The following is a 52136-nucleotide window of genomic DNA, read 5'->3' as shown; positions in this document are numbered from 1 at the left end:
GGTGGGAGGGGGCGAGGTCGTGCCCAGCTCCTGCTTCGACGCACGCGTCGAGGGCGCGTCGGCCGTCGGCGCGGCGAGCACCTGTTCCATCTGCCGTGCCGTCGCCTCCAGCCGGGGCAGGATGGAGGTGCGCAGCGAGCCGGTGTCGTGTCGGCTCGTGTGGCTGACCACGCTCACCGCGCACACCCACCGGCCCTGCGCATCGCGCACCGGCGCGGCGATGGCCACGAGGCCCGGCTCGATGAGCTGGTCGTCGAGCGACCAGCCGTGACTGCGGGCCGCTGCGATGCGCTCCTCGAAGGAGGCCGCGGCGTCGCCGTTCCCGCGCGGCACGGCCGGGAACCCGGTGTCCTGCGGGTCCTGTGCCCGGCGCTCGCGCCATTGCTGCCACTCCCGCTCGCTCCACGTGGTCGCGAAGAGCGCGCCCGAAGCGCCGCGTTCGGCGGGCAGCAGATCGCCGATGCGGAACGCCAGCGACATCGCGCGCCGCCGCGGCGCCTGGTGGACGAAGCGCACCCCGTCCCGGTCCGGCACCGCGAGGGAGACGGACTCGTCGAGGGTGTCGGCGAGCCGGTCGGCGAGCGGACCCAGCAGGTCGGGCAGGCGGCAGGCGGCGAGATAGGCGTTGCCGAGCTCCATCAGGCGCGGCGCCAGCACGGCGTCACGCCCCTCGACCCGTACGTACCCGATGCGCACCAGCGTGCTGAGCACCCGATCGACGGTGGCGCGGGCCAGCCGCGTCGCCCGTGCCAGCTCGCTGACGGGGCGCCGTCCCTCGTGCACGGCCAGCTCGCGCAGGACGGCGAGGCCCCGCATCAGCGGGCCGACCGCCTCGGGCGGCGGCGCGACGGCTGCCTCTTGGTTCGCTTCACCGCCCTCCTCCTGCTCCGCGGGGAGACCCCCTCGCGCGCTCCGCGGCCGGCCTCGTTCCTGGGCCGCCCTTCCCCTGCTCCATGGCGGGACCCCCTCCGCTTGCCCGCGTGCGTCGCTCACATCCTCGCTCGTCACCGTTGACACGGCCTCTCGTCCGTATGAGACTCGGTTGCGAGCATATTATGAACTAAAGTTCACCAGGCGAACAAGAGAGAGCCGGACGAGGCCCATGGCAGCGCCGAAGATTCGCACCCTCCACGACGCGGTGGCGGAGTTGATCCACGATGGCGACACCGTCGCCATGGAAGGCTTCACCCACCTCATCCCGTTCGCCGCCGCGCACGAGGTGATCCGGCAGGGCATCACCGACCTCACCCTGGTGCGGATGACCCCCGACGTGATCTACGACCAGCTGATCGGCGCCGGGCTCGTCAGGAAGCTCGTCTTCTCCTGGGGCGGCAATCCGGGAGTCGGATCGCTCCACCGCTTCCGCGACGCCGTCGAGAACGGCTGGCCGCGGCCACTGGAGGTCGACGAGCACAGCCACGCCGGTATGGCCAACCGCTATGTCGCCGGCGCATCGGGACTGCCCTTCGCCGTGCTTCGCGGCTACCGCGGCAGCGAGATCGCAAGCCGCACCGACACCGTCTCCACCGTCTTCTGCCCCTTCACGGGCGAGGAGCTGGCCGCCGTCGCCGCCCTCAACCCCGATGTGACCGTCATCCACGCCCAGCAGGCCGACCGCGAAGGCAATGTGCAGCTGTGGGGCCTCACCGGCGTGCAGAAGGAGGCGGCGCTCGCCGCCGAGCGCGTCCTGGTGACGGTGGAGGAGATCACCGACGAACTGCGGCCGAGGCCCGGCGGGGTCGTCCTGCCCTCCTGGGCGGTCACCGCCGTCGCCGAGGTGCCCGGCGGCGCCCATCCCTCGTACGCGGCCGGATACTCGGTGCGCGACAACGACTTCTACCAGGCGTGGGACGCCGTCTCGCGCGACCGCGACACCTTCCGCACCTGGCTCAACGAGCATGTCTCAGTCCGCACCGAGGAGGCCGCCGCGCGATGACCACCACCGCGCCCTGCACCCCCGACGAGCTGATGACGGTCAATGCGGCCCGCGCGCTCGCCGGCGCCCGCACCTGCTTCGTCGGCATCGGCCTGCCGAGCACCGCCGCCAACCTCGCCCGCCGCACCGCCCGCCCCGACCTGGTGCTCATCTACGAATCCGGCACCCTCGGCTCCAAGCCCACCCGGCTGCCGCTGTCCATCGGCGACGGCGAACTCGCCGACACCGCGGACGCCGTCGTCTCCGTGCCCGAGATGTTCAACTACTGGCTGCAGGCCGGGCGGATAGACGTCGGTTTCCTCGGCGCGGCCCAGATCGACCGGCACGCCAACATCAACACCACCGTCGTCGACCGGGGTCCGGACAAGCCGGAGGGCCGTCTCCCGGGCGCAGGCGGCGCGCCCGAGATCGCCGCCAACTGCGGTGAAGTCCTCATCGTGCTGCGCCACTCGCCCCGCAACTTCGTGCGCCGCCTCGACTTCACCACCACCGTCGGCCACGGCTCCGGCCCCGGCGACCGCGAACGTCTCGGCCTGCGCGGCAAGGGCCCGACCGCCGTCATCACCGACCTCGGCGTGCTGCGCCCCGACCCGGCCACCGCCGAACTGGTCCTCACCGAGCTGCACCCGGGCGTCTCCGCCGAGCAGGTGCGTGCCGCCACCGGCTGGGAGCTGAAGACCGCCGACTCCATCGGCACCACCGCCCCGCCCACCCCCGAGGAACTCGCCACACTGCGCGCCCTCAAGGCCGCCTGACAGCAAGGGAGCTGACCATGCAGCCGCACGATGTGTACATCGTCGACGCGGTGCGTACGCCCATCGGCAAATACGGGGGAGCGCTCGCCGGCGTACGCCCCGACGACCTCGCCGCGCACGTCGTACGCGCCCTGGTCGAACGCACCCCCGGCCTCGACCCAGCCCGCATCGACGACGTCTTCTTCGGCAACGCCAACGGCGCGGGCGAGGAGAACCGCAACGTGGCCCGGATGGCCGTGCTGCTCGCCGGACTTCCGGTCACCGTGCCCGGCACCACCGTCAACCGGCTGTGCGGCTCCGGCATGGAAGCCGTCATCCAGGCGGCCCGCGCCATCGCCATCGGGGACGCCTCGATCGCTCTCGCAGGCGGCGTCGAGTCGATGTCCCGCGCGCCGTGGGTGCTGCCCAAGCCGGAGCGTGCCTTCCCCGCGGGCAACCAGGAGCTGTACTCCACCACTCTCGGCTGGCGCATGGTCAACTCCCGTATGCCCGAGGAGTGGACCGTCTCTCTCGGCGAGGGCGCCGAGCTCGTAGCCGACCGGCACGGCATCACCCGCGAGCAGCAGGACGCCTTCGCGCTCGCCAGCCACGAGAAGGCGGCGCGCGCCTGGAAGGACGGCGCCTACGACGCCGAGGTCGTCGCGTACGAGGGCGTGGACCTCACGCGCGACGAATGCATCCGCGACAACACCTCCCTCGAAGCGCTCGCCAGGCTCAAGCCGGTCTTCCGCAAGGACGGAACCGTCACCGCGGGCAACTCCTCGCCGCTCAACGACGGCGCCGCCGCGCTGCTCCTCGTCGACGAGGCGGGCCTGAAGGCCGTCGGCCGCGAACCCCTCGCCAGGATCAGGGCAAGCGCGGTGACCGGGATCGAACCGCAGTACTTCGGCCTCGGTCCGGTCGAGGCGGTGGACAGGGCGCTGTCCAAGGCGGGCCGAGGCCTTGCGGATCTGGCCGTCCTCGAGCTCAACGAGGCCTTCGCCGCCCAGGCGTTGGGCTGCCTCGCCGCCTGGAACGGCCTCGACCCCGAGGTGCTCAACCCGCGCGGCGGAGCCGTCGCGATCGGCCACCCCCTCGGTGCATCCGGTGCCCGTATCACGGGGGCCGTCGCCCACCAGCTCGCCGCTGCGGGCTCGGGCACCGGTCTTGCGGCCCTGTGCATCGGCGTCGGACAGGGCCTCGCCCTGGTGCTGGAAAGGTAGCGGCACCGCATGACCGCACTCGACCAGTCGCAGATCGATACGGAGATCACGGCCGCCCGCGACGCATACGCCAAGGCGCTCGCCGACGGCGCCGCCGTGCGCCACCACCCCTCCCGCGACTACGCGCCGTACCGCAGCAGCGAGCTGCGCCACCCGAAACATGCCCTCGTCGAGGTGCGCGACCCGGAGGCCGTCGAACTGTCAGGACCGGTCTTCGGCGTCACCGATGTCACCGACCTCGACGCCGACCTGACCCGTCAGCACACCGGCGAACCCATCGGCGAGCGGATCACCGTCACCGGCCGGCTGCTCGATCGCGACGGAAAACCCATACGCGGCCAGCTCGTGGAGATCTGGCAGGCCAACGCCTCCGGCCGCTACGCCCACCAGCGCGACCAGCACCCCGCCCCGCTCGACCCCAACTTCACCGGCGTGGGCCGCTGCCTCACCGGCGACGACGGCACCTACCGCTTCACCACCATCAAGCCCGGCCCCTATCCGTGGCGCAACCACACCAACGCCTGGCGCCCCGCCCACATCCACTTCTCGCTCTTCGGTACCGCCTTCACCCAGCGGCTGGTCACCCAGATGTACTTCCCCGGCGACCCGCTCTTCCCGTACGACCCGATCCTGCAGGCGGTCACCGACGACAGTGCCCGCGGCCGGCTCGTCGCCACCTACGCCCACGACCGGTCAAGCCCGGAGTGGTCGCTGTGCTACCGCTGGGACATCGTCCTCGACGGCCCGGCCGCCACCTGGATCGAGGAGGGCCGCGATGGCTGAGCTCGCACCGACCCCGTCACAGACCGTCGGCCCGTTCTACGGCTATGCGCTGCCTTTCCCCGGCGGCGCCGACATCGCACCCGCCGGACACCCGGGCGCCATCACGGTCCACGGCCATGTCTACGACGGTGCAGGGGCACCCGTCCCCGACGCATTGCTGGAGTTCTGGCAGCCCGCACCGGACGGCTCGCGCACCGGAGCGCCCGGATCGCTGCGCCGCGACCCGGTGTCGGGCGCGGTCATCGGCCGCCACGGCCTGGACTTCACCGGCTTCGCCCGGGTGCCGACCGACGCCGACGGCCATTACGCGATCCGCACCCTGCCGCCCGGGGGCGTGCCCTACCTCGCGGTGTGCGTCTTCGCTCGCGGGCTACTGCACCACCTGTTCACCCGCGCCTACCTGACGGACGCCGACGACCCGCTGCTCACGGCGCTCGAACCGCGCCGCCGCGCGACCCTGATCGCCATCGCGGAGACCGAGCGCGTCCACCGATTCGACGTACGGTTGCAGGACAACGGCGCCCACGAGGAGACGGTTTTCCTTGACTTCCCGTGAACCGCACGAGCCGGGAGCCGACCTCGGACTGCTCTCACCCGTCCGAGCCGGATCCGCCGCCGAGGCGGAGACCGGCGACACCGCGTTCCTGCAGGCAATGCTGGACGCGGAGGCAGCGCTGACCCGCGCTCAGGCGGCGCTGGGCCTCGCGCCCGCCGAGGCCGCTGCGGCGGTGACAGCCGCAGCGCGCGCCGACCGATTCGACGTACGTGACCTGGCACTGCGTGCCCGCGCCGGAGGCAACCCCGTGATCCCGCTGGTCGCCGCGGTCACCGAATCGGTCGATGCGGCCGCCGCCCCGTACGTCCACCGCGGCGCCACCAGCCAGGACATCCTCGACACGGCCGCCATGCTCGTCGCCCGCCGCACCCTGGCGCCGGTCCTGGACGACCTGGACCGCACGGCGGCCGCACTCGCCCGGCTCGCCGTCCGGCACCGTGCCACACCGATGCCCGGCCGTACCCTGACCCAGCACGCCGTTCCCACCACCTTCGGGCTGAAGGCGGCCGGCTGGCGCACGCTCCTCCTCGACGCCCGGCGCCGGCTCGAGGCGGTCCGAGCAAGCCTGCCGGCCCAACTCGGGGGCGCCGCCGGCACCCTCGCCGCCTTCGGCGCCTTCGCGCAGGAGCAGGAGACGGGCGCGGCCGGCGACCCCGGCCCGCGGCTGCTGGCCGCATACGCCGGGCAGACCGGTCTCGCCGAGCCCCTGCTGCCCTGGCACACCCTGCGCACGCCGGTCGCCGACCTCGCCTCGGCGCTCGCCTTCACCGGCGGGGCGCTCGGCAAGGTCGCCGCCGACGTCCTCGTCCTCGCCCGCACCGAGACCGGGGAGGTGAGCGAGGGCGACAGCGGCGGTTCGTCGGCGATGCCCCACAAGGCCAACCCGGTGCGCGCCACGCTCGTCGCCGCCGCGGCACGCCAACTCCCCGCCCTCGCCTCGGTGTTGCTGGGCTGTCTCGCCGCGGAGGACGAGCGCGCCGCCGGAGCCTGGCATGCCGAGTGGCAGACGCTGCGCGAGGCCCTGCGTCTGGTCGGCGGTGCGGCCGCGCACGCGGCCGACCTCGCCGAGGGCCTGCAGATCCACCCGCACCGGATGCGGGAGAACCTGGACGCGACCGGCGGCATGGTCACCTCCGAACGCCTCGCCGTGTCCCTCGGTGCCCTGATCGGACGCGGCGAGGCCAAGCAAGCGCTGGCGTCCGCCGCCCGCCGCGCCGCCGAGGAGGGCACCGACCTCGACGAGGCGCTCCTGGACGAGCCCGCACTGGCCGGTCTGCTCCCCAAGGAGCGGCTGCGCGATCTCACCGACCCGGCCGCCTACCTCGGATCCGCCGTCGCCCTGGTCGACCGCGCCCTGGCCGACCGCGCCCCACGAGCAACGGACACCCCGGACACCCCATGACCACACCCGCCCTCCACCACCGCGTCGACGGACCCGACGCCGCGCCCGCGCTCCTGCTGGGCCCGTCGCTCGGCACGTCGCTCTCCGTATGGGACGCCCACGTTGCGGCGCTCGCCCGGCACTTCCGCGCCATCCGCTGGGACCTGCCGGGCCACGGTGGCACACCGACCGACGTGCTGCCCGACCCCACTCCCGGCGCCACCACCGTCGCCGACCTCGGGCGCCTGGTGCTCGACCTGGCCGATCGGCTCGGGGTCGGCGCGTTCGACTTCGCGGGCATCTCGCTCGGTGGCGCGGTCGGTGCCTGGCTCGCCGTCCACCACCCCGCGCGGATGCGCTCGCTGGCCATGATCTGCTCCTCGGCGCGGTTCGGTGAACCCGCCGCGTGGCACGAACGCGCCGCGCTCGCCCGGCACAAGGGCACGGGACCGATCGCGGACGCCGCGGCAGGCCGCTGGTTCACCCCGGCCTTCGCCGACGACCCGACGGCGAAGGTCTTCCTTGACGGGCTGCGGGCCACCGACCCCGATGGCTACGCCGCGTGCTGCGACGCACTCGCCGACTACGACCTGCGCGCCGATCTGCACCGGATCACCGCGCCCGCCCTCGTCGTCGCGGGACGCGACGACACCGCCACCCCGCCCGCGCACGCCCGCCAACTCGCCGACGCCATCCCCGAGGCGGCGCTCGTCGAGATCCCCCGCGTCGCGCACCTCGCCACCGTCGAGCGCCCCGCGCCCGTCCTCGCCGCGCTCCTCGCCCATCTGGTGCCCCCGGCCTGCGACCACCGCCCGTCCGACGACGGCTCGCGCCATACCGCGGGCATGGCGGTGCGCCGGGCCGTGCTCGGTGACGCCCACGTCGACCGCGCCGTCGCCCGCACCAGCGACTTCACCGCGCCGTTCCAGGACTTCATCACCCGCTACGCATGGGGCGGGATCTGGACCCGTCCGGGGCTCGACCGCCGAACGCGCAGCTGCATCACCATGACCGCGCTCGTCGCCCATGGCCACCTCGACGAGCTGGCCATGCATGTGCGCGCCGCACTGACGGTCGGCCTGACGCCGGAGGAGATCCAGGAGGTCCTGCTCCAGTCGGCCGTCTACTGCGGGGTGCCGGCCGCCAACGCGGCCTTCGCCGTCGCCGACCGCATCCTGCGCGAGCACCACGGCAACGAAGAACGCGGCAACGAAGAACGCGGCAACGAAGAACGCGGCAACGAAGAAGAGACGGAGCAGGGAGAAGGATGACGCACACCACCGTCGGCATCATCGGCGCCGGTCCCGCCGGTCTGCTGCTCGCCCGCCTGCTGCACAACAGCGGCATCGACTGCGTCGTCCTGGAAAGCCGGGACCGCCCCTACGCCGAGAACCGCCAACGCGCCGGCATCCTCGAACAGGGCACTGTCGACGTGCTGCGCGACTGCGGGGCGGGGGAGCGGATGGACCGCGAAGGCCTCGTCCACGAGGGCATCGAGCTGCGCTTCGACCGCCGTACCCACCGCGTGGACTTCCCCGCGCTCACCGGAGGCCGACGCGTCATGGTGTATGCCCAGACCGAAGTGGTCAAGGACCTCGTCCGCCTCCAACTCGCCGACGGAGCACCGCTGCTCTTCGAAGCGCAGGCGCACTCGGTGACCGGCGCCGACACCGCCCGGCCGACCGTCCACTACGCCCACCAGGGCCGCCCCAAGACCCTGACCTGCGAGTACGTCGTCGGCTGCGACGGCTTCCACGGCGTCACCCGCGACGCCCTGCCGTCCGCCGTCCGGCGCTCGTACGAGCGCACCTACCCCTACTCGTGGCTCGGCATCCTCGCCGACGTTCCGCCGTCCTGCGACGAGTTGATCTACGCCCACTCGCCCCGCGGCTTCGCCTTGCACAGCATGCGGTCCGCCAGCGTCAGCCGCCTGTACCTCCAGGTCCCCAACGGCACCGATGTGGCGCAGTGGAGCGACGAACGCATCTGGGACGAACTCGGCCAGCGGTTCGCCACCGACAGCGGCTGGAAGCTGGAACGCGGTCCGATCACCGCCAAGGCGGTGCTGCCGATGCGCAGCCACGTCACCGAACCCATGCAGTACGGCCGGGTGTTCCTTGCAGGCGACGCCGCGCACATCGTCCCGCCCACCGGCGCCAAAGGTCTCAATCTCGCCGTCTCCGACGTCGTGGTGCTGGGGCGGGCCCTCGCCCACTGGCACGCGACCGGCTCCCGCGAGCTGCTCGACGCGTACACCGACACGTGCCTGCGCCGGGTATGGCGCGCCGAGCACTTCTCGTACGTCATGACCAGCATGCTGCACGTCGATCCGCAGCAGACCGCGTTCGACACCCGGCTGCAACTCGCACAGCTGGAGCGGATCGCGACCTCCCGGGCGGTGGCAGCGGAACTCGCGGAGAACTACACGGGGTTGCCGTTCGACTCTCCGGCGCCCACAGATCCAAAGCTCACAGATCCACGGTGAGGCGGGGCCCGGTGCACCGTGACAGGCAGATCATCATCGTCTCGCCGCTCGCCCGCTCCTCCCCGGTGAGCACCGAGTCCCGGTGATCCGGCGTGCCCTCGACGACGTCTGTCCCGCACGTGCCGAGCCCTGAGCGCGTCATGGCGCTCCCGTCCTTCACACAGAGGGTGGGTGGGCAACGAAGGGGAACGAACGATGCGAACACCTTCGTGACCGCGGAAACCTGACGGCGACAGCGCGGTGCTCCGCAGGTCGAACGCGTCGAGAACGGCGAGCAGCCGGTCCGCGGCGGACCGCACGCGCGGCTGCGGAGCAGACCGCGGCGACTTCCCTACTCCCCGAGCACCAGCCGCTCCAGCGCAGCCCGCGCCCGTGCGTCCGACTGCGCGCGCGCCGCGACCGCGCCCGCGAGCTCCCGCACCCATTCGTCGAGCGCCACCGGGCGCCGGGACAGCACCACCCCGCGGACCTCCTTGCACACCTCGCCCTTGGGATGTCCGCTCGCCAGATTCAGCACAAGGCGCTGCTCGCCGAGGAAGACCTCCAGCCGTTCGACCCGGCCCTCCCGCCCCGCGAGGCGGTCGGCCATGCCGCGCTTGCGCTCGACGGCGACCGAGCCGGGCGGCAGCGCGTCCGACAGCGTGCCGGTGAGCACCTGGGCGTACACCTCCAGATCGGCGGCGTCCCTGCGCAGCGCGGCGGTCAGCACGTCGATGGAGTCTGCCTCCCCGCCGGGCTCGAACGGGACGGGGTCGTGCGGCGAGGTCATCGCGGGGCCTCTCGTGGTGTGTGGTCGCTTCAAGTCTGCTGGGTCGGGGCCTCAGCCGTCCAGGCTGAGCACCATCGTCGGACGCTCGATGACGTGGTCCTCGCGCAGCGGCCGCACGGCCGTGCCGATGGCGAAGAACTCGGTGGTGTGACCGCCCCAGCGGTGGTTGTGCGCGTTGAGCTGGACGCCGACGATCCCCTCCGCCTGCAGCTCCTCCGCCTCGTGCTGCATCCGCTCCATCGCCAGCTCACGTGCGTCGTACAGCGCCTGCGTGAACTGCTCGATCTCCACGTTCTTGCCGAGGTTGGAGAACATCTGCCCCATTCGCTGGTGCGCGATGTGGTAGACGCAGGTGCCCATCACCATGCCGAGCGGTGCGTATCCGGCGCGGATGAGCGTCCAGAAGTCCTGGCCGTTGAGGTCCGAGGTGAACGGCTGGCCCTTGAGGTTGCGCCAGCTCCCGCCGCTGCCGCCCGGCGCCGGTTCGTCGGCCTTGACCGCGGTGCCGACCGCGATGAACTCCGCGATGTCGCTGCCGAATTCACGCGCCTCGACGGTGAGCCGTACGCCAACGATGCCGTCCGCGTCCAGCTGCGCCGCTTCCGCCTCCATGCGGGTCATCGCCAGCTCGCGCGCGTGGTACATCGCCTGGCTGAGCGTGGTCAGCTCCTGGTTCTTGCCCCAGCGGCCCAGCTGGATGCCCACATGGTAGATCGAGGAGCCGAGCACCAGGCCGATCGGCCTGAACCCCGCCTCGCGCACCAGCAGGAACTCGTTGACCGACAGGTCGCTTGTGAAGATCGAACCCGGCTTGCCCGGCTGCAGCTCGGCCAGTCGCCGCATCGCGTCGGCCGGCACGCCCTGGGCGGGGGCACCGTCAGGTGTGCCATCGGCGGGGTTGAAGACGGTCATGAACGGGTTCCCCTCATCGGATTCTCATCGCATCTCGGTGGCGGTACGGCGCATGGCCCGGCGCCTGCGTTCCGGGTCGAGCGGCATGACCGTGAGCGTGCGCGGCGGCTGCTTGCTCGCGGTGAAGCGGGCGACGGTGGTGCCCACCAGCGTGGCCTCGGCCACGTGGTCCTCCTGCTCGTTGTTGCCGCTGCGCATACAGGACTCGTGCCAGATGCGCAGGTCGCCGGCGGAGAGGATCGCGCCGTCCCCGCCTCGTCGGCCGCTCTGCGCCCGCAGGTGTGCACGGGCGTCGGAGCGCACTGCCTGCACCAGGTCGCTCCAGCCGCTGACCTCGGTGTTGTTCCATGAACGCGTCTGCGCGCGGGTGCCGAAGTCGTCGTGGCGCACGCCGACGGACATCCCGTACAGCAGCTCCACGGGCACCCATCCCGCGGTCACCAGCTTCGCGAACCCCTGGCCGTCGAGGTGGCAGGTGAACGGATGCGACGCCCGCACCGTCCCGGCCGCCCGCACCGCGGTGCCGATCACCTTGAACTCCAGGCAGTTCGGCTGCGCCACGAAGGGCGCCACGGTCAGCTGCGCCGCGACGACGCCGTCGCCGCCGAGCGCCGAGCACTCCGCGGTCATCCGCTCGAGGGCGGCGCGGCGCGCTTGGTCGAGCACCTGGACCAGTCCGGCCGACGGGGCGCCGCGCCCGGAGAGAGCGACGTGCGCGTACGAGCCCGCGAAGGCGTAGCGCGCGCCCGCGTAGAGGCAGTCGTGGTAGCCCCAGTACCGCCCGCTGCGGCCCACGTGGTAGACGGCGGAGCCCATCACCTGGCCCACCGGTTCGAACCCCACGGCGCGCAGTGCGGCGAACTCGCCGGTCGACAGCGCCGAGGACCAGGTGCCGCTGCGGCGCAACTCGTCGATGCGTGCGGCCGCCACCGGGGGCAGCCCGGCCCCCGTCCATTCCCCGCTCATGGACACCAACTTCCTGCTCCGCGCCCCGACCGAGGGCATAGCGGGTTCGAGTCTATGCCCGGTCGCCGCAGGCCGGGCAACGGGAGTCCGGGGTCGTGGGCGCTGTCTGCGCCGCGGGTGTGATAACTTGGTGGATGCAAGCAACGAAGTATCCGGGTGGCAAGCACGGGCGAGGGGGAGGCGGAGCGTGATGGGCAAGGGGACGGTCCATGACAACGGAGGGAAGACCGGGCACGGGTCCGGCGCGGCCCCCGTAGGCACCGCCACCGCCGAGGAGGCCGGCGCCGGCCTGGGAATCGAGATCGTTCGGTTCAGCCGGCTCATGGCCGCATGGAAGCACCGGGCCAAGAACGAGCCGGGCGCGGCCGAGCGCATTCTGCTGGCGCGCCTGGTGACGGACGGAGCCCGGCGGGCGACCGACCTGGCGGCCGAGGCCTTCCTCGACCTGTCGACGGTCAGTCGTCAGGTGCGCTCGCTCGTCGAGCGTGGCCTGGTCGAGCGCCGCCCGGACCCGGAGGACCGGCGCGGTTACCTGCTGACCGCGACCGACGCAGGACACGAGACGTACATGGAGTTCCGGCGTCAGCGCGACGCCGAGCTCGGGGCGCTTCTCGCGTCCTGGTCGCCCGAGGACCGTTATCAGCTCATCCGGCTGATGACGCGCCTCAACGACGACTTGGTGGACTTCACACACGGGCACCTCGGCGCCGGGCCGCACTCCGGCACCGCGGTGGAGCAAGGAGAAAAGCACGCATGAGCAGCACGGCAGCGTCCCCGACACGCGGGGGAACGGCGGCGATACCCGACTCGGGAGGCCGGCTGACCCACCGCCAGATCCTGACCATCCTCAGCGGCCTGATGCTGGGGATGTTCCTGGCGGCCCTCGACCAGACCATCGTCAGTACGTCGATCCGTACCATAGCCGACGACCTGCACGGCCTCAGCTCGCAGGCCTGGGTCACCACGGCGTACCTGATCACCTCGACGATCGCGACGCCGCTGTACGGCAAGCTGTCCGACCTCTACGGACGCAAGCCGTTCTTCCTCGCGGCGATCACCATCTTCGTCGTCGGCTCGGCGGCCTGCTCCTTCTCCACCTCGATGACCGAACTCGCCGGCTTCCGTGCCTTCCAGGGCATCGGCGCCGGCGGCCTGATGTCGCTGGCGCTCGCGATCATCGGCGACATCGTGCCGCCGCGTGAGCGCGCCCGATACCAGGGCTACATGCTCGCCATGTTCGGCTCCTCCAGCGTCATCGGCCCGCTCATCGGCGGCTTCCTCGCCGGCCAGAGCAGCATCCTGTCGATCACCGGCTGGCGCTGGGTCTTCCTCGTCAACGTGCCGGTCGGCATCATCGCGCTGTTCGTCGTCGCCAGGGTGCTCAATCTTCCGCACACCCGGCGTGACCGTCGCATCGACTGGTGGGGCGCGGTCACCATCGCCATCGGCGTGGTGCCGCTGCTGCTCGTCGCCGAGCAGGGCCAGAGCTGGGGCTGGACCTCGACGAAGGCCGTCATCTGCTACGCCATCGGCGCCGTCGGCCTGATCGTCTGGGTCTTCGTCGAGCGGGCGATGGGCGACGACGCGCTCATCCCGATGCGGCTCTTCCGCAGCGCCGTCTTCTCCAAGACCAGCGTGCTCTCCGTGCTCGTCGGCATGGGCATGTTCGGCGGCCTGCTGCTGATCCCGCTCTACCTGCAGATCGTCAAGGGCGTCAGCCCCACCAAGTCCGGCCTGCTGATGCTGCCGCTGATGATCGGAATGATCGCCGGCACCATGGTCGTCGGGCGGATCATCTCCAAGACCGGCCACTACAAGATCTTCCCGGTCATCGGCACCGCCCTGATCACAGCGGCCATGCTCCTGTTCCACTACCGGATCCAGTGGAACACCGCGCTGCCGGAGACCATGGCCTACATGGCGCTGTTCGGCATCGGCCTCGGCGCCTGCATGCAGATCCTCACCCTCGCGGTGCAGAACGCCGTCGAACCCAAGGACATGGGCGTCGCGACCGCGTCGGCCACGTTCTTCCGGCAGATGGGCGCCACGGCCGGTACGGCGATCTTCCTCTCCGTGCTGTTCAGCAACGTGACCACGAAGATCGGCTCCGCCTTCCGGGCCGCCGTCCCGACCGCCGACTTCCAGGCGGCGGTGCACGACCCGGCCGTCATCTCCAACCCGGCCAACGCCCCCGTGCTCGAGATGATCAAGCACCCCTCGGCGGGCGGCGGCGCGGCCTCCGGCGTGCTCAACGACTCGTCGTTCATCCAGCACCTCGACCCGCGCCTCGCAGAACCGTTCAAGGTGGGCTTCACCGACGCCATGCACGTGGTCTTCGTGCTCGGCGCCGTCGTGATCGCCCTGGGCTTCCTCGTCGCGCTGTGGACCAAGGAGGTGCCGCTGCGCAAGGTCTCCGGCCTGGAGGCACGCGCGGCGGAGAACACGCAGGGCGCCCCTGCCGACGCGGCACCGGCAGCCGCCCCTGCGGCGGCCACGGCCGTGCTCGACCACGTCAACGGCACCGCGCGCAGCGTCATCGGCGGCCATGTGCTCGACGGCACGGGAGCGCCCGTTCCGCAGGCCGTCGTCACCCTGATCGACGTCGCGGGCAGGCAGCTCGGCCGTACGACGGCCGACGAGAGCGGCCGGTACGCGGTGGACGCCACCGCCGCGGGCACCTACGTCCTGATCGGCTCCGCCGGAGCACGCAAGCCGCAGGCGGCGACCGTGGTCGTGGGCGACGCCCCCGTCGAGCTCGACCTCGTGCTCGGCGGCACGGCCGGCCTGACGGGCGCGGTGCGCGACGCGGCGGGCGGCGACCCGCTGCCGGGCGCGCTGGTGGTCGCCACCGACGTGCGCGGCGAGGTCATCGCCTCCGGCGCATCCAGCCTCGACGGCGGCTTCGGCTTCACCGACCTGGTCCCGGGCTCGTACACCCTCGCGGTGAGCGCGGCCGGCCACCGCCCGGCGGCCCTCCCGGTCGAGGTCAACAGCGGCATCCCCGGCCACTACGAGATCCGCCTGGAGCCCGGCGCCCGCGTCCGCGGCGTGGTCCGCAGCACCACCGGCAAGCCGCTCGACGACGCCCAGGTCACCCTGGTCGACGCCGGAGGCAACGTGGTCTCCACGTCCACGACGGGCACCGACGGCGAGTACGGCTTCACGGACCTCGCCGCCGGCGAATACACGGTCATCGCCAGCGGCTACGCCCCCGTGGCCACGCCGCTCCGCCTGGACGGCGCCGGCCTGGAAGGGTTCGACGTCGACCTGGACCACGAGGACCCGACGGCGTAAGGCGCGCCGAGAAGCACTGAAGGGGCCGTGCCCGGTGACATCACCGGGCACGGCCCCTTTGCTGTGACGTGATTGCTATGGCGTGGCCTTCAGCGCGGCCACGAACGCCGACCACGCGGCGGCGGGGAAGAGGAGAGCGGGCCCGCTCGGGTCCTTGCTGTCGCGGACGGGAATGACGCCGGGGAAGCCGTCGGCTACCTCGACGCAGCTGCCGCCGCTGCCGCCGCTGTAACTGCTCTTGCGTCATATCGCGGCGCACAAGTCGTGCGGTGTCACCCTCTGAAGTCCTCCATCGCCGACTCAACCAGGGCGAGGGACGCCTCCGGGGACAACGCGGCGGCCCGGACAAGATCGTAGGCCAGCTGATTCTTGTTGACCAGGATCGGATCGTCCAACAAGCTTCCGGTGGACGGTCCTTCGACGTAAGCCAACGGAGGGGCGTCGGCAAAACGTCATCAGCGTGAGGAATCCCTCGAGCAGTGCGTGGGCGCCGGCCGAGTAGGGCAACACCTGCACGATGATCCCGTTCCGCTGCGCCATCTCGGCAATGTGCGCGAATTGTGCCCGCATGACTCCGGCGCCCCCAATGGGGCGCCGGAGAACGCTCTCGTCGAGGACAGCCCAAAACAGCGGTGCTGTTGGGCCCTTGAGACTCTGCGCGCGCTCCAGCCGTGCCGACACCCGCTCCTCGATCTCCTCGTCGGTTGCGACGGGGTCGAAGGCGCGGAACACGGCACGCGCATAGGCCGGGTTTGCAGCAAGCCTGGGACAAGGGCTGCGGCGTTGCGTACCGGAAGTACTTCCCCGGCCGGTACCGTGACGCGGTGGTCGTCGAGTACCACGGGTTCTCGCACACGGTCGACGAGAAGGCGATCGAAGCGGCGTGGCAGTCCTGGCTCGGTCGGGTGGCCGCCCGGACACGCGGCAGGGGCGTGACCAGGAATTCGCCCTGCATCGGTCACCGGGGTGCCGGAAAGCCGGAGTTCCGCCACGTCATCGGTTGACGCCGGCGATGAAGAGGCTGAGCAACAGCGCGCCCATGGCGACGGGGACGCACGCCAGGCTCAGCAGCAGGGGGAGGAAAGCGGTCAGACAGCCGGATCCCGCTGCCGTGCCGGCGTGTTGGACGGGGGACTGTGCCGGTCGTCCCGTCGCCGGCTGCAGGCGCATGCGCAGCGCGGCGCGCTTGGAGACGGTCACCGTCCCGGGTGCCGCGCTGCGCACGGCCTGGACCACCGCGGCATCGGCCGTGCCGCCGTCGGCGAGTCCGTCGACGTACAGCCGGACGCCGTGGGCGTCCGTGAGCGTGAGTCGGTCGGTGCTCTTGCCGCGTCCGCCGATCTCGATGCGCCCGACCTTCGTCAGCCGGGTCAGGTCGATGCTGCGCCGGCCCGATACGGTGTGTGCGGTCAGCAGGCCGCCCTCGCGCAATTGGGTGTGACCGGCCCTGTGGGCGAAGTAGAACGCTGACCCAGCGACGACGGGAGATGCCAGCGCGACAACGCACGCCGCGTTGTTCACCAGACCGGCACGGGCGAGCAGCCCCGGGACCACGACGAGAACGGGAAGGACCAAGGCGGCGGCTACCGTGGCGAGCCGTTGGCCCGTCAGGCCTTGGCCGGCGGAGGCCGGCACGGATATGGCGCCCATGGCGTCGTCGGTCGGTTCGCGCGTCACAGCCCGGAACCGTACCGCAGAACGTCACTCGGGCATGACGCTCAGCAGCCGCTTGCCGGTGGTCGTGCGGGACTCCACGCGGCGGTGCGCCGCCGCGGCGTCCGCCAGCGGGAAGACGGTGACCGCCGGGGCGGCGACGACCTCGGCGTAACCCCCGCCGTCCGTGAACGCGGTCACCGCCTGGCCCGTACTCAGGCCGGTGACGCCCTCGCCCACGGCGCGGGTCCGGCCCGAGACCTCCAGGCCGGGGGTGAACGGCAGTCCCGGCACCTGGTATCCCGTGCTGCGGGACTTGATGTCGGCGAAGTTGACGCCGGCGTAGGCGACGTCGATGGTGTCCTCGCCCGCCTTGGGCTCCGGTGTCCCGGTCTCCGCCAGGCGGAGCACGTCGGGCCCGCCGAACTCCTCGATCACGAGTCGCGCGTATGCCGGTCCCCTCAGCTGGAGCGTTCGACTACAGTGTTTGATGCAAAGTGAACACCGTGAGTGGAAGCATTTCATCGAACACTGGGCAAGGGGAGCAGGGAGAAGCGTCGTGAGCAGCCACCGGCCCGCACCCGAACACACCCATCCCGACGACGTCCCCGTCGTGACCGCGTTTGCGGCCCTTGCGGACCCCGTCCGCCTCCAGCTGGTCCGCGAGCTCGCCGGGTCGCCGGAGTGGACGCGCGCCTGCGGCAGCTTCGACGTGCCGGTGGGCAAGGCGGCGCTCAGCCACCACTTCACGGTGTTGCGACGGGCCGGGCTGATCGAGCAGAGGGACGTGGGCGCCAGGCGCGTCAACCGCCTGCGGCGCGAGGAGTTCGAAGCGCGTTTCCCGGGTCTGCTGGCGCTGGCGCTGCGGGACGACCGCTGACGCGCACGGCTCGGCTCGCGTTGACCGCGCGCGGTCTCACCGGTCGGTGACGGTGAAGGCGCGGGCGGCCGGCGTGCACGCGAGCGCCTCACCGCAGCTGGCGCGCGTCGCGGTCAGCGTGGCCGAACCGGTACGGCCGGCGCGGAAGCCGGCCTCGCTACGAGCTGTCCTGCAGGATGTGCAGGTCAAGTCCTCACGGATCTGCGGCGATTTCTCGCCGCAGATCCGCCGGCTCAGCTGCACGCGCCGTCGTTGTTCCACGCGCCGGAGGAGCCGCCGGGGACTTCGTCCTCGTTCCACTGGTTGGCGGTCCAGTTGTCGCCGTTGTAGGAGACCTTCTGGCCCGAGGTGTAGGCGGTCGAGGAGTTCCACGCCGCCGCGCAGGTGCCGGTCGGTGTGGGGGTCGGGGTGGGTGTCGGTGTCGGTGTCGGTGAGCCGGTCGGCGGGGTCGCGCCGGCGAACTGGGCGGTGTACTTGGTGAAGTCGTACGCGTTCTGCGTCACGCTGCTGCACTCGCTCGACGTGTTCCCGTTGTTGTCGGGCGGGTTGCACTCGCGGTCCCGGTTGACGGACCAGAACGTGTAGCGCGACATGCCGTTGGACTCGGCGAAGTTCAGCACCGTCTGGAAGTCCGACTGGTAGAAGTACTCGCCGCTGTCGGTGCGGCCGTTCATCGACGAGATCCCCTCGTGCGCGTACGCGGTCGCGGACGACCAGCCGAAGGTGCTCACCAACTGCGAGTTGAAGTCCTGCAGCGCGGTGATCTGGCTGGACGCACCGGAGAATCCGCCGTCGAACGGCATGAGCGAGAAGTTGTCGGGCGTGAACCCGAGGCTCTTGGCGTTGTTCAGCAGCTGCTGACCGAACCAGTTGGCGCCGGTGGTCGTGGACGGGATCGTCACCGACACATACAGGCCCGGGTTGTTCTGTTGCAGGATCTGGGCCGCACCGAGCTCGTTGCTGATGGCGGTGGAGTTCTCGATCTCGGGCTCTTCGAGGTCGAAGTCGATGGCGTGCAGGCCGTAGGCGCTGATCACCTGCTGGTAGGCGGCGGCCGTGGCCGCGGGGGTGCCGCACTCCTGGCCGAGCTTGGTGCCGTTGTAACCGCCCGCCGAGACCGACACGTCGCCGCCGCCGGCGCGGACCTCATTGATGACGGAGGCGACCTGGGTGTCGGAGGAGACCGGATCGGTGCCGTCCCAGGTGGGGGTGCAGCCGCCGCCGCTCGGGGCCAGGATGAAGGCCAGCTCGAAGGCCTTCTGCCCGGTCGCCGACATCACCTGGCCGAGGTCGGGTGCGCTGGAGTCGAGCGTGTAGTAGTACGGTGCCGAGCCGTACCAGTTGGAACCGAGTGCGGCGGTCGTGGCGGCGTGGCCGGTGTTCGCGGCCGCGAGCAGGGCACCGGCCGCCAGGACGGCACTGGCGGCCGCCGCGGGGAGAATTGACGTTAATCTTCGCATCCGTCCACCTCGTTCAATGCAGGGTTGATACGCAGGTTGATGCGGGGCGGCACGGGAGTGACCGCCCGGGTACGGGCAATGTGGCCTAGACCACCTGAGCTGTCAAGGTCTAGACCAGGTTCGGTCCGTGTGGGGGTGACTCAGGGGGAAGGGGAGCCGGGCGGGAAGAAATCGCGGCGCCCACGCCTTGTACCGGAACATGAAGGCGATCGTGTACACGCAGCATGGCGGCACCGATGTTCTGACGCTGGCCGAGCGGCCGGTTCCGGAGCCGGGACCCGGGGAGGTACGCGTCCGGGTACGGGTGTCGGGGGTGAACCCGACGGACTGGAAGACGCGGCGGGGGCTCACCGCCACCGGTGAGCAGGTCGAGCAGGTGCCCAACCAGGACGGTTCCGGGGTCGTCGACGCCGTCGGTGAGGGCGTGGACCCGGCGCGGGTCGGGGAGCGGGTGTGGCTCTGGCTCGCCGCCCACGGCCGACCCAATGGCGGGACCGCGCAGGAGTACGTCGTGCTTCCGGAGCGGCACGCGGTCGCTCTGCCCGACAACGCCTCCTACGAGCTCGGCGCGGCCCTCGGCGTCCCCGCGCTGACCGCGCACCGCTGCCTGACCGTCGCCGACGGCGGACCGGCCAGGCTCGCACCCGGTGCCCTCGACGGACGCACCGTGCTGGTCGCCGGGGGAGCGGGCGCCGTGGGCAACGCCGCGATCCAGCTCGCGCGCTGGGCCGGTGCCACGGTCGTCGCGACGGTGAGCGGGCCCCGCAAGGCGGCGCTTGCCAAAGCCGCGGGCGCCCACCACGTCGTCAATTACCGTGACCAGGACGCCGCACAGCAGATCCGCGCGGTCGCTCCGGACGGCGTCGGGATCGTCGTGGAGGTCTCGCCGGCCGTCAACGCCGGGCTGGACGTGGCGGTCGCCGCGCCCAACGCCGTGGTCGCCTTCTACGCCAACAACGGCGGGGACACCGTCACGCTGCCGGTCCGCGCCTCCATGTCGCCAAACCTCCGCTGGCAGGGCGTGCTGCTGTACACCGTGCCCGAGGAGGCGCTCGCCCACGCCGTCGCCGATGTCTCGGCGGCCGTCGCCGACGGTGCGCTGCGGGTCGGCGAGGAGGCGGGACTCCCGCTGCACCGCTACCCGTTGGACAAAACCGCGGACGCGCACGCCGCCGTCGAGGGAAACGCCGTGGGTAAGGTGCTGGTCGAGGTGTCTGCGGACTGATGACGGACGGATTGATCACGGACGGATCGACGACAGGACGAGGACGACGATGCGGATAGGGCTGCTGGGGACGGGGCCGTGGGCGCGCAGCACTCATGCACCGGCGTTGAACGCGCATCCGGATGTGGACTTCACCGGTGTGTGGGGACGCAGGCCCGAAGCGGCGGCCGCGCTCGCCGAGGCGTGCGCCGTTCGCGCTTACGACGATCCCGACGCCCTGATCAAGGACTGCGACGCCGTCGCCATTGCGCTGCCCCCGGCCGTGCAGGCACCTTTCGCCGTGCGGGCCGCCGAGGCGGGACGCCACCTGCTGCTGGACAAGCCGCTCGCGGTGACCGTGGAGGACGCACGGCGGGTGGCCGATGCCGCCGCCGACAACGCCGTCGCCTCCGTCGTCTTCTTCACCATGCGGTTCGGCGCCGCGACACGGCCATGGATTGCCGAACAGGCCGCCGCGGGCGGCTGGTTCACGGCTCGGGCCGACTGGGTGGCGTCGGTCTTCACCAGCGGGACCAGCCCCTACGCCGCATCGCCCTGGCGGCGCGAGAAGGGCGCCCTGTGGGACGTGGGGCCGCACGCGCTGTCGGTGCTGCTGCCGATTCTCGGTGACGCCGTCGACGTGCACGCGGTCCACGGGCCCGGCGACACCGTGCACCTGGCGTTGCGCCATGCGGACGGCGCGTCCAGTACGTCGACGCTCAGCCTCACCGCACCGCCCGCCGCGGCCGGGGTCGGCGTGGAGCTGCGGGGCGACAGCGGCGTCACGACGCTTCCACCGCGCGCCGGCGGCGACACCCAGACCGCCGCGTTCGGCCGGGCCGTGGACGCACTGATCACCGCGGCGCGCACCGGGGAGCCTCACACCTGCGACGTACGCTTCGGACAGCGCGTCGTGGAGATCCTCGCGGCCGCCGAACGCGACGCCACCTGACATGCCGGACGAGAAACAGGAGCACGGTGGAGATCGTCATGGAGAAGCGAGAACCGGGCCACCGCGTCATCGCGGTGGCCGGCTCCCAGCACGTCACCGTCGAGATCGACGGCCGGGTGGTCGCCGACTCCCGACGCCCGGTACTCGTCTACGAAACGGGCCTGCCCGTGCGCTACTACCTGCCTCCGGAGGACGTCGACCTGGCCGTTTTCGAGCCCACCGAGACGCACACCACCTGCCCCTACAAGGGCGTGGCCTCCTACTGGACGTATCTCGGCGACGGCGCCGCCGAGCAGGGCGCCGCCGAGGCCGTGCGGCGCTCCGACGTGGTCTGGTCCTATCCGGATCCGCTGCCGGACGTCGCGCAGATCAAGGGCCACCTGTCGTTCTACGACAACGTCGCCGACGTCACGGTGGAAGGCCCCACGCCCGACGGCCCGCCCGACGCGCCCGGTTTCGCGTCGGCGTAGCACTCCACCACGTGCGTATCCAGCGGGAACGGCACCGGCGTCGCACCGAAGACCAGCCGCCGGGCCTCCTCGGCGGCGTCCCCGACGGCATGTGCGGCGGCGGCCGACAGCTCGGCGGGCGCGTGCACGATGATCTCGTCGTGCTGGAAGAACACCAGCTGTGCGCGGTGCCCCTCGCGCCCCTCACCGAGGTCGGCGAGGCGGCGGCGCAGCGCGGCGAGCATCGCGAGCGCCCAGTCGGCGGCGCTCGCCTGGATGACGAAGTTGCGGGTGAACCGGCCCCACGAGCGGGCCGCGCGCTGCTCGTCCCGCGTACCCGCACCGGCGCCCTCGCCGAAGCCGTCTTCGTCGCCGTCGGCCTGCTGCCACCGCGGTCCGGGCCGCGGTGACGTCCGGCCGAGCCGCGAGCGGACGACGCCGCCCGCCTCCCCGGTCCGCGCAGCGCTCTCGACCAGCTCCATCGCATCGGGATAGCGGCGCCTCAGCACCGCGACGAGCTGTCCGCCTTCGCCGCGCGTCTGCCCGTACATCGCAGCAAGCAGTGCGATCTTCGCCCGCCCGCGGTCCCCGTCGAACGCCGAACGCGCCAGCGCCGCGTACAGATCGCCCTCGGCCGCAGCCCTGGCCAGCCCCTGATCACCCGACATCGCGGCGAGCACCCGCGGCTCCAACTGCCCGGCGTCGGCGACGACCAGACGGCAGCCGGGGTCGGCGACGACGGCCGAACGCAGCAGTCGCGGAATCTGCAGCGCACCGCCGCCGCGCGTCGCCCAGCGCCCCGAGACCACCCCGCCGACCACGTACTCCGGACGGAACCGGCCGTCGCGCACCCACTGTTCGCGCCAGGCCCAGCCGTGCGCGGCGTGGATGCGCGAGAGCTCCTTGTAGCGCAGCAACAGCTCGGCCGCCGGATGGTTCGACTCGCGCAGCACCCACGACCGGGTCGAGGGAAGCGGAACGCCGGCACGGGCGAAGGCGGGCAGCACCTGGGCGGGGGAGTCGGGGTTGACGGGACTGCCGATCGCCTCCTGAAAGCGGGCCGCCAGCTCGGCGAGCAGCTTGGGCCGCGCCCCGCCCGACGGCCGCGGACCGAGCAGCCCCGTCAGCAGCTCGTCATGGACGGCGGCGCTCCAGGGCAGCCCGTCGTGGGACATCTCCACGGCGGCGAGGGCGCCCGCGGACTCCGCCGCGCACAGCAGGCGCATCCGCTCCGGATGCGCCACGGAGGCGATGCGCCGCTGCTGTTCGCGGTGGACGGCGACGAGCACCTCCAACGCATCGGCGCCGGGTGGCAGTCGGTGGCGGTCGGCGGCGAAGAGCACGGGCAGGCCGGCAGCGGCGCCCTCGCCGGGTTCCGGCAGATCGTCCGGCTCGGTCACCCCGCGCAGCCGCGCCCAGGCGGCGCCCAGGGAACGCGGTTGCCGGTGGCGCTCCTCGTACCCGAGGAGCAGGGACTCGACGAGCTTGACGTCGTGGCAGCGGGACGGGCGTGTCGGCCGACGCTCCAGCAGCCCCGGGTAGCAGGCGTCGGTCGACGCCCACACCCAGCGCGGGGGCGTCCCGGCCGGCCGCGTTTCGCGGGCGGCGACGGCCGAGGCGAGATCGCTGACGGCCTCGGGGTCCCCCAGCGGTGTGCCGTCCTCGGCCAGCCGCTGCAGCCGTCCGCCCGGGCCGACAGGGTCGGGCACCGCGGCGATCCGCTCAGGCACTGCCGGGCCCGCCGCACTGGCCGTGCCCGCCGTCCGAACTCGAACGTGCGATCGAGATATTCACAATCCGATGCTAGCGGCGGGCACCGACAATTCCCGGCACGGCAGTCGCGGGAGCGCGCGGGGCTCAGAAGCCGGGCTGCCAGCTGATCGCGTGGTGGGTGGTGATGAGCGCGGCCAGGATGGCGATGTCGGCGACGCCCAGGATGAGGCCGAGTAGTGCGCGGGCGCGCCGCCGCGTGCCGCGGACGAGGGCGACGGTGGCGAGGATGATGGCGAGCGGCCCGAGGACCGCGTTGAGGACGAAGGTGCCGAGCAGCCCCAGAACGAACGACGCGACGGCGGTGCCGTCGGCATCCGAGCGTGCTGTGGTCGCTGCCGTGGCAGGGGCGACGGTTTCCATGATCGGCTTCCCGGTGGACGGAGGAATGGGGAGGGGATTACCTGTTGCGGGCGCGGGCGATGCGCTCGCGGGCGGCGAAGAGGACGAGCCAGCCGCCGATGAAGGCGACGGCGGCCACGAAGACGGGGGCCGGCGCGTACGCGGCGGCGCCGAACAGGGTCCCCAGGGCGATGACGAGCATCAGCAGAGCCATGACAGGCCTTTCGGGGCGGCGGAGTTCCGTGACGTTACGTTTGAGTGAACAATTGTGGTGACAGTTGTTCACTGACATCTCCACTCTACTCTGGCGCGGTTGGGCGAACGACTGTTTACTGGATGATGTGAGTCACATCGCCGGGGCCCGCCAGGCCCAGAAGCAACGCACTCGTCAGGCGCTCCTCGACGCAGGTCTGAGGCTGCTCGAACACCAGAGCCTGAGCAGCCTCGGCCTGCGCGAGATCACCCGCGAGGTGGGCGTCGCGCCCGCCGGCTTCTACCGTCACTTCCGCGACATGAGCGATCTCGGCGTCGCTCTCGTCTCGGAGTCCTTCGGCAGCCTGCACGCCATGGTTCGTGCCATCCGCGGTGAGCAGGCGAAATCGGACGAGGTAATCGACGGCACGGTCGCCGTGATCGCACGCTACGTCCGCGAACACCGTGCCCATTTCCGCTTCATCGCCCGCGAACGCCACGGCGGTATGCAGCAGGTGCGCGAGGCCATCGCCGCCGAACTCGACAAGTTCGCCGAGGAGCTCGCCAGCGATTTGTCCGCCCAGCCGGAGTCCGAGGGCTGGTCGCAGGAGGACATCAGGATGCTCGCCGGCCTCTACGTCAACCAGATGGTGCTGATCGCGACATCCTTCCTCGAAGCCTCTCCCGACGACCCTGAGTCCGAGGAGCGCATCGCGCGCACCGCACGCAGGCAGCTGCGCCTCATCCACCTCGGCCGCCTCCACTGGCTGGACGGCTGAGAGCGTGCGGCCGGGCGTGCAGCCCGGGTATGCGTCACCATGATCAGGGAAGTCAGTCAGCAGGGACGCGCACCGGAGGGCGGGCCTGCGGTCGACACGTCCGGGAGGCACTCGATGGCGACTGCCGGTCACGTCGGCCCCGACCGTCCCGCGGGCCGCCCCCTCGCCACCGTCACCACGGCGGTGCCCGCCAGACTCGACCGACTGCCCTGGTCACGATGGCACTGGATGATCGTGATCGGGCTCGGCACCGTCTGGATCCTGGACGGCCTCGAAGTGACCGTGGTCGGCAACATCGCCTCCCGCCTCGCCCAGCACGGCAGCGGCCTCGCCATCACCAGCAGCGAGGTGACGGGCGTCGCAGCCGCCCTCTACGTCGCGGGAGCCTGTTTCGGTGCGCTCTTCTTCGGCTGGCTCACCGACCGCCACGGCCGTAAGAAGCTCTTCCTGATCACCCTCGCCGTCTACCTCGCATCGACCGCCCTGACCGCCGTGTCCTTCCAGAGCTGGTGGTTCTTCGCCTTCCGCTTCCTGACGGGCTTCGGCATCGGCGGTGAATACGCGGCCATCAACTCGGCCATCGACGAACTGATCCCGGCCACCTACCGCGGCCGCGTCGACCTGATCATCAACGGGAGCTTCTGGCTCGGTGCCATCGGCGGCTCGCTGCTCTCCGTGTTGATGCTGAACACGGCAATCTTCCCCGTCGATGTCGGCTGGCGGCTGACCTTCGCCCTCGGCGTCGTCCTCGGCCTGGTCATCCTGCTCGTCCGGCGCAACGTGCCCGAATCGCCGCGATGGATGTTCATCCACGGACAAGGGGCCGAGGCGGAAGCGCTCGTCTCGGCCATCGAGGAGGGCGTCGAGCAGCAGACCGGCCGCCGGCTCCCGCCCGCCACCGTCGAGATCACCATCCGGCAGCGCGAGAGCACCGGATTCCTCACCGTGGCACGCACGGTCTTCCGCTCCTATCCGCGCCGCACAGTGCTCGGCCTCGCCCTCTTCATCGGCCAGGCGTTCCTGTACAACGCCATCACCTTCGGCTTCGGCGCGATCCTCACCACCTACTTCAACACGCCGTCCGGGCACACGGGGTACTACTTCCTCGTCATCGCCGTCGGCAACTTCCTCGGCCCGCTGCTGCTCGGTCGCCTCTTCGATACGCTGGGGCGACGCCCGATGATCTCGGGCACGTACATCCTCAGCGGGCTGCTTCTCTTCGGCACCGCATGGCTCTTCGGCGGCGGGCACTTGAGCGCACTGACGCTGACCGCCTGCTGGGCCGTCGTGCTCTTCTTCGCCTCCGCCGGCGCCAGCAGTGCATACCTGACCGTCAGCGAGATCTTCCCCATGGAGACCCGTGCCATGGCGATCGCCTTCTTCTACGCGGTGGGCACGGCGGCCGGGGGCATCAGCGGCCCGCTGCTCTTCTCCGACCTCACCAGCACCGGCCATGTCGGCGACACGGTGCTCGCCTTCCGGATCGGTGCCGCGCTGATGACGCTCGCCGGCATCGTCGCCGCGTTGCTCGCCGTGCGTGCGGAACGGCGTTCTCTCGAGGAGATCGCCACACCGCTTTCCGCGCAGGTCCCATAGACCTGACGGGTCATCATCCAAATAGCTGAATGACAGTCAGATATGTGTGGACATCTGCGCGCGCCCATGACATGCATGGCAGGTCCGCACCAATGTTCCTGCTCTACGTGCCTGGTCAGGGCCAGGCCGTGAAGGAGTGCGACCATGAGTGCAAGCATGCCGGGTGCGCCCGGCAAGTCCAGCAGGAGATACGCGGCTGTAGGTGCGGCGATCGTGGCGATGGCGGGGGCGGCCCTCGCCTTCGGCGCGCCGCCGGCCATGGCGGACACCGTCTCCGTCAACTACACCTGCACCGGCACCGGCGCCCCCAGCGGCGTCACCACCTCGCAGATCACCGTGACGGCACCCGCAACCGCCGCCGTGGGCAGCACCGTCGACCTCCAGGTGAGCCTGTCGACGGCTCAGACCGCCCCGATCGCCCTGCCCGCCAACGGCGTCCAGGGGCAGGTCGTGATCAACCTCGGCGGTGCCTCATCCGGGAGCGTCACGGCCACCGGCCTGACCGATCCCAGCGGGATCGCCGCCGGCAGCCCCGTCGTCCTGACCGGCGGCACAGCCTCCGTCCAGCTCAGCAACGCCGGGTCGGTCACCTTCACACCCGGCAACACCACCGTGACCGTCTCCGAATTCGGTGCGACGGTCAACTGCGCCGTCTCCGGAACCGCGCCGGTCGCCGCCACCACCCAGGTGTCGTGACGGCCGTCTAGCAGATCCGGGAAAACGGTTGCCCGGGGCGCCACGGGCAACCGCACACCACGCCACAGCGCGCGCCGAGCCGGACCAGTCTATCCGTGCAGCATAGTTGACGATGTGTCAATAACGGTGCCAGGCTGCCGCACGACCCGAGCGCCTGGAGGTTCCGGTGTCCCCTCAGCTCCCGAAGATGAGGCAGTGGCTCGACCGCGCGCTTCCGCTGCGGCCGCCCGAGCCCCCGCCCGGCCGATTCCTCCGCGTCGCGGGGAAGGCCGTGCACGTCGTGACGGACGGGCCGCAGGACGCCCCAGTCGTGGTGCTCGAAGCGGGGCTCGGCGGTTCGTGGCTCGGCTGGGACCCGGTGGTGGAGCTCCTGGCGGACCGCTGTCGGCTGGTGCGCGCGGACCGTCCCGGTCTCGGACGCAGCGAGCCGGCGCCCGTACCGCCGACGCTCGCCGGGCGCGCCCGCTGGGCCAGCGCCGTCCTCGATGCGCTGCGCGTCCGCGATCCAGTCGTCCTCGTCGGGCACTCGCTCGGCGGCCTGTACGCCGAGGCGTTCGCCCGGCTCTTCCCACAGCGCACCGCTGCAGCGGTACTGGTCGAGGCCGCGTCCGAAGGCGAGGTCGGGCCGCCCCAGCCGCTGCCGGCCGCGCGCATACGCACTGCGCGGGCGGTGGGGGAGACGCTGCGGCGGGCCGGACTCAGCCAACTCGTCGCCCCCGGGCTGCGCAGGCTCGGAGTGCGCACCCAGTCGCAGCTCGGCCGGGACCCGGTGGACGCCGGCTCCGCCTACCGCTCCGCCTACGGCACCGGACATGTGCTCACCGAGGCGCTCGTCGAACGCGCCCTGTTCCGCGATCTCGTCGCCGAACTCGAGGCGCTGCGCGGCGGGTTCGCCTTCCCGGCCGTCCCGCTGCGCGTGATCGCAGGCCCCGGCGTCGAAGTGGCCCGGCACCGTGCGCTCGCCGCGATGAGCCCGCTCGGCCGCTACGACGAGGTGCCGGGCACCAGGCACCTCGTCCCCGTGGACCGGCCCGACGCGATCGCCGGCTCCGTCTCCGAGGTGCTGGACGCACTCGCCGCACCGGCCTCACCGGTCGCATCGCCGTGCCGTACGGACCGGGTCAGGACGACTCCCCGTAAGTGATCAACGGGACGTCGTGCTGGTGAGCCGGCGGATCGTTGACGTTGACGACACCGAACGCGGCCGCCACGGCAAGCCCCGCGCTCGCCACCGCGACCGCCAGCGCCACCACGAGGATCCGAACGCCCATCGTCGCGCCTCCCCTCGGAATCAGACTGCGCACAGGTTATTGACGGTATGTCAACAGAGCAATAGCGTGGCGCGCCAGCCACTGCCGCGGGCCCGACCGCCTGCCGCTCGACATCTGCGTGTTCTGCATGACCCTCCGGGCCGCCGCCCGACGGCCCCCACGCCGGAAGGGGCAGCACGACGTGAGTGTCACCGAGACCACCCGCCCACTCCCCGCACCGTACGGCACCGCGCCGCCCGACCATCCCGAGCGCGGCGGCCCCGCCGGGCCGCGGATACGCCGGTGGCTCGCCGGGGCCGGGTCCGAACACCTCGGCGGCGCCTGGGCGGTCGGCGCGTGGCTGCTCGCCTTCGCCGGGCTGCTGCTGCAGGCGCCGGGCCGGATCGTCTTCGACACCAAGCTCGACATCGTTCTCACCCCCGGCACCTTCCTCTCCCGCCTCGCCCACCTGTGGGACCCGCAACAGTCGTTCGGCGGCCTGCAGGACCAGGCCGTCGGCTACGCCTTCCCGATGGGGCCGTTCTACGCGATCGCCGAAGCGCTCGGGATTCCGCCGTGGATCACCGAGCGGCTGTGGATGTCACTCATCGTCGCCGCCGCCTTCTGGGGCACGGTCCGGCTCGCCGAGCGGCTCGGCGTCGGAACGCCCGGGAGCCGTCTCGCCGCCGCGCTCGCCTATGCGTTGTGGCCCACCCTCACCGAACTCGTCGGCTCGACCTCGGCGGCCGTGCTGCCGCTCGCCCTGCTGCCGTGGGTGCTCGGCCCGCTCGTCAAGGGGACGAGGCAGGGCGGCTCACCGCTGCGCTGCGCCGCCGTATCGGCGTTCGCGGTGCTGTGCATGGGCGGGGTCAACGGCGCCGCCGTACTCGCCGTGCTGCCCGCGCCGCTGTTGTATCTGCTCACCCGCACCGCCGGCCCGCGCCGCAGGGCGCTGCTCGGCTGGTGGCTCGCCGCGGTAGCGCTGATCACCGCGTGGTGGTGGCTGCCGCTGCTGCTGCTCGGCCGCTACGGCTTCAACTTCCTGCCCTACATCGAGACCCCGCACACCACGGCCGGCACCATGGCGGCCACGGAGGCGCTGCGCGGCACCGGCAACTGGCTGGACTACCTCGACTTCGGTTCGCCTGCACTGCCGTCCGGCTGGGTGCTCGCCACCACCGGCTGGGCGGTCGCGGGCACCGCGCTCGTCGCCGCGCTCGGCCTCGGCGGCCTCGCCCGCCGCGACATGCCAGAGGCGCGCTGGCTGCGGCTGAGCCTCGCCCTCGGCGCGGTCGCGACGATGGCGGTCTATCCGGGGCGGCTCGGCGGGCCGTTGCACACCTGGCTCCAGGATCTCCTCAGCGGGCCCGGCGAGGCGTTCCACAGCATCTACAAGTTCCAGCCGCTGATCGCGTTGCCCCTGGTGATCGCCCTCGCCCATCTGCTGGGCCGTCCGCTGCCGTCGCCGCGGACGCGGGTGCTGCGCGAAGCAGCCGCCGCCGTGATCGCCGTGGTGGTCGCCGCCGGGCTGCTGGGAGCCGCACTGCCGTACCTCACGGGACGAGTCCTGCAGAGCGGCTCGTTCAAGGCGGTGCCCGACTACTGGAAGCAGACGGCGACCTATCTCGCCGGCCACGGCGGATCGGGCCGGGCACTGCTGGAGCCCGCCGCCTCGCACGGCTACTACTCCTGGGGCACCACCACCGACGACGTGCTGCAGCCGTATGCACAGTCGAACTGGGCCGAGCGCACCCTCGTCCCGATGGGCGGCGCCGGCTCTCAGCGCTACCTCGACGGCGCCGAGCAGGCGATGACTTCGGGCACCGAAGTGCCGGGCCTGGCCGCGTATCTGGCGCGCGGCGGCATCCGCTACGTGGTCGTACGCCACGATCTCGACCCCAGCCAGTTCGAGTTCGTCTCGCCCGCCCTCTACCACCGCACCCTCGAACTCTCCGGCTTCCACCAGGTGGCCGCCTTCGGCCCGGTGATGCCCGCCGACCCGATACGCAGCGACACTCCACTGCAGATCCAGGGCATCGACACCGGCTACCACGCCGTCGAGATCTACGAGGCGGACGATTCGAGCCTACGCCCCGAGAACCCCGTCTCCGTACTTCCGGTGAGCGGGACGGTCCAACTCAGCGGCGGCCCTGAGTCGTTGCTGCAGGCGTCGGGCACGGGCGGCACCGGCCTCGTCGACGGACGCGCGGTCACCCTCACCGGCAACGGCGGCGCGCCGTCCGGCAGCCCGCTCGTCGTCACCGACGGTCTGCGCCGCACCGACACCTCCTTCGGCCTGATCAGGGACAACGTCTCCTACACCTACACCGCGAACGGGACCAACCCGCCGGGCCGCACCGACGGCAGCGGAGGCGGAGCGCCGCGACAGCTGCTGCCCTTCGCGCCCCACAACCACCAGACCACCGCCGTGATCGAGGGGGCGGCCTCGGTGACCGCATCCAGTTACGGTTCCTGGCTGCTGCAGTCGCCGCAGTACGACCCCGTCAACGCCTTCGACGGCGACCCGGGCACCGCATGGGTGGAGGGGAATGCGGCGACACCCGTCGGTCAGTGGCTGCGCATCGACTTCGGCCGCACGCTCGACCTGAGCGGCGGCATCGGGGTGCGGCTCCTCGCCGACAGCAGTTTCCGCCCGGTCGCCACGAAGATCACCGTCACCACCGACCACGGTTCGGCCACCGACGCGGTCATCCCCGACGGCCGTGAGCAGCAGCTTGCCACGCCGCCGGGCACGACGAGCACGCTGAAGCTGACCTTCGCCGCAGCCAAGGGCGCCCAGCCGGGCGGCTTCGGCGCCGGCATCAGCGACGTCACCATCCCCGGTGTGCACGTCACCCGGTATCTGCAGGCGCCGCACGACGCCGCGACCGACGGGCCGGGCGGCGTCGTCTACTCCTTCCACCGGCAGACGAGCGACCCCGGCCTCCTCGGCCCCGCCGACCCCGAGACCGGCCTGGACCGCATCGTCACCCTCGACCGCGCCGACACCTTCACCCCCACCATGAGCGCCGTCTCCGTACCCGGCCCCGAGCTCGAACAACTGCTGGAACAGGCGGCACCGGTCCATGGGATCCGGGCGAGCGCCAGCTCCGTCCTCGGGAATCTGCCGGAGTTCAGGGCCGCCAACCTCGTCGACGGCTCGTATCTGACGGCGTGGATCGCCGGCGGAAGCAATCCCGTGGTGCACCTGAGCTGGCGGGGCAAGCGCACCGTGACGGAGCTGTATCTGGAACCGGCCGACGGAATCTCGGCCGCGCCCGAATCGGTGCGCATATCGAGCCCCGACGGGGTGCGCGAGGCCCGCGTCGGGGCCGACGGCCACGTCGTCTTCCCGGCGCTGCGCACCGACCGAGTCGACCTGACGTTCCCTCAGGTGAAGAACGTCACGGTGTACGACCAGATCACCGGCACCCGCCTCCCGCTGCCGGTGGGCCTCGCCGAGATCGATGTCCCGGCCCTCGCCGACCTGCGCAACGCCCCCACCGACACCAGCCGCAGCTTCCAACTCGGCTGCGGCAGCGGCCCACAGCTCACCGTCGACGGCATGACCTACCAGACCTCCGCCACCGGCACGGTGGGTGATCTCATCAACGGGCTGCCCGTGCAGCTGACACTGTGCACGGCCGATCAGCAGCTGCATCTGAGCGCAGGGCGGCACACGATCTCCGCGCCCGGCGACGGTGCTCCGCTCGCGATCACCGATCTGACGCTGACCGGCTCGACCGCCTGGAGCAGCCTGGGCGCAACGGCGCCTTCGGGCACACCGGTGCGCACCATCAGCCGCGAGGAGTGGGGTGACGAGACCCGCACGGTCACCGTCGGCGCGGGCCCCGCCGCATACCTGGAGGTCCACGAGAACCGCGCTCCCGGCTGGACGGCCACCCTCGACGGGAAGAAGCTGCAGGCGGTCACGCTCGACGGCTGGCAGCAGGCATTCGTCGTCCCCGCAGGGATGTCGGGCGCCGTGCACCTCCGGTACGGTCCGGCCACGCTGTACCAGGGGTCCCTTGCGGTGGGCGCCGTGCTTGCGCTGCTCGTACTGGCCGCGGCCTGCGGGGCGTTCGGGCGGCGCCGCGGGCAGCGCCTCGACGCGGTGGGGGAGCGGCCGCCGTGGACGGTCGCGGGGCCGGTGGTGGCCGTCGTCGTCCTGGGCGTCGTCGGCGGACCGATGGCGGCAGCGGCCGTCGTACTCGCCCTGCTCGCCTGGTGGGTGCCGACGGTAGCGCCCGCCGTAGCGGTGGTGGCGATGACCACGGCCGGGATCGTCGCAGCGACCGCCGTAGAGCACGGGATCTCGCCAGGACACGGAGCGTTCGGGCCCTGGGCCCAGGCGGCGGCGCTCACCGCGCTCGCCGCGGCGCTCGCCGCACCGGGTGCCAGAGACGAGGGACGCGCGGTGTCCCCGACGGCGGAGGAGCCCTCGTGATCGGCGGTCTCGCGCTCGCGCTGCTCTCCGCCGCCTGCTACAACGTCGGCATCCTCGTGGAGAAAGTGGCGCTCACCGGGCTGCCGCCGCTGCGGGTGCGTGATCCCGTCGCCCTGTTCCGGACGCTGTTCGGCAGGCCGTTGTGGCTCGGCGGGTTCCTGCTCATGCTGCTCGGGCTGGTCTGCCAGGTGACGGCGATGTCCCTGCTGCCCATCACCGTCGCGCAGCCGATGCTGGCCGCGGGACCCGCCGTCGTCGTTGCCGGCTCCGCCGTGGTGCTCAAGGAGCCGCTCGGCCGCTCCGATTACCTCGGGCTCGCCGCCATCGGCTGCTCGCTGGTGATGCTCGGACTGTCGTACGACCCAAGCCAGGAGCGGGTCGGGCACGGCCGGCACCCCGCGGAGGTGCTCACCGTCGCCGCGCTCTCGTGCGCCGCGGCGCTCGTCGTCTTCGCCGTCGCGGGCAGAAGCGCGCGCGGCGTCGTGTACGGGACGGCCGTCGGGCTGCTCAACGGCGTCGGCGGGCTGCTGGGCAAGGCATCGTCCGCGGTGATCGCGAGCGACGGACGGCACCCGCTCCAGGCCGTGCTCACCACCCCGTACCCGTACCTGTTCGGCGTGCTCGCCGTCGTCATGCTCGGCGCGATGCAGATCGCGCTGCAGCGTTCACGGGCGGCGATCATGGTCCCCGCCCAAGTGGTCGTCGGAAACCTGCATGTGATGGTCACCGGGACCCTGATCTTCGGTGAGCGGCTGCCCGCCGACCCGGTGCGCCTCGCACTGCGCCTGGCCGGCCTCGCCGTCTCCCTGTCCGTACTGGCGCTGCTGCAGCGCTCCCCGGAACGCGCCAGGCAGGAGCCGGAGCCCGAGCGCGTCACCGTCGCGCCGTAGCAACCGCCGATCGGTGCAGCGCCTCCGTCACCACGGCCGCGAACCGTTCGACCGTCGTCGTCCACTGCAGGTCGAGGGCGCGCCGCCGCGCCGCCGCGCCCATCGCCTCCCGCCGCCGGGGATCGAGCGCCAGGCTGGCCCAGGCCGAGGCGAAGCCGCTCTCCGTCGTCGTCAGCAGACCCGTGCTGCCGCTCACCACCGAGTCGCGCAGCCCCGGCACGTCGAACCCGACCGCCGGGGTGCGGCGCACCGCGGCCTCCGTGATCACCAGGCCCCACCCCTCCACCTGCGCCGGGTGGAGCAGCAGCCACGCCTCGCACAGCAGCCGGTGCTTGTCCGCCTCGCTGATCCGCCCGGTGAACCGCACGCCCGGGCCCGCCAGTTGCTCCAGCCGCTGCCGCTCGGGCCCGTCGCCCGCGATGACGAGCGTGCCTGCGGTGACCCTGCGCACCCGTTCCCACAGGCGCAGCAGCAGATCGATCCGCTTGTAGTCGGCAAGCCTGCCGAGGGCGAGGAAGAGCGGAGCGGGCGCCTCGGGCGCGATCGCCGTCGCGTCCTCGACGCCGTTGGTGATGACCCGGATCCGGTCCCGTGCGACGCCGATCTCCTCCAGGGCGTCGGCGGTCGACGGCGAGACGGCCACGAAGAGGTTGCCGCTGTGGGCGCGCGGCATCAGCACGCTTTCGGCGTACCGCCCGACCGCGGCGACGGGCCTGGGGAAGCGGATCGGCCACAGCTCGCTGTGCACATGGTTGACCAGGCAGACCGCGGGGATGCTGCGCAGCCACACCGGGCTGAGGTACGGCAGACCGTTGCAGACCTCCACCAGCAGGTCGCAGTCGCCGAGCCGTCGCCGGACGGCGAGGGGCGCGCTGAGGAACTGGCTGTACGCGCCGCCGTTGCGCACCACCCGGTACGGTCTGTCGCGGCCGACCGGCCCGCCGCACACGAGCGTGGCCCGGTGGCCCCGCTCGACGAGCCCGCGGGCGAGCCGGTCGATGAGCAACTCGGAGCCGCCCGCGTGCGGGCTGGCGAGATCGCGTCCGGCGAGGAAGGCGACATGCAGCCGATGAGGAGCCGGGCACGCAGCTGTGTCCGCGGTCGGGAGGGGTGCCGTACGGGTACGTATGCGTCCGCTGGCCATCCGCGCTTGCCTTTCGTCGTGGGGGGGGAGACGAGAGGAGCGGGCTTCACGCTAGGCAGTTGTTGACGAAACGTCAATAAATTGTGCACGCAACCATCTCGGTCGCGGCAACCGCCGTTAGCATCGATCACGCCGGGTGTCAGTCCGGCCGCGGATGCAAGGGGGCACGGCGATGGGGCGTCGCACGCAATCCGATCCCCCGACCCGGCCGTCCCGTCAGCGGATGGCTCCGGAGGACCGCAAACGGGCCCTCATCGAGACCGCGCTCGGCCTGTTCGCCTCACGGCCCTACGAGGCCGTCTCCGTCGACGACCTCGCCCGCGCGGCCGGCATGTCACGGCCCCTGCTCTATCACTACTACGGCAGCAAGTACGGGGTGTTCCTCGCCGCCCTGCAGACCTGCGCGGACCGGCTGACCTCCGCCGTCGACCGTGCCCACCGCTCCACGCCCGACGACTGGCTCGCCGCCGGGCTGCGCGCCTACCTGCACCACATCCGCGAGGACGCGCTCGGCTACACCACGCTGCTCGGCCACGGATCCGGGACGGCGACGAGTGAGGAGGAGGCGATCCTCGACAGCGCGCGCGAGGGCATCCTCGTCTCGTTGCTGGAATCGATGCGGATGCCGCAGGTGTGTGAGGCGGGGGACACCACCGCCGTGCCGGATCTGCTGCGCTCAGTGGTGCGCGGCTGGATCGGACTGGTCGAGATGATAGGCAGGGACTGGCTGCGCACCCAGGAGCCGGGCCGTGACCAGCTCGTCGCGCTGCTGCGCGAGCTGTTCGGATCCAGTGTGCTGACGGCCGCGCGGTACGACGCCCACGTCACCCGCTGCCTGCGTCAGGCGCGTGGGCTCGAAGGCGCCGGCATCGAACTTCCCGCCGGCACGTACGTACTCAGTGTTGCGCCCGAGTGACAACTCCGGGGTCCTCGCACATCTGTCGTGCACAGATTATTGACAGTGTGTCAATTGCTCTCTAGCGTGCCGTCAACGCGAAGCCATCCGGTACGTACCAGCTACCCAGGGTCGCCCAGGGAGACGTCATGCATGGCCGCCGTATCGTCGCGTTCCTCGTCTTAGGACTCGGGATCTTCCTCCTCGTCCTCGGCCCCATGCTGCGCTGGTTCGTGCTGCCGCGCGTGCAAGTGGCCCCGTACGACATGGACTTCACCGACATCAGCTCGGGACCGGGCACCTACCTCGACCCGGCCACCGGGAAGACGGAGTCCGGCACCCTCACCGCCACCCGGCACGCGCTCGGCGACGTGGCCGAGGGCAAGCGCGTCGGCAAGGCCGTCTGGGACATCTCCATCCGCCTCGACACCCCGCAGACCATCCACCTGCCCGACGCCCGCCAGGCGTTCAACCTCAGCGTCCACCGCTGGGTCTTCGACCGGCACACCACCACGTCGAGCCCCTGCTGCGGCGGCGACACAGGGATGGGCGCGGACGCCTACCTGAAATACCCGTTCAACACCGGCCACCACTCCTACCGAGTGTGGGACTCCACCGCGGGCAAGGCCTTCCGCGCCGACTACACCGGCACCCGCACGCTCTACGGCCGCACCTTCAACCAGTACACGATGATCGTGCCGCCCACCCCCATCGGCACCATCCAGGTGCCGCCTGCGGTCGTCGGACAGCCCACGCGCAAGGACGGCAGCCTGATCACGGTGGAGGAGTGGTACCACAACCCGGCCGCCGTCAACCTCGTCGACCCGCTCACCGGAGCACCCGTCGGCGGATCGAGCCACCAGATCGTCACCCTTCGCCTGCCAGGCGGCAGCAAGGACCTCGCCACCGCCCTCGACGTGCAGCTCCAGGCCACCGACGCCACCGAGAAGGCCCTGGTCGACAAGTTCGCGGGCAAGCACGACGGCCTGGCACTGCTGACCGGCCCCGTGCCCTACGGGATGGCCGGGCTCGGCGCACTCGGGGTGGCCGCCGGATGTGTCCTGCTGCTGCGCGGCCGCCCGGGCGCGCCCCGGCACCGACAGGCGACCGGGCCGGCGCCCGAACCCGCCCCGGCCGGCGGGGCACTGCGGTGAGCGCGACCGCATCCGCGGTGGCCGTGCCGCGGACGACGGTACGGCAACTGGTGCGTGCGCTGGCCAGCCCGGGCCCCGACCGCAGCGGATTCAGGCGGCTGCGCGCCCGCTACTGCGTCCAGCAGGCCGCCGAGTACTGCCCGTTGGCCGGCAGCACGGTGGTGGACGTCGGCGGCGGGGACGGCTGGTGCGCCGAGGTGTTCCGCGCGGCCGGCGCCCGGTGCGTCGTCGTCGACCCACTCCCCGTCCCCGCCCGCACCGGGCGCGCCACGGTCGTCGGCGACGGCTACTGGCTGCCGCTGCGGGAGGCGTCGGCCGATCTGTGCTACTGCTCCGACGTGCTGGGGCACGTCCCCGACCCCGTCGGGCTGCTCGACGAGCTGATCCGCGTCACGAGGCCGGACGGCACCATTCACCTCGCTTACACCAACTGGCGCTCGCCACGCGGGCGCACCCACTTCCCCGTGCGGACCGGACTGCTGCTGCGGCATGTGCGGCGGCGCAGCGACGTGGAACTGGTGGAGGCCGGGCCGCGCTACTTCCCGCGCGGCGTGCGGGCGCTGCTGCGCATAACCGTGCTGCGCATACCCGTGCTGCGCGGCTTCGCCGTGCAGGTCACCTTGCGGAGGACCCGATGACCGTCCCCGGCAGGCGACTGCCGTTCACCGCCGTCGACGAGTGCGCGGATCTGCTGGAACGACGCGGCGAACCCAATGTCATCCTGCTCGAACTCGCCGTCGCCGGACGGCTGGACGCCGGCCGGCTGCGCGCCGCCGTCGACTCGGCGTTCCAGGCCCACCCGATGGCCCGCGCGCGCCGGGCCGCCGCCGGGCGGTGGCGGTTCCGCTCCTCGTGGGAGATCCCCGAGCGGACCGACGCCGACCCGCTCACCGTCGCCGCGCCCGGCGCGGCGCCCGGGGACGAGCGCCGCCGCACCATGGACACGCCACTGCCGCTCGGGACATCACCGCTGCTCAGGCTGCGGCTGCTGCCCGGTACGGGCGACGGTGGCGACCGGCTGCTGGTCGGTGCCCACCACGCGCTCTTCGACGCCGTCTCCTGCCTAGGGTTCGTCACCTCCGTCGTCCGCCGCTACAACGGCGAGCCCGATCCCGAGCCGCCCCTCGACCCGGCCGTGGCGCGCGCCGGGACGCAGCCGGATCCATCCCATCCGGCGCCCACGCCCGCTCCGTCCCACGACGGCGGCCGCCCGGTGCGCATCGCCCGCACCGCACCCCGGCACACCCGCGGTTACGGCTGTGTGCTCTTCTGCCTCGACCCCGGAGCCACGACGGCGCTCGCCGCGGGCTCCCGCCGCCGCGGCGTGACCGTCAACGACGCCCTGATCGCCGCGACCGCCATCACCGTCGCCCGCTGGAACCGGGCCCACGGCCACCCGTCCGCTCCCGTCCGCATCACCATGCCGATCAACACCCGGGACGCAGCGCACCGCTTCGAGGTGATCAGCAACCTCTCCCGTCTCACCTCGGTCACCGCGACCACGGACGAACCGCGTGCGCTGCTCGCCTCCGTGGCCGCCCAGACCACCCTCGCCAAGCGCAGCTCCGCGCCCGCGGGCGGCCCGGCTGCCGTGCTGCTCGGGGCGCCGTACCTCCCGTACGCGGTGCGAAGATCCTTCGTGCCGACGGTGCGGCTGGCCGCCCGGATGTTCGCCGACACCACCATGGTCAGCAATCTCGGCAGGATTCCCGACCCTCCGCCCTTCGACGGCGCGGGCCCCGTCACCGCCCTGTGGATGGCCGCCCCCGCCCCGATGCCCCGCGGCCTGTCCGTCTCCGCCCTCACCGTCGCCGGCCGGCTCCACCTCGCGGTCCGCTTCCGCCGTGCCGCGCTGGACGAGGCGGCGGCCGGCGCCTTCACCGACCTGCTCGGCCACGCTCTTGAGGACGTGGCCTTACTCCCCACCGCACACGAGCGGTTGCCGCGCTGAAGGAGTAACCTCCCGTGACCGATCAGTGCCCCCCGCCCCCGGCGTCCGCGCCCGGACTGCGCGAGCTGTACGAGGACCCGGCCGTCCCCATTGCCTCCGGGCCCGAACGGGCACGCCGCCAGCTGCGGCTGATCGAACCGACCCTGGACGCCGCCCGCGCCGCCGACGCATGCTTGCGCATCCTCGACATCGGCTGCGGCGACGGCGCCGCCACATCCGTGCTCGCCCGGCGCGCCCGCGGCCACACCGTCATCGGCGCCGACTGGTCGTGCCAGGCGCTGGAGCGGGCACGCGCCCACGGCCTGACCGTTGTGCGGGCCGGACTCGACGCGCCAGGCCTGCCGTTCCCCGACCATTCCATCGACGTGGCCGTGCTCAGCGAAGTCATCGAGCACCTCGTCGACACCGACGCGGCGCTCGACGAGATCGTGCGCGTGCTGCGCCCGGGCGGCTCACTGCTGCTGTCCACCCCCAACCTTGCGGCCTGGTTCAACCGGGGCCTGCTCCTCGGCGGCATACAGCCGGTCTTCACCGAGGTGAGCCTGCGCGGCATCTACGGGCGGCCGGGCCGTGAAGTCGTCGGACACCTGCGGGTCTTCACCCGCAGGGCACTCGTCGGGCTGCTGCGGGCGCACGGCCTGCGGATCGTCGCCCTGCGGGGCGCCGTGTACCACGACACGCCGAAGCCGCTGCGCCCGCTCGACCGGCTCTTCCGCCACGTCCCCTCGCTCGCCGCGGATCTGCTGGTGCACGCCCGCACACCCCTGACCCCCCACGACGTGACACCCCCGGCATGGCCGACCCTGCCGGAGACGGAGGACAGCATGCCGGTGACGAAGGATCTGCTCGGGCTGCTCGCCTGCCCGGTCGACAAGGGGCCGCTGCTGTACGACGCGGAACGCGACGCGCTCTACAACCCGCGGCTGCGTCGGCGCTACCCGATCGTCGACGGCATTCCGTACCTGCTCGCCGACCAGGCCGAGACGGTCGGCAGCTCCGACCATCTGCGCATCCTGGCGCGGACCACCCCGGACGGCGTCAATGACGTTCCCGCGCGGCACTAGCGCCACCCGGCACGGCCGGCCCAAGGCTCAGCCGAACGAACCTCGGCCTGTACAGCGCCACATTGCGGTTGACCTGCGTCGGTGCGTCCGAGCCCAGCCAGTTGACGTCGTAGCTGAGCAGCAGACCGTCGCCGCCGTCGCCGAACTCGGGATGAGCCTGCGGGTTGTAGACCACCTCCTGCGAGGGGGATGCGGAGTCGGCGGGCAGCGGCGGCTGGAATCCCGGGCCCGGCCCGTTCCACGGCCCCTGCGGGGAACAGGCCCAGTACGAGGTGATCGTGGCAAGGCCGCTCGCGCCAGGCCCGCCGGAGTCCATGGTCACCAGGACCCAGGTGGCCCCCTCACGGACCACGGTGAACGAGCTGCCGACGCCGTGGCGCGCACCGTCGCCGAGCACCGGCCGGGCCGCGGCGGGATCGGCGGCCCAGCCGGTGCCGTCCCAGTAGCGCCAGGCCGCCGGCTGGCCGAGCTCACCGACCGGAGCGCGGGCGAGGTAGGCGTGCGAGGAGGACTCGGCGGGGTTGCGGCCAGGACCGTCGTCGCCCCCGAAGACGTACGTCCACGGGCCGTCGGCCACCGCCGTCGTCCCGTAGAGCACACGGTCACCCGGCTGCGGCACGGAAGTCTGGTCGTCGATCTTGACGATGGACTCCAGGCGGAGGGAGGGCAGGGAGAGCGTGGCGACCTCGGTGGCGAGCGGCACGCCGTACAGATACGGCGGTGGTGCGGCGGAGCGGTCCCACAGCAGCACCCGCACCACGTGCTCGGCCGAGCCGGGCGCACGGGGTTCGACGAGCGCCTGGACCGGCCAGCGCCAGGACTGGGCGTCGGAGGACAGGTCCGGGAAGAGCGAGGCGGGTGTCGCACCGGGCGGGGAGCCGAGCAGCGTCTCCTCCAGCCGGCCGGAGTGAGACATCACCAGCGCGGCGTTGTGGACCCACAGCGGCATGCGGCCACCGGAGGTGTTGCGCCAGTAGTACGGCTGGCCGCTCGCGTTGGGCGGCGCAAACACCTCGTCGAGGATGGGATCGTCGGCCAGCCAGAGGGCACGCCCGTCCGGCAGCCGCACCGAGTGGGTGCCGTCACCGCCGGTCCAGTCCTCCAGGCTGCTGTTGTCGTTGCCGTACCGGACGAACTCATCGGTGACGGAGGGATCCGGCGCCCAGGAGAAGATGCCCTCGCCCGCACAGTCCGCACCGGCCGCCCGCTGCGCGCCCGCGCCGCCTCCGGAGCAGCACGACAGCAGAGCCGCTACGGCGAAAAGGCCGGCTGCCGCGCGTCGGTGCCGCACCGGACCTCCCGGATTCCGCGGGTGATGACTGCGCAGATCGCTGACGGGGTGTCATCGATTAAGAGTAGTCGCGGCGGAAATGCAGCGGCAAGGAAGGAGTCCGAATGACCCTCGCCGCCGCGCTCGGCCCTCGTCTGCCGAACCGCCTGCTGGCGCTCGCCGTCGACGCGCTCTATCCGCGTCAGGAGCCCGAACTCGGCAGGGTGGAGGAGATCTGCCCGCCGTACGGCACGGCGCTGGACATCGGCGCCTGGTACGGGCCGTGGTCGCGGAGGCTGGCCCGGCGCGCCGACCGAGTCGTGGCACTCGAACCCGTGCCCGAGGTGTGCCGGGCACTGCGCGACACCGTCCCGCCCGGCGTCGAAGTGATCAACGCGGCCGCCTCCGACCGCCTCGGGGACGCCCCCATCTGGCTCGCCGACCGCCGCGGCCGCGAGGCGCGCGGCCTGACCTCGCTCGAACCGCGCCCGTACGTCCACCGCGGCACCCGCCCGGTACGGCTGACCACCGTGGACGCCCTTGATCTGCCGGATGTGTCGTTCGTGAAGATCGACGTCGAGGGCCACGAGGCCGCGGTGTTACGCGGCGCGGAGAAGACGCTCCGCCGCGACCGGCCCAATCTGTTCATCGAGGCCGAGACCCGCATCCAGCCCGTCGAGCGGATCATCGGGCTGCTGCGCGAGTGGGGTTTCCGCGGCTGGGTGCTGCCGGGCAGCGACTGGGTGCCGCTGGAATCGTTCGACCTGACGGGACACCAGCAGCAGGCGGCGCACGTGATCGAACGCGGCCTGCTGCGGCGCTCGTTGAGACCGCACCCCCGTTACGTCAACTCGGTGCTGTTCACCCCCGAGGGCAGCACCCCCTTCGGCTAGCGTGGCGCCTTGCGCGCGGCGCGCAGGAACTCGCGGTTCATCGTGGCGATGGACTGCAACGGGATCCCCTTCGGGCAGGCCACCGCGCACTCGCCGGTGTTGGTGCAGCCGCCAAAGCCTTCGGCGTCCATCGTGGAGACCATGCCGAGCACCCGGCTCTCCCGCTCCGGGCCGCCCTGCGGCATCGAGCCCAGGTGCACCACCTTCGCAGAGGTGAACAGCATCGCCGAGCCATTGGGGCACGCGGCCACGCACGCCCCGCAGCCGATGCACTCGGCGTGCTCGAAGGCGGTGTCCGCCACCGGCTTGGGAACCGGCGTGGCGTGGGCCTCCGGCGCGCTGCCGGTGGGCGCGGTGATGTAGCCGCCGGAGCCGATGATCCGGTCGAACGCCGACCGGTCGACGACGAGATCCTTCACCACCGGGAACGCGGCTGCGCGCCACGGCTCGATGTCGATGGTGTCGCCGTCGGCGAAGTGCCGCATGTGCAGTTGGCAGGTGGTGGTCCGCTCCGGGCCGTGCGCCTGCCCGTTGATGACCATGCCGCAGGCGCCGCAGATGCCCTCACGGCAGTCGTGGTCGAAGGCGACCGGCTCGTCGCCCTCGAGGATCAGCCGTTCATTGAGAGTGTCGAGCATCTCGAGGAAGGACATGTCCTCGCTGATACCGTCGACCTCGTAGGTGGTCATGGCGCCCGGCTGCTCGGGGCCGCGCTGGCGCCAGATGCGCAGGGTGAGCTTCATGCGTAACTCCGCTGGGTGGGGTGGACGTACTCGAAGACGAGTTCCTCGCGGTGCAGCACGGGCGGCTTGCCCGTGCCGGTGAACTCCCAGGCGGCCGCGTACGAGAACCGCTCGTCGTCGCGGGCCGCCTCGCCGTCCGGGGTCTGGCTCTCCTCGCGGAAGTGGCCGCCGCACGACTCCTCGCGGTGCAGGGCGTCCAGGCACATCAGCTCGGCGAGCTCGAAGTAATCGGAGATCCGGTTGGCCTTCTCCAGCTGCTGGTTGAGCTCCTCGCCGCTGCCGGGCACCTTCACCCGGCGCCAGAACTCCTCGCGCAGCTCCGGGATGCGGTCGAGCGCCTTGCGCAGCCCCGCGTCGTTGCGGGCCATTCCGCACTCGTCCCACAGCAGTTCGCCGAGCTCGCGGTGGAACGAGTCGGGGGTGCGGTCGCCGTCGACGGCGAGCAGCCGCCGCAGCCTGCCGGTGACCGACTCCACCGCCTCGACCACCGCCGGGTGATCGTCGGCGACCGCCTGGTGCGGGTGGCGCGCCAGATAGTCGTTGATGGTGGAGGGCAGGACGAAATAGCCGTCGGCGAGCCCCTGCATCAGCGCCGACGCGCCGAGCCGGTTGGCGCCGTGGTCGGAGAAGTTGGCCTCGCCGATGGCGAACAGGCCGGGGATTGTGGTCTGCAGGTCGTAGTCGACCCACAATCCGCCCATGGTGTAGTGGATCGCCGGATAGATGCGCATCGGCACCTTGTACGGGTCCTCCGCGGTGATCCGCGCGTACATGTCGAAGAGGTTGCCGTACTTCTCGGCGACCTTCTCCCGCCCCATCCGGGCGATCGCGTCGGCGAAATCGAGGTAGACGCCCTGCCCGCCGGGGCCGACCCCACGCCCCTCGTCGCAGACGTTCTTCGCCGCGCGCGAGGCGATGTCGCGCGGCACGAGGTTGCCGAAGGAGGGGTACATCCGCTCCAGGTAGTAGTCGCGCTCGTCCTCGGGGATCTGCTCCGGCGGGCGCGTGTCGCCCTTCGCCTTCGGTACCCAGATGCGACCGTCGTTGCGCAGCGATTCGCTCATCAGCGTCAGCTTCGACTGGTGGTCGCCCGAGCGCGGGATGCACGTCGGGTGGATCTGCGTGAAGCAGGGGTTGGCGAAGTACGCTCCCCGCCGGTGGGCCCGCCAGATCGCGGTGGCGTTGGAGTTCTTGGCGTTGGTCGACAGATAGAAGACGTTGCCGTAGCCGCCGGAGGCGAGGACGACGGCATCGGCGAGATAGGTGTCGATGCGCCCGGTGATCAGGTCACGGGCGACGATGCCGCGCGCCCGGCCGTCGACCACGATCAGGTCGAGCATCTCGGTACGCGGGTGCATCTCGGCGTTGCCCGCAGCTATCTGCCGGGAGAGCGCCTGATAGGCGCCGAGCAACAGCTGCTGGCCCGTCTGCCCGCGGGCGTAGAAGGTCCGCGACACCTGTACGCCGCCGAACGACCGGGTGTCGAGCAGGCCCCCGTACTCACGGGCGAACGGCACGCCCTGCGCCACGCACTGGTCGATGATCTCCACCGAGATCTGGGCGAGGCGGCGGACGTTGGACTCGCGGGCGCGGAAGTCGCCTCCCTTGACGGTGTCGTAGAAGAGGCGGTGGACCGAGTCGCCGTCGTTGCGGTAGTTCTTCGCCGCGTTGATGCCACCCTGCGCGGCGATGGAGTGGGCGCGGCGAGGGGAGTCCTGGTAGCAGAACTGCACCACGTGATAGCCCTGCTCGGCCAGGGTGGCTCCGGCCGCACCCCCGGCCAGGCCGGTGCCGACCACGATCACCGTGTGCTTGCGGCGGTTGGCGGGGTTGACCAGCTTGGCCTCGAAGCGGCGGCGGTCCCAGCGCTCCTCGACGGGCCCGGCGGGCGCCTTGGTGTCGGCGATCGGATCGCCCGTGACGTAGCTGGTGTACGGGCTGATGTCAGCGTTGGTGTCGGCGGTCATGTCAGCTCACCACTCCGGTCATCACCGAGACGGGCACCGCGATGAAACCCGCGGTCAGGACGAGGGCCAGCCCATTGGCGGTCCACTTCAGGGGGCGGTCGCGGCGCCGGTTGTTGGCGCCGAGCGTCTGCGCCGCGCTCCAGAAGCCGTGGCGTATGTGCAGGCCGAGGGCGAGCATGGCCACGACGTAGATGACGTCGGCGTACCAGGTGTGGAAGTCGGCGACCACGTTCTGGTACGGGTGTCCGGCCTCGCCCCGGGGGTTCACGGTGAGCGTGGTCAGGTCGAGAATGTGCCAGACGATGAACAGCGCCAGGATGATGCCGCCCCAGCGCATGGTGCGCGTCGCGTAGCTCGCGCGCTGCCGCTTGTGCGCATAGCCGACGGGCCGGGCCGCCAGATCACGGCGACTGAGCTGGTACGCGGCGACCGCGTGCAGCACGACCGCGGCGACGAGCACCGTCCGCTGGATCCACAGGTACCAGCTGCTGTGCAGCACGGGCTCGCCGATGGTGCGCAGCCAAGCTGCGTACGCGTTGAAGTCGCCGGCACCGAAGAAGATCTTCAGGTTGCCGAGCATGTGGACGACGAGGAAGAGCAGCATGATCACGCCGGTGACGGCCATGACCGTCTTCTTGCCGACGGTCGAGCCCCACAGGGTCGCCAGAGTGGACGGCCGTCGGGCCGCCCGAGTCGCCAGTGCCATGTCTCATGACGCTAGGGCCGAACCTGTGCATCGGTCCAAGACATGGTACGGCTGGAATCGATAGGACAAGCCTATGGCACGCCTATGATGGACGCGTGCAGCTCCACCAGCTCCGCTACTTCGTCGCCGTCGCGGAGACCCGCCACTTCACCCGGGCCGCCGCACGCGAACACGTCGCACAGCCCTCGCTCTCGCAGCAGATCCGCGCCCTGGAACGCGAGTTGGGCGCCGACCTCTTCCAGCGCGCTCGCGGCCACATCACGCTGACCGACGCGGGCGAGGCGCTGCTGCCGCTCGCCCAGCGCATCCTCGCGGACGCCGAGACCGCGCACCGCGAGGTCCAGGAGGTCGCCCAGCTGCGCCGCGGCCGGGTACGGCTCGGCGCACCGCCGAGCCTGTGCGCCGGACTCGTCCCCGACGTGCTGCGCGCCTTCCACGACCGCTACCCGGGCGTCGAACTCCTCGTCCACGAGGACGCCTCGCAGGACCTGGTGCGCGTGCTCGCCGCAGGCGAACTCGACCTCGCCTTCATCATCACCCCGCTCCCCGGGCAGGCCCCGGCGCTCGCCACCACCGAACTGCTCCGCGAGGACCTCGTCGTCGTCTCGTCCCCCTCGGCCCCCGCGCCCACCGCTCACGCGAGCATCTGGATCGAGGACCTGCGCGAGCAGCCGCTGGTGATGTTCCGGCGCGGCTACGACCTGCGGGAGCTGACCACGGCGGCCTGCCGGACCGCCGGGTTCGAACCGGTCTTCACGGTCGAGGGCGGGGAGATGGACGCGGTGCTCGGCTTCGTCCGCGCGGGCCTCGGCCTCGCCGTCCTCCCCGCAATGGTCGCCGACCGCTCCGGGCTGCGCGTCACCCCGTTCGCCGGTCCGGGCCTGCAGCGCACCATCTCCGTCGCCCACCGCAAGGACGTCCAGCCACCCCGCGCCGCCCGCGAGCTGCGCCAGGTCCTGCTGGAGCACCTCCGCTCCGCCGCGGCCGCCGGCGCACTGCCGACCGGCACGCGGCTGCTTGCCGGACCCAGCGAGCGATCCAGCGAGCCCTGAGCGCTATCTGCGCACCCGGCCGAGCCCCGCCCGCGCCAGGATCATGTCGACCGGCATTGCCGCCGCGTCCTGCTGAGGACGGGAAAGATACAGCGTCGCGTGGACATAGCCGTCCGTCTCCTTGCCGTCCGGGTCCTCGCCCGTCGCCGCGACCGCGTCGATGGCGTACTGCTGCTCGCGGGTGCTGGTGAAGCGGCGCTGCGGGAAGGTCCGTGCGGTGGCCTTCTCGGTGACAAGGCCGTGCTCGGCGAGGCAGTCGGCGATCGGCTGGTAGGAGACGGTACGGACGGCGAACGACGCCACCCACACCGGCTCCCGCGCACAGTCGAGCAGCGAGCCGAAGGTCCGCGACGAGATGAAGCCGATGCCACCGGTCACCGTGATCAGTTCGGTGCGCTCCATCGCACGACGCAACCGGCTGCTCGGCGGCGCCTCCTCCAGGTTCTCCGCGAATCCCTCGTCGAGGAGCCCGACGGCACGGGCATAACCGACGGCGTTCCCCGCCGGGTCCAGTCCGTCCACACGCGCCGCGTGCGGACGGCGTCGCGCAGCGAAGTACGCTTTGTCCCACTCGATCAGCTTCGCGGTGGTACGGGACGCGGTCTTGCGCGAGACGTAGTGCTCGTACAGCTCGGCGAGCGAGACGTCATGGTTGAGCAGCGCGGCATTGATCCCGTAGCCGCAGCACAGGTCGAGCACTGTGATCGGCGGTCCGGGCGAGACGGCGGCGCGTGCGGCGACCGTACGCCGGAAGACGTCCTGCCCGTGGTGGGGGATCTGGTACTCCAGCGGCCCGAGCCTGCGGAAGTAGTCACGCGGGTCGGGCTGGTCGTAGATGTCGTCGAACCGGGTCATGGCATCGACGCCGGAGATCTTGCGTGTGTCACGGCGGCTGTCGGTCATCGAGCGCGTCCTCCTCGGCCGGTGGGGGGGCGGACCATGTCGCCGTGCAACCTGTAGCGCCTGCTCCGGCAGCCGCGGAAGAGGGCCTGAATCGATTCCGGCCACGCCCCGGCACGCGCTGCGCCGCGTCGACGAGGCGGACGGCATGGCGGCCCGCACGACCCCGGCATCATGGCCCGATGTCAACTGCCTCTCCTGTCCCCGCCATCCCGTCCGTCGTCCCCGCCGGACGGATGGCCGGCGCCCCGCAACCGGACATCCCCGTACCCGGCGGGCTGCTGCTGCGCCCGTGGCGGCTCGCCGACGCCGATGCCCTGCTTGCTGCCTGGCGCGATCCGGCGATACGCCGGTGGAACCGGCCCGCGGCTGGCGGGGCGGAGGAGGCCCGGGCCAAGATCGCGCAGTTTGAGCAGCGTTGGCACGACGAGGAGTGGGCGTCATGGGCCATCGCCCGTGCCGAGAACGACACCGTCGTCGGATTCATCGCGGTCGCCGACCTCCATCTGCGCGCGGGCCACGGTGAGATCGTTTACTGGGTGCTGCCGTCCGCCCGCGGGCAAGGTGTCGCCCTGCGCGCCACGGAATCCGTGACCGAGTGGGCCTTCGGCAAACTCGGCCTGCATCGCGTGGAGCTGACGCACTCGGTCGCCAACGCGGCCTCCTGTCGCGTCGCCGAGAAGGCGGGATTCCGACTCGAAGGCATCAAGACAAGCGCGGCGCTGCACGCCGACGGCTGGCACGACATGCATCTGCATGCCCGTATCCGCGACGACGGTGTGCTGAATTCCTCAAAGGATGTACACCCATCGGCGGCGTAGTCGGCAGGTTGGTGGGGCGGGTCTGCCCCAGATCCAGGGTTTGGCACGTGCGTTGAGCTGGGCGGTTGCCAGGCGGGGTGGCCTGGGCGATCCGAGGGCGCCCACCCGGATACTGCCGGTGTCGTCCAGGTGGTTCACATGGGCCGAGCCGGCGGTGTATGCGGCGAGCGCCGCGGTGAGGTCGATGCGCTGTTCGGGCAGGAAGACCGGGCGGTGGTCGCCGTGGCGGACTCGGTTGACCGCGACGTGGATCCCTTCGAGCGGGTCCGGGCTGCTGACCGGCCAGTCGCTGCCCGCCGCCAGCGTCGCCCCGGAGCGCAGCAGGGCTGCGCATCCAGGCCACCTACCGAGACCACCCGCACGCGGCGCTCCTCGCCGCATACCGGGTTGCCGGCCGGGAGCACGAGATCGCCGCTGTGGAGACGATCCTCGGCGTGCTGCGTGGTGCGGGCTTCCCCGATCCGATGGCGGCCCGGATCTACCATGCCTTTGTCGACCAGGCCCTGGCCTTCGCGGCACTGGACACCGCCTCGGCGGCGCTGCCCGTCGCGGCGCGGTCGGCGGACGCCGCGGTGTGGGAGCAGACCTACGCCCGGCTCCCGGCCGCGACGCACCCGAACATCGCCGCCACCGCCGACCTGCTCACCGCGGACATGGGCCGCAGCTCCTATCGGCTGGCGCTGGAGCTGCTGCTGGACAGCGTCCAGGCACGGCTGCCGGGGCGCCCGCCCGCCGGTCCTCAGTAGTCACACGCCGCAGATCGTGCCGCGTCCAGCGATGGACTCCTCGGTGATTGCCTGTCCGCGCGGGTCGCGGCGGGCCTGCTCGGCGGACCGGATCGGGCGCTGCCTGACTGGGACACGTACGAGCTCGGTGGTGTACGGATCACGGGCGTGCCGGCCGGCCCGGCACAGCACCGCCCGGCACAGCACGGACCGGACGGGAGCGAGCATCTGGTTGGGGAGGTGACCGGCTTCGTGCTGCGCGGGGACGGGCTGCCGATGCTGTACATCAGCGGGGACAACGCCTCACCGGATGTGGTGACTGCGATGCGCGGCACCGCCGCCCGGCGCAGCCACAGCACTTGCGGTACCCCCGACGGCGCGGGGCCGGGCACGTGCGCCTGTGGTCCTGCCCGCACAGCCGGTGCCTTAACCGGCCGCGGCCATGCTGTGACTGGCCCAACGCAGTGTCAAGGCTCAAGCCCAGCCGGGGCTCCTTCTTGAGAAAGCCGGGTGGGAGGGTTCGGGCTGTGCGGTTCGGGTGCTTGGGGTCACTCGTGGGGGTCAGATGGTGCGGCCGGGTGTCCTTGGCGTGGGATGGATCGTGTGATGAACGGTCCCGCTGGTGCGCGTATTGCCGACGTGTGGGTGGGGCCCTTTCCCGAGAGCATGTAGTGGAAGGAAAATTATGCTTCGCAAGACCGCGGCCGTGGCCTCGCTTACGCTCGCCATGCTGACCGTTGCCCCAGTTGCTGCCTGGGCCGATCCGCCCGGGCCCGGCGGGATGGGCGGTTTGACGGGCGGCCAGGAGGGCTTCCGGGTGCCGAACATGCCTGGGGCCTTCGACAGATCCGGGAGCGACGGCTCGCAGTCGTTCCTCACGCCGCAGCGTCAGCCGGAGAACAACGGCGGCTCGGCCATGGGCAACGGGGACAGCCCGATGTCCAATAACACCTCCGAGGAGTCCCCGCTCTCGTCGGGCAACGGGCTGGGCGGCTTGTAGGAGGCTGGGCCGACTGGACGAGCAATCCGGTGGCTGGCTGGGTGATCCGTCCGGGGCTTGGATTGTGTGATGAGGGGCTCCGTCGGTGCGTGTCGCGATGGTGGCAGCGGGAGTACCCCGCGCCGGCGGAGCCCTTGCTCACGAGGTGCCTCAGGCCGGCAGCCGAATCAGCCGAGGACGGTGAGTAATCGGCCGAGCGTCCGGTTGCATGTCTGGATCACGCCGCGCACTTGAGCCACGCACCCCCCGGCGTGCGCGACGCATTCGGCAAGGTGTGCCCGGAGCTGGCGTTCTCACCCCGTGAGTTCGCTGCGATAGCTGCTGGTGTCCGGCAGGGCGGACCGGCCGCTGCTCGCGACGGTGGACAACCCGCTGGCATGCGAGCGGCGTGCGACTCAGGAGGCGTCGGCGCGTACGGCGGTCGCTGCCAGGGTGGTGTAGTTCATCGTGAAACCTCCGCCCAGGGAGTCGATGGCGGCCCCGACCGCGTCCAGTACGTCGGCCAGCTGATCGGGACGGAGTTGGGTGAGGCCGCCGGTGGTGGGTAGCAGGTCCAGCCATTGGTCGCGCGTGTAGGACTGCTCCCAGTCGAATCGCCACTGTTCGGGATCGTTGAACTGTTCGGTCTCGCGGATCTTGTCGGCAAACTTCGCGTATACCGCCTGGTAGAGGTCGAGCGGACGTCGGGCCGGTTGGCCGTTGAGCGGGGAGTCGGGCGCCACCCGCCGGTAGGCAGCGGCGAACGGTTCGGCCACCTCGGCAGGCGGCTCGTACACGTGTCCGAAGATCGCTAGCCGTCCTCCGGGACGTAGCACGCGTGCCGCCTTCACGGCGCCGGCGACGGGTTCCACCCAGTGCCACGACTGGGCGGCGATGACCGCGTCGAACGTCCGGTCGGCCGGCTGCCAAGCTTCGAAGGTCGCCAGCTCGACCTGCAGGCCACGGGCTCGCGCGAAGTCGGCCATCCGCTCATCGGGCTCGACGCCGAGCACGGCGCAGCCGGCGGCCTGGAACTGGCGGGCTGCGATGCCGGTGCCGCAGCCGACGTCGAGCACGTCGGGCCCGGGGCTTCCGGCGGCGATCCGCGCCACCAACGCATCGGGGTAGCCGGGCCGGGCTTGGTCGTAGCGTTGCGCGTCCGCGCCGAACGACTCGGCCATCCGCCGGGCCTTGTGCGGCTCCGTCGGGGACGGTTCTGGTTGCTCTCGCGGTAGAGTGGGCATGCGCCCACCTTAGTGGGCGTACGCCCACTGGCCAACGGTTCAGCGGATTGACGCACGAGAGGATCTGTGAGTGCCGACTGGGGTGCACCTTCGCGACGCGCGGCAGCAGCTGTTCGACGCTGCCGAACGCGTGCTTGTGCGGGACGGGCCGAACGGGCTGACCAGCCGGGCCGTCACTGATGAGGCGGGCTGCGCCAAAGGCGTCCTGCACCGGCACTTCGCCGACTTCGACGCCTTCCTCACCGACCTCGTGCTCGACCGGGCCGCGCAACTTGAGACGCAGGCGAGTGCGCTGCGGGAGTCCGCAGGCACCGGTACGGTGGCCAACAACCTCACCAGCGCGCTGACCACCTTGTTCGGGCCGATTCCGGTGGCAATCATCCCGCTCATCACCTTCCGGGACGAGCTGCGCGCACGGCTGCGGCAAGCCAGGCCCGGAGGCGGCATCGCGATCCTCGCCCAGGCCACGACCGCGATCTCCGCTTATCTGGCCGACGAGCGTGAACTGGGCCGTATCGCGGCAGACGCCGACATCGACTCACTCACCCTCTCCCTGGTTGGTGGCGGGCATCTCCTGTTCGCCGACCGCGACCCCGGCCCGCCGGCCACGGCAGCCGTCAACAAGCTCGTGACAGCGGTTATCGCCGATGCCGTGCAACGACGGCCGGCCTAGGGATCCCTGGGTGTCGGCAGCGTATGTTCACCGCCCTCGGCCCGGCGACCTTCAGGCCTGGCCGACTCCCTGGCCACAGCCGCCGAGGGTCAAGAGCAGTGATCCCCGCTGTCAGCTAGCGCAGAACTTCGCTGCAGCCTCCCGCCCTCATGTGGTGAGCGTACTGACGTCATTTCTCGTGAATGAACATTCACCGCTTTGCAGACCGACCATCGCCTCCCAAAATTCGGGACTGCGGCCGCGGCCGCCGCGGGCCTTGTCCCGTAACAGGTCGTGCCTGCTGTGTCGTGCTGTCCGCTTCCCGGCGAGAGCCTGTTCGGAGTGGCGGCTGCCACCGATGCTGACAGCGAACAGGC

The 52136-nt window shown here is 71.7% G+C and carries 52 protein-coding genes and 7 pseudogenes; 33 read left to right on the top strand and 26 right to left on the bottom strand.

Annotation, left to right across the window (positions count from 1 at the left end; all coding sequences use genetic code 11):
• Positions 1–816, bottom strand: an 816-nt coding sequence (locus NGB36_RS30650) for an IclR family transcriptional regulator (RefSeq protein ID WP_255923863.1), incomplete at its 3' end; no start/stop codon positions are given.
• Positions 817–1102: 286 nt separating this feature from the next.
• On the opposite strand from NGB36_RS30650, the gene NGB36_RS30645 reads away from it, so the two are divergent.
• From NGB36_RS30645 to NGB36_RS30610, 8 genes are read left to right on the top strand one after another with little or no spacing between them, the layout of a single operon-like run.
• The gene (locus NGB36_RS30645; RefSeq protein WP_255923862.1) at positions 1103–1936 is read left to right on the top strand and encodes a CoA transferase subunit A; all 834 of its coding nucleotides are present in this window, start codon (positions 1103–1105) and stop codon (positions 1934–1936) included.
• Positions 1933–2691: a CoA-transferase subunit beta gene (locus NGB36_RS30640; protein WP_255923861.1), complete on the top strand. Its 759-nt coding sequence runs from the start codon at positions 1933–1935 to the stop codon at positions 2689–2691. Before NGB36_RS30645 ends, NGB36_RS30640 begins: the two co-directional genes overlap by 4 nt.
• Positions 2692–2708: 17 nt before the next feature.
• The gene (locus NGB36_RS30635) at positions 2709–3893 is read left to right on the top strand and encodes a thiolase family protein (protein WP_255923860.1); all 1185 of its coding nucleotides are present in this window, start codon (positions 2709–2711) and stop codon (positions 3891–3893) included.
• Between the two features lie 9 nt (positions 3894–3902).
• A complete protein-coding gene (pcaH, locus tag NGB36_RS30630) occupies positions 3903–4676 on the top strand; it encodes a protocatechuate 3,4-dioxygenase subunit beta (RefSeq protein WP_255923858.1) in 774 nt (257 codons plus the stop codon).
• Positions 4669–5232: a protocatechuate 3,4-dioxygenase subunit alpha gene (pcaG, locus tag NGB36_RS30625; RefSeq protein WP_255923857.1), complete on the top strand. Its 564-nt coding sequence runs from the start codon at positions 4669–4671 to the stop codon at positions 5230–5232. Before pcaH ends, pcaG begins: the two co-directional genes overlap by 8 nt.
• Positions 5219–6634 carry a 3-carboxy-cis,cis-muconate cycloisomerase gene (gene pcaB, locus NGB36_RS30620; RefSeq protein ID WP_255923856.1) on the top strand — a complete coding sequence of 472 codons (1416 nt, stop codon included), beginning with the start codon at positions 5219–5221 and terminating at the stop codon, positions 6632–6634. The genes pcaG and pcaB overlap by 14 nt, the downstream gene beginning before the upstream one ends.
• On the top strand, positions 6631–7884 hold the full coding sequence (gene pcaDC, locus NGB36_RS30615; RefSeq protein WP_255923855.1) for a bifunctional 3-oxoadipate enol-lactonase/4-carboxymuconolactone decarboxylase PcaDC: 1254 nt from the start codon (positions 6631–6633) through the stop codon (positions 7882–7884). The genes pcaB and pcaDC overlap by 4 nt, the downstream gene beginning before the upstream one ends.
• Positions 7881–9098 carry a 4-hydroxybenzoate 3-monooxygenase gene (locus NGB36_RS30610; RefSeq protein WP_255923854.1) on the top strand — a complete coding sequence of 406 codons (1218 nt, stop codon included), beginning with the start codon at positions 7881–7883 and terminating at the stop codon, positions 9096–9098. Before pcaDC ends, NGB36_RS30610 begins: the two co-directional genes overlap by 4 nt.
• Here the strand turns inward: NGB36_RS30610 and NGB36_RS30605 are convergent.
• From NGB36_RS30605 to NGB36_RS30590, 4 genes and pseudogenes are all read right to left on the bottom strand, one after another.
• Positions 9082–9237: pseudogene (locus NGB36_RS30605) on the bottom strand (oxidoreductase); the annotation flags it as partial. The gene NGB36_RS30610 and the pseudogene NGB36_RS30605 overlap by 17 nt on opposite strands.
• Before the next feature lie 192 nt (positions 9238–9429).
• Entirely contained in the window at positions 9430–9867 is a 438-nt protein-coding gene (locus tag NGB36_RS30600; RefSeq protein ID WP_255923853.1) for a hypothetical protein, read from the bottom strand.
• A gap of 51 nt (positions 9868–9918) precedes the next feature.
• On the bottom strand, positions 9919–10779 hold the full coding sequence (locus NGB36_RS30595; RefSeq protein WP_255923852.1) for a heavy metal-binding domain-containing protein: 861 nt from the start codon (positions 10777–10779) through the stop codon (positions 9919–9921).
• Positions 10780–10803: 24 nt separating this feature from the next.
• Positions 10804–11745, bottom strand: a complete 942-nt coding sequence (locus tag NGB36_RS30590; protein ID WP_255923851.1) for a heavy metal-binding domain-containing protein — start codon at positions 11743–11745, stop codon at positions 10804–10806.
• Between the two features lie 190 nt (positions 11746–11935).
• Between NGB36_RS30590 and NGB36_RS30585 the strand changes: the two genes are divergently transcribed.
• Together NGB36_RS30585 and NGB36_RS30580 are read left to right on the top strand one after the other, a co-directional pair.
• Positions 11936–12502: a MarR family winged helix-turn-helix transcriptional regulator gene (locus NGB36_RS30585; RefSeq protein ID WP_255923850.1), complete on the top strand. Its 567-nt coding sequence runs from the start codon at positions 11936–11938 to the stop codon at positions 12500–12502.
• The gene (locus NGB36_RS30580; protein WP_255923849.1) at positions 12499–15039 is read left to right on the top strand and encodes an MFS transporter; all 2541 of its coding nucleotides are present in this window, start codon (positions 12499–12501) and stop codon (positions 15037–15039) included. The genes NGB36_RS30585 and NGB36_RS30580 overlap by 4 nt, the downstream gene beginning before the upstream one ends.
• A 75-nt stretch (positions 15040–15114) precedes the next feature.
• Here NGB36_RS30580 and NGB36_RS30575 read toward each other — a convergent pair.
• The 3 pseudogenes from NGB36_RS30575 to NGB36_RS30565 form a co-directional block, all read right to left on the bottom strand.
• Positions 15115–15270, bottom strand: a pseudogene (locus tag NGB36_RS30575) (DUF397 domain-containing protein); the annotation flags it as partial.
• 41 nt (positions 15271–15311) lie between these two features.
• A pseudogene (locus NGB36_RS30570) lies at positions 15312–15479 on the bottom strand (Scr1 family TA system antitoxin-like transcriptional regulator); the annotation flags it as partial.
• 73 nt (positions 15480–15552) lie between these two features.
• A pseudogene (locus NGB36_RS30565) lies at positions 15553–15771 on the bottom strand (Scr1 family TA system antitoxin-like transcriptional regulator); the annotation flags it as partial.
• A gap of 20 nt (positions 15772–15791) precedes the next feature.
• Between NGB36_RS30565 and NGB36_RS30560 the strand changes: the two are divergent.
• Positions 15792–16043 (top strand): hypothetical protein, encoded by a 252-nt coding sequence (locus NGB36_RS30560; RefSeq protein WP_255923848.1) that lies wholly within the window; start codon positions 15792–15794, stop codon positions 16041–16043.
• Here the strand turns inward: NGB36_RS30560 and NGB36_RS30555 are convergent.
• Positions 16033–16716, bottom strand: a complete 684-nt coding sequence (locus NGB36_RS30555; RefSeq protein ID WP_255923847.1) for a hypothetical protein — start codon at positions 16714–16716, stop codon at positions 16033–16035. The genes NGB36_RS30560 and NGB36_RS30555 overlap by 11 nt on opposite strands.
• 24 nt (positions 16717–16740) lie before the next feature.
• Complete coding sequence (locus tag NGB36_RS30550; protein WP_308288952.1) at positions 16741–17130, bottom strand: alcohol dehydrogenase catalytic domain-containing protein; 390 nt, start codon at positions 17128–17130, stop codon at positions 16741–16743.
• A gap of 121 nt (positions 17131–17251) precedes the next feature.
• Between NGB36_RS30550 and NGB36_RS30545 the strand changes: the two genes are divergently transcribed.
• Positions 17252–17572 (top strand): ArsR/SmtB family transcription factor, encoded by a 321-nt coding sequence (locus tag NGB36_RS30545; protein WP_255923846.1) that lies wholly within the window; start codon positions 17252–17254, stop codon positions 17570–17572.
• A 36-nt stretch (positions 17573–17608) separates the two neighbouring features.
• On the opposite strand, the gene NGB36_RS30540 is transcribed toward NGB36_RS30545, so the two are convergent.
• Together NGB36_RS30540 and NGB36_RS30535 are read right to left on the bottom strand one after the other, a co-directional pair.
• Complete coding sequence (locus NGB36_RS30540; protein ID WP_255923845.1) at positions 17609–17815, bottom strand: hypothetical protein; 207 nt, start codon at positions 17813–17815, stop codon at positions 17609–17611.
• Positions 17806–19032, bottom strand: a complete 1227-nt coding sequence (locus NGB36_RS30535; RefSeq protein WP_255923844.1) for a chitinase — start codon at positions 19030–19032, stop codon at positions 17806–17808. The genes NGB36_RS30540 and NGB36_RS30535 overlap by 10 nt, the downstream gene beginning before the upstream one ends.
• Positions 19033–19243: 211 nt before the next feature.
• On the opposite strand from NGB36_RS30535, the gene NGB36_RS30530 reads away from it, so the two are divergent.
• Genes NGB36_RS30530 through NGB36_RS30520 form a run of 3 tightly spaced genes read left to right on the top strand, consistent with a single transcriptional unit; the run spans position 19244 to position 21658 of the window.
• Positions 19244–20257, top strand: a complete 1014-nt coding sequence (locus NGB36_RS30530; RefSeq protein WP_308288951.1) for an NADPH:quinone reductase — start codon at positions 19244–19246, stop codon at positions 20255–20257.
• Positions 20258–20306: 49 nt separating this feature from the next.
• The gene (locus NGB36_RS30525; RefSeq protein ID WP_255923842.1) at positions 20307–21188 is read left to right on the top strand and encodes a Gfo/Idh/MocA family protein; all 882 of its coding nucleotides are present in this window, start codon (positions 20307–20309) and stop codon (positions 21186–21188) included.
• Positions 21189–21226: 38 nt separating this feature from the next.
• Positions 21227–21658: a DUF427 domain-containing protein gene (locus NGB36_RS30520; RefSeq protein ID WP_255923841.1), complete on the top strand. Its 432-nt coding sequence runs from the start codon at positions 21227–21229 to the stop codon at positions 21656–21658.
• Here the strand turns inward: NGB36_RS30520 and NGB36_RS30515 are convergent.
• The 3 genes from NGB36_RS30515 to NGB36_RS30505 all read right to left on the bottom strand — a co-directional run bounded on the left by NGB36_RS30515 (position 21577) and on the right by NGB36_RS30505 (position 23963).
• On the bottom strand, positions 21577–23346 hold the full coding sequence (locus tag NGB36_RS30515) for a bifunctional 3'-5' exonuclease/DNA polymerase (protein WP_255923839.1): 1770 nt from the start codon (positions 23344–23346) through the stop codon (positions 21577–21579). The genes NGB36_RS30520 and NGB36_RS30515 overlap by 82 nt on opposite strands.
• Positions 23347–23494: 148 nt before the next feature.
• Positions 23495–23770 (bottom strand): DUF4190 domain-containing protein, encoded by a 276-nt coding sequence (locus tag NGB36_RS30510; RefSeq protein ID WP_255923838.1) that lies wholly within the window; start codon positions 23768–23770, stop codon positions 23495–23497.
• Between the two features lie 37 nt (positions 23771–23807).
• Complete coding sequence (locus tag NGB36_RS30505) at positions 23808–23963, bottom strand: hypothetical protein (RefSeq protein ID WP_255923837.1); 156 nt, start codon at positions 23961–23963, stop codon at positions 23808–23810.
• Positions 23964–24090: 127 nt separating this feature from the next.
• Between NGB36_RS30505 and NGB36_RS30500 the strand changes: the two genes are divergently transcribed.
• The 4 genes from NGB36_RS30500 to NGB36_RS30485 all read left to right on the top strand — a co-directional run bounded on the left by NGB36_RS30500 (position 24091) and on the right by NGB36_RS30485 (position 28156).
• Positions 24091–24720, top strand: a complete 630-nt coding sequence (locus NGB36_RS30500) for a TetR family transcriptional regulator (protein WP_255923836.1) — start codon at positions 24091–24093, stop codon at positions 24718–24720.
• 114 nt (positions 24721–24834) lie between these two features.
• Positions 24835–26316: an MFS transporter gene (locus NGB36_RS30495; protein WP_255923835.1), complete on the top strand. Its 1482-nt coding sequence runs from the start codon at positions 24835–24837 to the stop codon at positions 26314–26316.
• Positions 26317–26460: 144 nt separating this feature from the next.
• The gene (locus NGB36_RS30490) at positions 26461–27012 is read left to right on the top strand and encodes a hypothetical protein (protein ID WP_255923834.1); all 552 of its coding nucleotides are present in this window, start codon (positions 26461–26463) and stop codon (positions 27010–27012) included.
• Positions 27013–27178: 166 nt separating this feature from the next.
• Positions 27179–28156, top strand: a complete 978-nt coding sequence (locus NGB36_RS30485; RefSeq protein WP_255923833.1) for an alpha/beta fold hydrolase — start codon at positions 27179–27181, stop codon at positions 28154–28156.
• On the opposite strand, the gene NGB36_RS30480 is transcribed toward NGB36_RS30485, so the two are convergent.
• Complete coding sequence (locus NGB36_RS30480) at positions 28134–28283, bottom strand: hypothetical protein (protein WP_255923832.1); 150 nt, start codon at positions 28281–28283, stop codon at positions 28134–28136. The genes NGB36_RS30485 and NGB36_RS30480 overlap by 23 nt on opposite strands.
• A 181-nt stretch (positions 28284–28464) precedes the next feature.
• Here NGB36_RS30480 and NGB36_RS30475 point away from each other — a divergent pair, with 181 nt between their 5' ends.
• On the top strand, positions 28465–32709 hold the full coding sequence (locus NGB36_RS30475) for an alpha-(1->3)-arabinofuranosyltransferase domain-containing protein (protein WP_255923831.1): 4245 nt from the start codon (positions 28465–28467) through the stop codon (positions 32707–32709).
• Positions 32706–33599: a DMT family transporter gene (locus NGB36_RS30470; protein ID WP_255923830.1), complete on the top strand. Its 894-nt coding sequence runs from the start codon at positions 32706–32708 to the stop codon at positions 33597–33599. Before NGB36_RS30475 ends, NGB36_RS30470 begins: the two co-directional genes overlap by 4 nt.
• On the opposite strand, the gene NGB36_RS30465 is transcribed toward NGB36_RS30470, so the two are convergent.
• Positions 33583–34743 (bottom strand): glycosyltransferase family 4 protein, encoded by a 1161-nt coding sequence (locus tag NGB36_RS30465; protein ID WP_255923829.1) that lies wholly within the window; start codon positions 34741–34743, stop codon positions 33583–33585. The genes NGB36_RS30470 and NGB36_RS30465 overlap by 17 nt on opposite strands.
• Positions 34744–34966: 223 nt before the next feature.
• Between NGB36_RS30465 and NGB36_RS30460 the strand changes: the two genes are divergently transcribed.
• From NGB36_RS30460 to NGB36_RS30435, 6 genes and pseudogenes are all read left to right on the top strand, one after another.
• Positions 34967–35659 (top strand): TetR/AcrR family transcriptional regulator, encoded by a 693-nt coding sequence (locus tag NGB36_RS30460; protein ID WP_255923828.1) that lies wholly within the window; start codon positions 34967–34969, stop codon positions 35657–35659.
• A gap of 128 nt (positions 35660–35787) precedes the next feature.
• Entirely contained in the window at positions 35788–36792 is a 1005-nt protein-coding gene (gene pgfA, locus NGB36_RS30455; protein WP_255923827.1) for a cell envelope lipid trafficking protein PgfA, read from the top strand.
• Positions 36789–37430: a class I SAM-dependent methyltransferase gene (locus NGB36_RS30450; protein WP_255923826.1), complete on the top strand. Its 642-nt coding sequence runs from the start codon at positions 36789–36791 to the stop codon at positions 37428–37430. Before pgfA ends, NGB36_RS30450 begins: the two co-directional genes overlap by 4 nt.
• Positions 37427–38743 carry a hypothetical protein gene (locus tag NGB36_RS30445; protein ID WP_255923825.1) on the top strand — a complete coding sequence of 439 codons (1317 nt, stop codon included), beginning with the start codon at positions 37427–37429 and terminating at the stop codon, positions 38741–38743. The genes NGB36_RS30450 and NGB36_RS30445 overlap by 4 nt, the downstream gene beginning before the upstream one ends.
• Positions 38744–38757: 14 nt before the next feature.
• Positions 38758–39384 (top strand): annotated as a pseudogene (locus tag NGB36_RS30440) (class I SAM-dependent methyltransferase); the annotation flags it as partial.
• 183 nt (positions 39385–39567) lie between these two features.
• Positions 39568–39807, top strand: a complete 240-nt coding sequence (locus NGB36_RS30435; protein ID WP_255923865.1) for a Trm112 family protein — start codon at positions 39568–39570, stop codon at positions 39805–39807.
• Here the strand turns inward: NGB36_RS30435 and NGB36_RS30430 are convergent.
• Entirely contained in the window at positions 39782–41098 is a 1317-nt protein-coding gene (locus tag NGB36_RS30430) for a DUF5005 domain-containing protein (protein WP_255923824.1), read from the bottom strand. The two genes, NGB36_RS30435 and NGB36_RS30430, sit on opposite strands and share 26 nt — an antisense overlap.
• Positions 41099–41202: 104 nt before the next feature.
• Here NGB36_RS30430 and NGB36_RS30425 point away from each other — a divergent pair, with 104 nt between their 5' ends.
• A complete protein-coding gene (locus tag NGB36_RS30425; RefSeq protein ID WP_255923823.1) occupies positions 41203–41970 on the top strand; it encodes an FkbM family methyltransferase in 768 nt (255 codons plus the stop codon).
• On the opposite strand, the gene NGB36_RS30420 is transcribed toward NGB36_RS30425, so the two are convergent.
• Genes NGB36_RS30420 through NGB36_RS30410 form a run of 3 tightly spaced genes read right to left on the bottom strand, consistent with a single transcriptional unit; the run spans position 41967 to position 45386 of the window.
• A complete protein-coding gene (locus NGB36_RS30420; RefSeq protein ID WP_255923822.1) occupies positions 41967–42713 on the bottom strand; it encodes a succinate dehydrogenase/fumarate reductase iron-sulfur subunit in 747 nt (248 codons plus the stop codon). The genes NGB36_RS30425 and NGB36_RS30420 overlap by 4 nt on opposite strands.
• The gene (locus NGB36_RS30415) at positions 42710–44656 is read right to left on the bottom strand and encodes a fumarate reductase/succinate dehydrogenase flavoprotein subunit (protein ID WP_255923864.1); all 1947 of its coding nucleotides are present in this window, start codon (positions 44654–44656) and stop codon (positions 42710–42712) included. Before NGB36_RS30415 ends, NGB36_RS30420 begins: the two co-directional genes overlap by 4 nt.
• A 25-nt stretch (positions 44657–44681) precedes the next feature.
• A complete protein-coding gene (locus NGB36_RS30410) occupies positions 44682–45386 on the bottom strand; it encodes a succinate dehydrogenase cytochrome b subunit (RefSeq protein ID WP_255923821.1) in 705 nt (234 codons plus the stop codon).
• Positions 45387–45481: 95 nt separating this feature from the next.
• On the opposite strand from NGB36_RS30410, the gene NGB36_RS30405 reads away from it, so the two are divergent.
• Positions 45482–46438, top strand: a complete 957-nt coding sequence (locus NGB36_RS30405) for a LysR family transcriptional regulator (RefSeq protein ID WP_255923820.1) — start codon at positions 45482–45484, stop codon at positions 46436–46438.
• A gap of 3 nt (positions 46439–46441) precedes the next feature.
• Here NGB36_RS30405 and NGB36_RS30400 read toward each other — a convergent pair whose 3' ends face one another.
• Positions 46442–47341: a hypothetical protein gene (locus tag NGB36_RS30400; protein ID WP_255923819.1), complete on the bottom strand. Its 900-nt coding sequence runs from the start codon at positions 47339–47341 to the stop codon at positions 46442–46444.
• A 179-nt stretch (positions 47342–47520) separates the two neighbouring features.
• On the opposite strand from NGB36_RS30400, the gene NGB36_RS30395 reads away from it, so the two are divergent.
• A complete protein-coding gene (locus tag NGB36_RS30395) occupies positions 47521–48159 on the top strand; it encodes a GNAT family N-acetyltransferase (protein ID WP_255923818.1) in 639 nt (212 codons plus the stop codon).
• A gap of 93 nt (positions 48160–48252) precedes the next feature.
• Here NGB36_RS30395 and NGB36_RS30390 read toward each other — a convergent pair.
• Positions 48253–48486 (bottom strand): annotated as a pseudogene (locus NGB36_RS30390) (amidohydrolase family protein); the annotation flags it as partial.
• Between NGB36_RS30390 and NGB36_RS30385 the strand changes: the two are divergent.
• Positions 48483–48905: pseudogene (locus tag NGB36_RS30385) on the top strand (TetR/AcrR family transcriptional regulator C-terminal domain-containing protein); the annotation flags it as partial. The pseudogenes NGB36_RS30390 and NGB36_RS30385 sit on opposite strands and share 4 nt — an antisense overlap.
• Here NGB36_RS30385 and NGB36_RS33970 read toward each other — a convergent pair.
• Positions 48906–49112 (bottom strand): hypothetical protein, encoded by a 207-nt coding sequence (locus NGB36_RS33970; protein ID WP_372509568.1) that lies wholly within the window; start codon positions 49110–49112, stop codon positions 48906–48908.
• Between the two features lie 457 nt (positions 49113–49569).
• On the opposite strand from NGB36_RS33970, the gene NGB36_RS30375 reads away from it, so the two are divergent.
• Positions 49570–49884, top strand: a complete 315-nt coding sequence (locus tag NGB36_RS30375; protein WP_255923817.1) for a hypothetical protein — start codon at positions 49570–49572, stop codon at positions 49882–49884.
• Between the two features lie 395 nt (positions 49885–50279).
• Here NGB36_RS30375 and NGB36_RS30370 read toward each other — a convergent pair whose 3' ends face one another.
• On the bottom strand, positions 50280–51107 hold the full coding sequence (locus NGB36_RS30370; RefSeq protein WP_255923816.1) for a class I SAM-dependent methyltransferase: 828 nt from the start codon (positions 51105–51107) through the stop codon (positions 50280–50282).
• 70 nt (positions 51108–51177) lie between these two features.
• Between NGB36_RS30370 and NGB36_RS30365 the strand changes: the two genes are divergently transcribed.
• The gene (locus NGB36_RS30365) at positions 51178–51780 is read left to right on the top strand and encodes a TetR/AcrR family transcriptional regulator (RefSeq protein WP_255923815.1); all 603 of its coding nucleotides are present in this window, start codon (positions 51178–51180) and stop codon (positions 51778–51780) included.
• Between the two features lie 147 nt (positions 51781–51927).
• On the opposite strand, the gene NGB36_RS30360 is transcribed toward NGB36_RS30365, so the two are convergent.
• On the bottom strand, positions 51928–52136 hold a 209-nt coding region (locus NGB36_RS30360; protein WP_255923814.1), incomplete at its 5' end, for a hypothetical protein.

The sequence above is a fragment of the Streptomyces humicola genome, from assembly GCF_024436035.1.
Taxonomy (GTDB): Bacteria; Actinomycetota; Actinomycetes; order Streptomycetales; family Streptomycetaceae; genus Streptantibioticus_B; species Streptantibioticus_B humicola.
Note: the sequence above shows the minus strand (reverse complement) of the source record. Positions and strands in the feature narration are given on the sequence as shown.

Bases quoted from the DNA above. Each gene is read 5' to 3' on its own strand.
- NGB36_RS30370 (WP_255923816.1), bottom strand. From the start codon at position 51,107: ATGCCCACTCTACCGCGAGAGCAACCAGAACCGTCCCCGACGGAGCCG.
- NGB36_RS30535 (WP_255923844.1), bottom strand. From the start codon at position 19,032: ATGCGAAGATTAACGTCAATTCTCCCCGCGGCGGCCGCCAGTGCCGTC.
- NGB36_RS30580 (WP_255923849.1), top strand. From the start codon at position 12,499: ATGAGCAGCACGGCAGCGTCCCCGACACGCGGGGGAACGGCGGCGATA.
- NGB36_RS30400 (WP_255923819.1), bottom strand. From the start codon at position 47,341: ATGACCGACAGCCGCCGTGACACACGCAAGATCTCCGGCGTCGATGCC.
- NGB36_RS30490 (WP_255923834.1), top strand. From the start codon at position 26,461: ATGAGTGCAAGCATGCCGGGTGCGCCCGGCAAGTCCAGCAGGAGATAC.
- NGB36_RS30375 (WP_255923817.1), top strand. From the start codon at position 49,570: ATGCTTCGCAAGACCGCGGCCGTGGCCTCGCTTACGCTCGCCATGCTG.
- NGB36_RS30505 (WP_255923837.1), bottom strand. From the start codon at position 23,963: ATGGCTCTGCTGATGCTCGTCATCGCCCTGGGGACCCTGTTCGGCGCC.
- NGB36_RS30420 (WP_255923822.1), bottom strand. From the start codon at position 42,713: ATGAAGCTCACCCTGCGCATCTGGCGCCAGCGCGGCCCCGAGCAGCCG.
- NGB36_RS30510 (WP_255923838.1), bottom strand. From the start codon at position 23,770: ATGGAAACCGTCGCCCCTGCCACGGCAGCGACCACAGCACGCTCGGAT.
- NGB36_RS30480 (WP_255923832.1), bottom strand. From the start codon at position 28,283: ATGGGCGTTCGGATCCTCGTGGTGGCGCTGGCGGTCGCGGTGGCGAGC.
- NGB36_RS30435 (WP_255923865.1), top strand. From the start codon at position 39,568: ATGCCGGTGACGAAGGATCTGCTCGGGCTGCTCGCCTGCCCGGTCGAC.
- NGB36_RS30460 (WP_255923828.1), top strand. From the start codon at position 34,967: ATGGCTCCGGAGGACCGCAAACGGGCCCTCATCGAGACCGCGCTCGGC.
- NGB36_RS30585 (WP_255923850.1), top strand. From the start codon at position 11,936: ATGGGCAAGGGGACGGTCCATGACAACGGAGGGAAGACCGGGCACGGG.
- pgfA (WP_255923827.1), top strand. From the start codon at position 35,788: ATGCATGGCCGCCGTATCGTCGCGTTCCTCGTCTTAGGACTCGGGATC.
- NGB36_RS30595 (WP_255923852.1), bottom strand. From the start codon at position 10,779: ATGACCGTCTTCAACCCCGCCGATGGCACACCTGACGGTGCCCCCGCC.
- NGB36_RS30445 (WP_255923825.1), top strand. From the start codon at position 37,427: ATGACCGTCCCCGGCAGGCGACTGCCGTTCACCGCCGTCGACGAGTGC.
- pcaH (WP_255923858.1), top strand. From the start codon at position 3,903: ATGACCGCACTCGACCAGTCGCAGATCGATACGGAGATCACGGCCGCC.
- NGB36_RS30410 (WP_255923821.1), bottom strand. From the start codon at position 45,386: ATGGCACTGGCGACTCGGGCGGCCCGACGGCCGTCCACTCTGGCGACC.
- NGB36_RS30640 (WP_255923861.1), top strand. From the start codon at position 1,933: ATGACCACCACCGCGCCCTGCACCCCCGACGAGCTGATGACGGTCAAT.
- NGB36_RS30495 (WP_255923835.1), top strand. From the start codon at position 24,835: ATGGCGACTGCCGGTCACGTCGGCCCCGACCGTCCCGCGGGCCGCCCC.
- NGB36_RS30610 (WP_255923854.1), top strand. From the start codon at position 7,881: ATGACGCACACCACCGTCGGCATCATCGGCGCCGGTCCCGCCGGTCTG.
- NGB36_RS30425 (WP_255923823.1), top strand. From the start codon at position 41,203: ATGACCCTCGCCGCCGCGCTCGGCCCTCGTCTGCCGAACCGCCTGCTG.
- NGB36_RS30645 (WP_255923862.1), top strand. From the start codon at position 1,103: ATGGCAGCGCCGAAGATTCGCACCCTCCACGACGCGGTGGCGGAGTTG.
- pcaDC (WP_255923855.1), top strand. From the start codon at position 6,631: ATGACCACACCCGCCCTCCACCACCGCGTCGACGGACCCGACGCCGCG.
- NGB36_RS30600 (WP_255923853.1), bottom strand. From the start codon at position 9,867: ATGACCTCGCCGCACGACCCCGTCCCGTTCGAGCCCGGCGGGGAGGCA.
- NGB36_RS30395 (WP_255923818.1), top strand. From the start codon at position 47,521: ATGTCAACTGCCTCTCCTGTCCCCGCCATCCCGTCCGTCGTCCCCGCC.
- NGB36_RS30520 (WP_255923841.1), top strand. From the start codon at position 21,227: ATGGAGAAGCGAGAACCGGGCCACCGCGTCATCGCGGTGGCCGGCTCC.
- NGB36_RS30590 (WP_255923851.1), bottom strand. From the start codon at position 11,745: ATGAGCGGGGAATGGACGGGGGCCGGGCTGCCCCCGGTGGCGGCCGCA.
- NGB36_RS30525 (WP_255923842.1), top strand. From the start codon at position 20,307: ATGCGGATAGGGCTGCTGGGGACGGGGCCGTGGGCGCGCAGCACTCAT.
- pcaG (WP_255923857.1), top strand. From the start codon at position 4,669: ATGGCTGAGCTCGCACCGACCCCGTCACAGACCGTCGGCCCGTTCTAC.
- NGB36_RS33970 (WP_372509568.1), bottom strand. From the start codon at position 49,112: ATGCTCGCTCCCGTCCGGTCCGTGCTGTGCCGGGCGGTGCTGTGCCGG.
- NGB36_RS30465 (WP_255923829.1), bottom strand. From the start codon at position 34,743: ATGGCCAGCGGACGCATACGTACCCGTACGGCACCCCTCCCGACCGCG.
- NGB36_RS30635 (WP_255923860.1), top strand. From the start codon at position 2,709: ATGCAGCCGCACGATGTGTACATCGTCGACGCGGTGCGTACGCCCATC.